Genomic DNA, 56,485 nt, shown 5'->3' on the forward strand with positions numbered 1-56,485 from the left:
GGGTGCCCACCGCCCCGACCGGCCGGCCGTCGCACCTGCGGCGACGACCGGCCCCGTCCCGCGCCGCGTCGCCGCCCTCCTCGCCGTCCCGGCGCCCCGCCGCCGGGCCACCCCGTGGGTCGCCGTACTCCTGGCCGTGTGCGCCACCACCTCCGTCTGCGCGTCGGCGACGGGCGCCATCAGCTTCCATCACAAGATCGAAGTCGCCCAGGGCGAAGTCACTCACTGATCATCATCACCCGGTCCGGGCACACGGAACCACCCGACCGCCGCTATCGTCTATCGGCGTGTAGTCACTCGACGGGTGTCTGCACCCCCGACGCATGCCGTCGGACCGCGACCACGCGGGACCACACCCTCCGCATGATGGGAACTCGCAGACGATGACGACCGCTTCCGGCGCGCCCGGCCTCGACGGGGCCGCGATAGACGGCGGCCTCTACACCGACGTCACCGACTTCGCGCACCGGACTCACTGGCTCAATGACGCGGTGTCGCTCTACACGACGTACGGCGTCGCCCTCTTCGGCCTGCTCCTGCTGGCCGGCTGGTGGCTGGCCCGCCGTCGTGACGCACGCACCATGGCCGCCGCCCTGGCCACTCCGCTCGCCGTCGTCATCGCCTACCTCGTCGATGACGGCGTCAAATCCCTCTTCCAGGAGGCGCGCCCCTGCCGGGCCCTGCCGCACGACTTCCTCATCGAGGCGTGCCCGCCGGCGAACGACTACGCCTTCCCGAGCAACCACACCACCGTCGTCTTCGCCGTGGCGGCCGGGCTCCTGCTGGTCGACCGGCGCCTCGCCGCTCTCGCCTGGCCGGCGGCGGCCCTGATGGCCGCATCACGGGTCTACGTCGGCGCCCACTACCCCCACGACGTCCTCGCGGGAGCTCTCGTCGGCATCGTCCTCGGCGCGGCCATCGTGGCGATCGCACGTCGCCCAGCCGCCCGGATCGTCTCCAGGCTGCGCGGCGGTCCGGCGCGTTCACTCCTCGGAGCCGCCTGACCCCGCAACACTGCCAGGACCGTCGCATTTCGGGGAGCGTCACCGCAGTTCGCAGCTTCGTACCGCGGGGTGGGCCGACGGCGCCCGTGCCTCCGGGCGCGGGGTGAGTGGCCTGGCGCCAGCCGAGGCGCCGGTAGAAACTCACGGCGGCCGTTGCTCGCGCGGAGGTGAGGAGCCAGCACCGGCCGTCCGCGGCCGGGGCGGCTGCTGCGGCGAGCAGGGCCGCGCCGATCCCGCGGCCGCGCGCTTCGGAGTGCACGGCAAGTTCGTCGACTTCCCGGCCGCCGCAGAGCCACTTCCTGGCACGCCTGGAGCCGAGCATGGCGGCAACCTGGGGGTAGCAGCGTCCCACAGGGAAGGGGTCGGAGGTGATCCAGGAGGTCGCGAACCCCAGCACGCGGGTGCCGTCAACGGCGAGGACGGCGTCGAACCCGGGACGTTCGGTGCAAGAAGCTTCCCGACGGGCGGCTGGTGGGCCCGTTCGGCCAGTCCGTGGTGGGCTCGCTGGGCCGGATGGGGGTGCTCCACTTCTCTTCGACGCGGGCGACCTTCCATACGAGCAGGGCGAGGCCCAGGCCGCAACGAACAGAGCGACGAGAGCGAAGCCGATCGCGTTGAGGTCGAGACCGCCGGTCCAGTCCCGGAAAGCACCGTGGAGGCCGGCCTTGTCGGCGATCAGGGCGAGGAGCTCGACGGTGCCGATGAGGAAGGCGACAGCCGCCGACAGGCCGGTAGTGGTGAGGTTGTAGTAGACCTTGTGGACGGGCTTGGAGAACGCTCAGCCGTAGGCGAATTCATGAAGGTGCCACCGAGGGTGTCCAGCAGCGACATGCCCGCCGCGAAGAGGACGGGCAGGCACAGGATGGCGTACCAGGGCAGGCCGGAAGCAGCGCCGGAGCCGGCGAGGACGAGGAGGGCGACTTCGGTGGCCGTGTCGAAGCCAGGATGAACAACGGACCGATGGGGTACATCTGCCACGGACTGGTGAGGGACTTCATCACCCGCCCCGAGGAGGCGGTTCATAAACCCACGGTTGTTCAGCTGCTCCTCCAACGCCGCCTCGTCGAATTGGCCGGCAGGCATCCGCCGGAAGACCTTCCAGATCCCGGCGAGGACGACCAGGTTGATGGTGGCGATGACGTAGAGGAAGGAGCCGGAGACGGCGGTCCCGGTCCAGCCGGTGACGTTGTGCAGCGGCGAGGCGTCGTTCTCCACCGGTCCGGCCAGGCTCTTGACCCGCTGGAGTGACCGAGGGAGAACCAGAAGCCCACCGACAGCGACCGTCGGCCGGAATGCATCAGCTTGTGGGTAGGTTGTCGATCGCCGCGATGCGGTCGGCGTCGAAGGCGTGCAGCATGCCGAGCGTGTATGCGGTCACCCCGATGCCGGTCCCGAAGGGCTTCGCTCCCAGGCTGTAGTGCTCCGGTACCACCAGGGCGATCAGCGTGCACCACGCCGATCACGTGCAGGGCAAGGATCGCTGCAGCCACGCCGACCAGGTGGCGCCACTCACGGCCGGATATCGCCACGACTGCCTGGCACCACCGGGGTGCCCGTATGTCCGGGATGGTGGAAGAGCTGCTGGTCATCGCAGGGGCCCCTCTAGGGTGTGGCCGTGGTGATGGTGGCACACGACGTGAATCCGATACTGCACCACGTCGACCGGGTCGTGTACCTCGCCGAGGGCGGCTCGGCCACCGGTGCACCAGAGGACGTGATCACCTCCGAGACCCTGACGGGACTGTACGGCTCGCCGGTCGAGGTGTTGCGGGCATCCGACGGGCGGCTCGTCGTGGTCGGCCGGCCCGATTCCGTGGGCGGTCATGATGTCGGCTGACCCGCTCTGGTCGTGGAACATCGTGGCCGACGTCCGGCAGATGTGGTCCTACCCGTTCATGGTCAACGCCTTCCGTGCGGGCGCGATCGTGGCCGTGGTCTGCGCTGTCGTCGGGTGGTTCGTGGTGCTGCGGCGGCAGACGTTCGCCGCGCACACCGTCTCCGCCGTCGCCTTCCCCGGCGCCGCGGGGCCGTGCTCCTCGGGGCTGGCGCGGTCTACGGCTACTTCGCCCTCTGCCTCGCCGCAGCCCTGGTCATCGCGGCGCTGCACGGCACCGGCGACCGTGAGGATTCCGCGCTGACCGGAACCGTCCAAGCCTTCCTCCTCGCCTGCGGGTACCTCGTCACCGTCCTCTACAAGGGACTGCTGGAGGGGCCGCAGACGATCCTCTTCGGCACGTTCCTCGGCATCACCGCCGCCCAGGTGACCGTCCTGCTCTGCGTGGGCGCCGCCGTGCTCGCGGTGCTGGCGTTCATCGGCCGGCCGCTGCTGTTCGCCTCCGTCGACCCACGGGTCGCCGCCGGGCGCGGCGTTCCGGTGCGGGCGCTGTCCATCGCGTTCCTCGTGCTGGTCGGGGCGGCGACCGCCGAGGCGAGCCAGATCACGGGCACGCTGCTGGTCTTCGCCCTGATAGTGATCCCCGCCGCCACCGCGCAGGCCCTCACCGCCCGCCCGGCGGCGAGTCTGACGCTGGCCGTGGCGCTCGCCCTCGCGGCCACCTGGGCCGGGCTGATCGCCGCCTACTACTCGCCCTACCCGCTGGGATTCTTCGTGACCTCCTTCGCCTTCGCCGGATACGTCCTCGCACGGGGAACCGCCCTGGGAACGCGTGCGCTGCGCGCGGCCTTGGCGGGCCGGCCGGTCAGTGAGGTCGCCTCATGACCGCGCTGTCCCAGCCGTTCTTCCAGCACGCCCTCCTCGCCGGGACGCTGGTCGCGGCCGCCTGCGGCATGGTCGGCTACTTCCTCGTGCTGCGCGCCCAGGTCTTCACCGCCGACGCGCTGAGCCACGTCGCGTTCACCGGCGCCATGGCCGCCCTCGCGTTCGGCGTCGACCTGCGTCTGGGACTGTTCGTCGCGACGATCGTCATCGCGTTGTTCTTCGGTGTGCTCGGCCGGCGAGCCCGTCCGGACGACGTCGTCATAGGGAGCGTCTTCTCCTGGGTCCTCGGCCTGGGCGCGTTCTTCGTCACCCTCTACACCACCTCCCGCAGCACCGCCGACGGCCCAGCGGGCGTCAGCGTCCTGTTCGGCTCGATCTTCGGAATCTCCGCATCTCACGCCGCCACTGCCGCGCTGCTCGCCGCGGGTGTCTTCCTGGTGACGCTGATCTCCGCCCGCCCGCTGCTGTTCGCCACGGTGGACGAAGCCGTGGCCGCGGCGCGTGGCGTTCCGGTCCGGCTGCTCGGTTACGGCTTCCTCGCCGTGGCCGGGGCCAGTGCCGCCGAGGCCACGCAAGCGGTCGGCTCCCTGCTGCTGCTCGGCCTGCTCGCCGCCCCTGCCGGAGCCGCGATCCGGCTGACCGCCCGCCCGTATCGTGCCCTTGCCCTCTCCGTGGGTCTTGCGGTGACGGAGATGTGGGCGGGATTGTTCGCCTCGTACGCGGTGCCGCGGATGCCGCCGAGCTTCGCCATCATGGCCACGGCCACTGCCGTTTACGCCGCCACCTTCCTCATACGGCGCCCCGCCCCGCGTACTGACTGAAGGCTGAGCGGAGGAGCGCCGCGATGGCAGACGACCGGCAGCAGGCAATGACAACGACGCACGACACCGTGCACGACATGGCGCTGATCGGCCGCGCCACACAGCAGCGTGCGGTGGTCCTGGGAGCCCTTGTCGTGGCGGAAGGTTTCATCAGCGCCCAGGCCCTGCACAAGCGGCTCGTGGCCGACGGCTCGTCCGTCGGCCTCTCCACCGTCTATCGCACCCTCACCGCCCTGGCCGAGGCCGGCCGTGCGGACATCTTCCGCGACACCAACGGCGAGCGGCTCTTCCGCCACCGCCCCGGCCCCGACCACCGCCACTACCTGATCTGCACCGAGTGCGGCCTCAGCCTGCCCGTCGAATCCGGCCCGGTCGAGAAATGGGCGGGCCGGATCGCCCGGGCCTCCGGGTTCGCCGACGTCCGGCACGCCGTCGAACTCTCCGGCCGCTGTCCTGACTGCCTCCGGAAGGAGGAGCGGGCACAGACACGCTGAAGATCAGTGGTCGTCCCAGTGCCCCTCGTGCTGGGCATGACGGTGCCCGTCATGGACGTAGTCCACGTGGTCGCCGTGGGGCACGGCGACGTGCCCGCATTCCGCACCGTGCTGGTGCGTGTGCTCCTGGTGAACGGTGTGGCCGGTGGGCTCGCACTCGTCGGTGTGGTCCTCGTGTACGCGGTGCAGGTGCCCGTCGTGCACGTAGTCGACGTGGTCCTCGTGGGGCACGGCGACGTGCCCACACTCCACACCGTGCTGGTGAGTGTGGTCCGCGTGAGAAGTGTGCGCGCTGGTCGGCATGGCGAAGCCTTCCTTCTCCCCCGCGTGATCGGATCTGTCCGACAGGAGAGCCTTGCCCTTCCAGTGTCGGCCGCGCTGGGGATTCACGAAAGTCGCCGGAAGCCGTCTGGAAACACGCCGTGCAACAGAAGGTGACCCGGGCATCAAGCGGCCACCGCCACCCCGCAGCCGCCGGAGCGCATCCGGTGGGAGGGGCAGGTTCTCCATTCTCGTGACCGCTACCCGCGTCCTACCCCTTGCGGTCAAGAACCGGCCGGGTGTTCGCTCGATGGGACAGCCTCACGAGCGAAGAAGGAGCGCTGACCATGATCGTTCACACGCCGTCCCCGACGTGCGGGTCCGGCTGCACCTTCGGTCCGGGCTGCAGCTGCGGATGTCAGTCCGGCGGCTCGTGCCAGTGCGGCGGTTAGCCAACCACCGCCCCAGTGTGTCGAGGGGTCACAACGAGACGGACATCGGTGTCGTTTCGCTGAGTGCCGTCCCGCCGGGGCCACCCTGGCGGGACAGCTGACAGCCGGGCCCGGGGCTCTGGCCTCATGCGCGGGCTGTCTCCAGCCCGTGGTCTTGCTCGCAGGTGTCCTCATCCAGGCTGTGGGCGTTCCAGGCGGGGAAGGGGTCGGGCCATGACGTCTGCGACTCGTCGCGCCGTACGAGGCAGGCGGACAGCGCCTGCCTCAGTGCCTCGGGACGCAACTCCGTACCGATGAAGACGATTTCCTGCCCTTGCCCGTCCTGCTCGCGGGCGCCGGCGGGCTCGAACCGGGCCACGGCTCCGGCCTGCGACCACAACCCGGTCACCCGGTCACGGCCGGCCAGCCGGAAGAACCCCTTGGAACGCAACACCTTGCCGTAGGACCCGGAGTCGAGTTCCTCCGTGACGAACGTCCACAGCCGTTCGGGATGGAAGGCCCTCCCGGCGCGGAAGACCGTCGAGGAGATGCCGTACTCCTCGGCCTCGGGGGTGTGGTCGCCGTTGAGTTCCCTGACCCACCCGGGCGCCTGCTGGGCGCGCTCCAGGTCGAAGAGACCGGTGCCGAGGATCGCCGACGGGTCCACCCGGCCGTGCTCGGCCGGCACGACGCGGGCGGCCGGGTTGAGGCGCGCGAGCGCCGCCCGGAGCCGGGCGGCGTCCGCCGTGTCCACCAGGTCGAGCTTGTTGACCACGATGACGTCGGCGAACTCGATCTGGTCCATGAGGAGATCGCTCACCGTCCGCTCGTCGTCCTCGTACTGGTCGAGGCCGCGTTCCGCCAGGCCCGTCGCCGCTCTCTAGCTCGGGGAGGAAGTTCGCGGCGTCCACGACGGTGACCATGGTGTCGAGCCGGGCGAGGTCGCCGAGGGTCGCGCCGTCGTCCCGGGGGAAGGCGAAGGTGGCGGCGACGGGTATCGGTTCGGAGATCCCGCTCGACTCGATGAGCAGGTGGTCGAAGCGTCCTTCGCGGGCCAGCCGGTCCACTTCCTCGAGGAGATCGTCCCGCAGGGTGCAGCGGAGACCTGTCCTGCCCCTGGGCGTCTCTCGACGTCGTGGGGTCAGTGGCCTGTGTCCGTGAAGACGCCTCACCGAACGAGGTGCCTCAAACGTTTCAAACGTCCAGCAGCATAGCGCTACACTTGCACACTTACGCAACTGATTGACTCAGCCTTGGCGCTCCCAGGATGCGCGGCCGGTGCGAGCCACTGGCCGCACGCCGGCCGTGCCTGTCAGCGGCCTTCCCGCGTTCCTGCCGGCACGGGCCCGGCCTCCCGAGCGGACCGGTCGACTACCCCGCCCTCGGAGGACAGCCGACCCCCCACCGCTCCGGCCGTGACCTTCTGCAGAAGGCTGTAGGCCAGGACCGGCAGCAGCACCTCCGGACGATGGGAGAACCAGACGGCGGCCAAAACCGCCGCCGCGCTGCTGTTGTTCATGCCGGCGGCGAAGGTGAGCGAGACGCTGTCCGGACTCTCGCACCGCGTCCACACGGACATCCACCGGCCGAGGAGGAACGAGAGGCAGCACACCACGCCGGACATGCCCAGGGCCAGCACGAAGAGGTCCGGGTCGGGGTGGGCCACTGCCCGCCCGAGGGCACCCGCCGCGTTGATGTAGCACAGCAGCAGGATGTTCACCAGGTTCACCGCCTTGACCGATGGCATGAGCGGAGCGATCCGGCGTTCCCCGAGCAGCGTGCGCAGGGCGATCCCCACGAGAGCGGGCAGCACCACGGAAGCCAGGGCGAACGTGCCGACCCCGGCACCGGCGATCTTGTCCAGCCGGGCCGTGTCGTCGAGGCCGCCAATGCCGCCGGGACCGACCAGGAAGCCGGTCAGCCGCAGGCCGAGCGGGACGGTGAACGGGCTGAGCAGCGTCGACCCCATCACCATCGCGACCGCCAGCGGAACGTTGCCGCCCGCCTGCTGCCCCCAGGTCGCCGCCCCGCCCGCAACCGGCATCGCCAGGACCAGCATGAGCCCGACCAGCAGCGCCTCGACCTCCTGCGGGTCGGGCCACGACCGCAGGCACAGGGCGACGGCCGGAAGCACAACGGCGGGCAGCAGCGCGTTCGCCACCACGCCCACGGCCAGCCGCAGCGGCCGCCGCAGTGCCGTACCCAGGTCCCGGACCCGCGCACCGAGTCCGGCATTCACCAGCATCACGGCCAGCAGCAACGCCGGAAGGGGGAGCACCGCCCCGCCGACGGGCAGCCGCAGCGTCAGCCCCCGCAGCCATTCCCCGGGCCCGGGAAACACCCCGGCCAGGACGTAGCACGCCATCATCAGCCCGAGCAGCCATCGCTGCGCCGCCGCCAGCACCTGAGTCGCCACGCGGCGCAGCGTAGCGGTGGTTCTCCGCCGTACGGGCAGGCCGATCCGGCCGGCGGCGGCTGACGAGGGGCGGGTTCTCCGTGCCCGCGGTCGGATGAGACGGAGATACCCACCGGCCTTCCGCCATGACCTCCGCGGCAGGGCATCAGGCAGCTGCCGCGCACGGCCGCCGACGGCCGGCCCGCTGGTCGTCGGCGGTTCACCCGGAAGAAGTCCCAGCCGGACGACTGCAGGTGCTTGGTCGCCCTGTTCGGCGCGGTCGCCACCAGGCCGTTGTCACCGCGGGACCGAGCACGAGCGGACAGGGAACTCGGCTTTCGACGGCTACGCGCCTGCCGAAGGTGCCGGTCGACGGGTGATGGTGCGCCGAGGGCCGGTAGTCGATCGGTGAGAGTCGAGATCAAGCCACCAGCGAACAGATTCCCCTCGAACAACAGAGCCGAATTGCCAGCGCGGCAACGCGGTGATACCGCCCCCACCTGCAAGGTAACGGGTCAGCCAAGAAGCCGCCCCGACAGTTGTTAGGCAAACCTTAGTTGGCTTAATGTCGGCCCTCGCCTTCCCTTTCCCCCTCTTCCGCTGCGGAGTCCCATGTCCAGTTCGCATGTCGCCCTGCTCGGCGCCATAGCCGGTTTCACCATCTACCTCGGCCTGCCCATAGGGCGCCTGCGACGCCCCACACCCCGGCTCAAGGCCGGCCTCAACGCCACTGCCATCGGCATTCTGATCTTCCTGGTCTGGGATGTCCTGACCCATGCCTGGGAGCCGGTCGACGGCGCGCTCGCCGGGCATCACTGGGGAGCCGTCGCCTCCAACGGCCTCGTTCTCGTCCTCGGCCTCACCATCGGTCTGGCCGGCCTGGTCAGCTACGACGCCTGGACCGCGCGCCGCCGCGCCGCGGCCACGCCTCGCCCGGACGGCCCCGGGGCCGCGGTCGTCGAGGAGCCCGCCCGGGCAGCACGTTCGCAGGCCGGCGAACTCGCGCTGATGATCGCCACGGGCATCGGCCTGCACAACTTCGCCGAGGGCCTGGCCATCGGCAATTCCGCCGCGAAGGGAGAGATCTCCCTCGCCGTGCTGCTCATCATCGGCTTCGGCCTGCACAACGCCACGGAAGGCTTCGGCATCATCGCTCCGCTGGCCGCCGAGGGAGAACGCCCGTCCTGGATCACCTTGCTCTGGCTCGGCCTGATCGGCGGCGGTCCCACCTTCGCCGGCACGCTGCTGGGCCAGCATCTGGTCAACGAGACCCTCTCCGTGGCCTTCCTGGGCCTGGCCGCCGGTTCGATCCTCTACGTGGTCATCGAGCTGCTGGCTGTCGCGCGCAAGGCCGCCATGAAGGAGCTGACGACCTGGTGCGTCCTGCTGGGCCTGGTGCTCGGCTTCGCCACCGACGCCGTCGTCACCGCGGCGGGCGTCTGACGCCCGCCCGCCGGATGCCGCATGAGGTCCCGGAAGTCCCGGTCCACTCCCGGGGCCTCAAGAACTGAGCACGTCGACGCGGGTCACACGGGGCCGTACGAGGTGTACAGGTCGAACAGCAGCCTTCGCACGGCTAGCGTGAAAGGCGTGGCACGCGTTGTGATCGTCGAGGACGACGACACCATCGGAGACAGGCTCGCCTCGATGCTGCGCGCCCAGGGGTACGAGAGCGAGTGGTGTCCCGACGGTGCGGCGGCGCTCGCCCGTGCCGCCCGGGAGCCCGCCGAGCTGGTGCTGCTGGATCTGGGGCTGCCGGACGCCGACGGGTTCGAGCTGTGCCGGCGCCTGCGAGAGCTGCTTCCCGGTGCGGTGCTTGTGGTGCTGACGGCCCGGACCGGGGAGATGGACGTCGTGGAGGCCCTGGAGGCGGGGGCGGACGACTATCTGACCAAACCCTTCCGGCTCGCAGAGCTTCAGGCACGGATCGCGGCCCATCTGCGGCGTGCCGCACCCGGCGGGGCGGATGGCGCCGTACGGATCCGCCACGGCGACCTGCTGATCGACCGCGCCGCCCGGCGCTGTCTCACCGCGGCGGGCGAGGTGGAGCTGCGGCCGAAGGAGTTCGACCTCCTCGCCCGGCTGGCCGCCGCTGTCGGCCAGGCCGTGAGCCGGGAGGACTTGATGAGTGATGTGTGGGACGAGCACTGGTTCGGCCCCACCAAGACCCTGGACGTCCACGTGGCCGCGCTGCGCCGCAAGCTCGGCGACCGGGCGCGGATCACGACGCTGCGGCACTTCGGTTACCGGCTCGAACCGCCGCCGGAGCACTGACCGTGCGGCGCCGCGTTCTCCGGGCGATCACCGTCGCCGTGGTGTGCGCGGTGACGCTGTTCTCCGTTCCCCTCGCGGTGGCGGTGTTCAGGCTGTACCGGCAGGACGAGTTCCGCGCATTGCAGGAACTCGCCGAGCGGACGGCGGTCGGGGTGCCGGCCAACGTGCACGACACCCGGGATCCCATGGAGGTGCCGAGCACCGATCCCGGCACCCGGGTCGCCGTGTACGACGAGGAGGCCCACCTCGTCACCGGTTCCGGACCGGCCCGCGGCGACGGTCCCGTGCGCGACGCCCTGGCCGGCGGGACTCCGGCACGGCAGCTGGGCGACTGGCTGGTGACGGCGGTCCCGGTGGGGTCCGGGGAGCAGGTCCGGGCGGTGGTGCGGGCCGGTTCGCCGGCCGACGGGCCGTTGCGGCGGGCGGCGCTCACCTGGGCGGGAATGGCCGGGCTGGCGGTGTTCGCGGTCGGTGCCGGGGTGGCGCTGTCCGTACGGTCCAGCCGTCACCTCGCACAGCCGCTGGAAGCGCTCGCCGCGACAGCCCGACGGCTGGAGGGCGGTGACCTGACGGCACGAGCCGCCCCCTGCGGGCTGCCGGAGGCCGACGAGGTCGCCATCGCCCTCAACCGTGCCGCCGAACACGTCGAGCGGCTCCTGGCCCGGGAACGGTCCTTCAGCGCCGACGCCTCCCATCAGCTGCGCACCGCACTGACCAGAGCGCGCCTGGAGCTGGAGAGCGCGCTGGCCACCGGCGCCCCCGGGCCGCGCGACGCGATGCGCTCCGTCCTGGACTCACTCGCCGCCATGGAGACCACGCTGGGCGATCTGCTCTCCCTCGCCCGTGACCTGCCCGAGCGGGCACCCCTGGATCTGGGCTCGCTGCTCACCGAGGCCGAACGGCGCTGGCACGGCGAACTGGCGGCCGCTGGCCGGCCACTGCGGGTCCTCGTCGGGGAAGGGTTGCCCGAGGCGGTCGGCTCGCCGCGCGCGGCCCGGCAGGTGCTGGACGTGCTGCTGTCCAACGCCGCGGTCCACGGCCGGGGCGTGGTGACCGTCCGGGCCAGGGATGCCGCCGGGGTGGTGGCGGTGGACGTGGAGGACGAGGGCCCGGGCCTGCCCGGCGACGAGGACGTCTTCGCCCGGCGGAGGCACGACGGCGGCGGGCACGGGATCGGGCTCGCGCTCGCCCGTTCCCTGGTGGAGGCCGAGGGTGGGCGGCTGAGGGTGTCGAGGAGGTCGCCGCACCCTCGTTTCACCTGGCTGATCGCCGGCGGGCGGGAAGGAGGGGAGCCGTGACCGGCCGCTTTCGGATCGCGGCTCCCCTCGGGTCACAGCTCCCTTCGGATCACGACTCCCTCCAGGTCGAGCTCCCTTCGGGCACAGCCCGGGTCACAGCTCCCGGAGCTCCGTGAGCGGTGGCCGCCGTGCGTGCCGTACCGCCGTCCAGGCGGCCGCCGCCAGGGCCGTCGAGACGGCGGCGGCCAGGGCGCCGAGGTAGCCCCACGGCACGGCGAGGGCCGCCGGGGGCGGGTCGAAGACGCCGGAGAGCACCTTGACCAGCATCTCGGACAGTGCCCAGCCCAGGACGGTGCCGCCGGCCGCGCCCGCCACGGCGACCAAGGCGGCCTCGCTCCACACGAATCCGGACAACTGCCGCCCCCGGGCGCCCAGCACGGAGGCCAGTGCCAGGGTGCGCCGCCGCTCGGCCAGGCCGAGGGCGAGGACGAGACCGCCCGCCGCCGCCCCGATGGCCAGGGCGAAGCCGAGTTCGACGCGGGTGAGGCCGCTCAGGTCCACGGCGGTCAGACTGGAGCCGGTCACCGTCCGGGCCGACGGCAGGTCGGCGACGTGCGTGGCGGGGCCGAGCGCCGCCCGGACGCGCCGGGCCACGGCCTGCTGGCCGGTGCCCCCGGTGTCGACGAGCAGCGTACCGGCCGCGCTGTCCCCGGTCTGCCGGGCGACATAGGAGGCGTTGGCCACGAGGAAGCTGTCCTTGGGGGCGGTCGGGAACTCCTTGACGACACCCGCGAAGTGGAAGACGACGGAACGCAGCCGGTGGGTGCGGCTGTCCTGGAGGCGCAGGCTCACCTGGTCGCCGGGGTTGAGCTGGAAGTCCTTCGCCGTCTCGGCGCTGACGAGCAGGCCGTCGGGCCGGCGGGCCAGGTGGTCCATCAATTGCCGCGCCGTGCCGCCGGCGAAGTAGGCGTCCTGGAGCCGGCCAGCCGTCACGACGGTGGACGGCCGTATCCCGTACAGGTCCTGCAGGTCCGGGCCGACGTAGGCGAAGCGGTGCTGCAACGGCTCGACCCGTCGCACGCCCGGGAGCGCCGCCACCCGTGCCGCGTCCGCCGGGCCCGACGTGGTGCCCGGGGACTCGGTGACGGTGACGTCGGCGCCGTTGGAAAGAACCGCGTCCACCTCGGCCTGCTGGCGGTACGTGGAGTTGAACACGGCGGTCGAGGCGGCGAACGCGGTCGCCAGCGCCAGCAGCACCACACCCCGCAGCACCGCGCCGCGCTGCCGCGACAGGCTCGCCGCCACCGTCCCGGACAGGGGCCCTGCCACCGGCCGCAGCAGCCGGGCCAGCACCGGCCGGCCCCGCCGCAGCACCAAGTCCACCACCAGCCAGGCCAGCAGCGCTCCGCCCGTCCACAGCAGCGCGGGCCCGGCGAACGCCCAGTAGTCCACCGACAGGGTGGGGGTGCCCTCGGGGGCGAGGACCAGGGCGTAATTCGTACGGCTGGTGATCCGGAACACCGCGAGCGACCCCAGCAGCAACCCGGCGGCCAGCGCCCACCACGCGGCGCGCGGCACGGGCCGGCGCTCCACGACCGTGCGCCCGGCGACGACGGTGGAAGCCTTGAGGTCCCGGCGGGCGGGCAACAGGACGGTGGCGCCCGAGACGACCGCCCCCACGACGAGCGCGGCCACTGCCCGTCCAGCGGTGAACGCGCCGGTCGTGCCGAAGGCCACCCGGTCCAGCAGCGCCGCGACGCCCAGCCCCGCCGCCCCGCCGGCGGCCGCCACGACCAGGGCCTCCACGGCCGCCAGCTCAAGGATCCGCGCCGCCGAGGCGCCGCGCGCCCGCAGCAGGGACTGCTCCCGGCGCCGCCGGGCCGCTCCGGCGCCGGCCACCGCCGCCGTGAGCGCGCCGGCCAGCACCGCACCGGGGACGCCCAGGAAAAGGAAGAGCATCTGGGCGTACAAGGCGTCGGAGCGGGCCGCGTCCAGCACGGCGCCCAGGTTGTCGCCGACGACCGCGGTGCCCGCGAGCCGTGCCTCCGCGTTGTGGGCGCCGCCGGTCGCCGCCACGTAGGCGGACGCCGGGTCGTGCGGCAGCGCGTGACTGCGCCGTACGTGGATCTGGTCGTGGACGAGATCGGGGCGGCTCCTGGCAGGCGGGCCGAAGACGGAGTGCCAGCGAGCCTCGGGCAACAGCACGACGTTGTCCGGTGGTGCCGACGGCTGCGACTGCGGCGGCGCGCCCGCCTTCTGGAAGAGCGAGTCGGCATGCGGCAGATCCACCACGCCGTCCACTCGGACCTTCACCGGTGCCAGGCCCGCGCGCCCGATCGCGACCGTGTCGCCCGGGCCGGCGTGGAGGTTGGCGGCGGTCTGCTGGGCCAGCAGGACTCCGTCGCCGCGCCCGGCCAGCACCCGGAGCTCGCCGGGGAAGACCGAGCCGTATCCGGCCGGAAGGCCCAGGACCACACCGGGGCCGGTGGCCTGGGAGGTGCCCCCGGCGGTGGCGGTCAGTCCGCTGGTGCCGGCGTACCCGACGGGCAGTGCCGCCCGGGTGCCGGGGGTGTTCCGCACAGTGGCCAGCACGGCCCGGGGGTCGGCACCGCTCACCGTCTGCACCTGCCAGTCCACCGTGACGCCGCGGACGGACTGCTCGGTCATCGTCGCCCGCGTCGCCGCCAGGAAGCCGCCGAGCGCGGCCAGGAGCGCCACGGCCATGGCCACACCGGCCGCGACGCCGAGGAGCCGTCCGCCACGCCGGCGCAGCAGACCGGCCAGCCAGATCCCGATCACCGCCGGTCACCTTCCCTCTCCTGCCGGGTCCCCGGCCAGGTCCCAGGCCGGATATCTGTCCGACCCTCCGGTTGGACCAGACGTCCATCGGCCATGTACCAGCGGATGTCCAGGGCGCGGGCCACCAGCGGGTCGTGGGTCGTCACCAGGACCGCCGCCTCCAGCTCAGCGGCGGCGGTCAGCAGCACCGCCAGCACCTGACGGCCCGTGGCGCGGTCCAGCTGGCCGGTCGGCTCGTCGGCCAGCACGAGGGCGGGCCCGCGCGCCAGCGCCCGGGCCACCGCGACGCGCTGGGCCTGCCCGGCCGACAACTCGTCCGGCAGCCGTCCGGCCAGCGATTCCAGGCCCAGGCGCGCCAGGGCCGCCCCCGCACGGGACGCGACCTCGTCCTCCGGCACGCCGTCGATCCGCAGCGGGAGCGCGACGTTCTCAGCAGCGGTGAGCGGGGGCAGCAGACTCGGGCCCTGGAAGACGACGCCGATGTGCCGGGCGAGTCCCTCCGCGCCCTCCTCGCCGAGCCCCGGGTGACTCACCCGGCCCGTCGTGGGCCGGTCCAGGCCCGCCATCAGGTGCAGCAGGGTGGACTTGCCCGAGCCCGACGGCCCCACCACGCAGATGCGGGCGCCGGGCGGCACCGCGCAGGTCAGACCGTGCACGGCCACGACGGCGCCCGGCCCGCGGCCGTAGGTGCGCGCCGCGCCCTCGCAGCGGACGAGCGGCACGCTGCCGGCGGGGGCCACGGCGCCCATCACGTCCACCGCCCGTCCCGCAGCCGCAGCACCCGGTCGGCCACCGCCGCCACGGCCCTGCTGTGGGTGACCACCACGACGGCCGTACCCTCCGCGGCACGCTCGCGCAGCAGGGCCAGCAGCCGCCGCTCGGTCTCCCCGTCCACCTCACCGGTCGGCTCGTCGGCGAGCAGCACACCGGGCGTGTTGGCGAGGGCGACGGCGAGTCCCGCGCGGGCTGCCTCCCCGCCGGACAGCTGGCGCGGCAGGGCACCCGCGCGGTGCGCGACTCCCGTCCGTTCCAGCAGCACCTGCGGCGGCACCCGGGGCCGGGCGGGCACCAGGCTCTGGACGAGCGCGATGTTGTCGCGCACGGTGAGGTGTTCGAGCAAATTGCCCGACTGAAACATAATTCCGATGCACTGTGCCCGGATGCGGCCCCGCTCGCGTTCGGGCCGGTGGCTGAGCCGCTCGCCGGCGACGGTCACGGCGCCGCCGTCGGGCTCGTCGAGGCCGGCCAGGCAGTTGAGCAACGTGGTCTTCCCCGACCCGGAGGGCCCCGTCACTGCCACTGTCTCACCCGGACCCACGTCCAGCCCCACCCCCTGCAGCGCGAGGGTCTCCTCCTCCCCGGCCCGGAAGAACCGGTACAGGGAACGGGCGCTGAGCACAGGGGCCACGGACGCGGTCATCGCGACCACCGGAAGGAATCGGTGATGGTCCGCCAGGGATCGGCGTTGTCGGCCCCCACGCCGCCGGACAGGGTCAGCACGGCCTCGCCCTTGCCGGGCGAGAAGAAGACGAACCGCTGGACGTCCAGCGGGACGCTCTTGCCGGTCACCTGGTCGGGCGCCGAGTCCGCGCGGTACTCGGCGAGTACCGCCTTGCCGCCCTTACGCTGCACCTCGGTCACGGAGACGAGGGAGAAGTGCCTGCTCCCGGCCTGGATCGCGGGGAGGTCCCTGGTGCGTACGGAGTTCGTGGTCGGAGCCGTCTCGGCGGGGACGTGCTCGACGCGCACGCTGTTGAACTTGTCGGTGAACACCGTCGCCGCCCCCTGGGACATCCGCGACCAGCCCTCCGGCACCTTCACCGTGAAGGCACCGTCCGGGGACGACCAGGGCACGAACGCCTGGGTGTCGGGTATGTCACCGGGTGGATTCACGTCTGCCGGCTTCTGCGTCTGCGAGGGCGAAGCGGGCGGGTGCGAAGGGGACGACGAGGAGGAACAGGCCGCCCCGGCTCCGGCGACCAGGGCCAGAACGGCTGCGGCGGCAGCGAGGGAACGACGCATGGCAGACACCTCCATGGCCGGCGCGGGGCGGCCGGAAGGCCGCTCCGGTTCCGTATCTCTGCCTCCACGCTATGAACCCTCGGGCCAGCGCCCGCACCGCCTGAGGTAAGCGCGCGGTGAAAAACCTGCCCCGGCGGGCCAGCGGAAGAATCAGCAGCCGGCCTCACCCTGGACGGTCCGGACGTCGTGGTGGAGGCCAGCCGGAGCTGTCTCCGAGGTGACGACGGAGGCGGCCGCGCAACCGGTGACGAGCGCCAGGACGTACCCCGCAACACACGACGCTGCCCTCCGCAGGGCCCACGAGCAGGGCACTGACGCGCTGGGGCGTCCCGGCCCGGCCGTGGCGGCGGGGCTGATGGTGGAGTGCCGGGCGTGGTCATGGGTCCAGGGCAGCGCGGGCGATCGCATGCATGTCTCATGGGGGTGCGGATAAGCGGATCTGAGTGCTTCCGACCGACGCACTGGTGTCCTGGTTTACCGCTGCGAGCCTCACGGATAGCCATGCGTCACAAGGGGTAGTTGATCACCCGCGGCATGCACAGCACAGGAAGCCGTCAGGCCCGTCCGATATTCGAGCCGCCCTGCCCCGCCCCGGCAAGAGCACAGGGTGCGCTTCTGGCTAGCTTGGCCGGCGACAGACACGAGACCAACCGCCGTCACTGTCTGTAAAAGACACCCCCGCTCTTTGGCTCCGTTTCCTGGACGCGACCCGGGCCTGCTCGGGTCCACTCACCCATCGATCTTGTTCGAAAATCGGTCGGTTGATGAACAAGGTAATAGCGAGGGGTATGCGGGCACGCCTGGGCCGGTGCTCTCGCCGCAGCGCCAACCGGAACGGACCGTGAAAGAGGCATACGCGGAAGCGACCGGTTTCCTGTCACGCTCACCGCCGGAGAGGTTCACACTACCGTGCGCCACAACTGTTTGCCTATCAGCAGTCGGTGGAACTGCTCCGGAGAGGAATGGCGAACCGCCGTCAACAAACCATCATTGGAAGCCAGGACTGAACCTGGGCTGCTGAAATGATGTATTCGCGGGATCAAGCAGGTGCTCGTGGGGTCACTCCATGATGTGAAAGCAGCAGTGCGGTAAACGTGCCGAGCCACTTCGGCAAGCCGCGCAGTGCAACGGTCCGCCTGTGACTGATCTTGTGCCTGCCCATGTGCCCACCCGCGTCGGGAAGCTGCCGGACTATCCGTTCACCAGCCGCTGGTTCTCCGATTCGGCCGGAACCCGGCATTACCTGGACGAGGGCCCCCGTGACGCACCGCCGGTGCTGATGTTGCACGGGAATCCGACGTGGAGCTATTTCTGGCGTCATCTGGTAATCGGTCTGCGGGAGCGCTACCGCTGTGTGGTACCCGACATGGCCGGCATGGGCTTGTCCAGCCGTACCGCCGAGCCCTTCACCGTCGGAGGATTCCAGGCACGCGCCGACCGCATCGAAGCACTGGTCACGCATCTCACGGTGAAGCATCAGGCACCGGAGCGGGGATGGACGGTGGTGGTGCACGATTGGAGCGGGCCTGTAGGGCTGCGGTGGGCCAGCTGGCACGCGGAGCGGATCGCCCGCATCATCGTTTGCAATACCGTGGCGTTCCCTTGGCCCGAGGGGCATCGCCTGTACTGGGGGTTGAAATTCATTCATGCTTCGGCCTTGGCCGCCTGGATCAGCTATCGGCACAACCTCTTCGCGCTCGGCATCACCCACCAGGGAGTGACCAGTCGCATGCCACGCCAGGTGCGTGCGGCGTACTTGGCGCCGTACCGACGCAGGTCGGACCGGCGGGCCATCGAGAAGTTCGTGCGTGCCATTCCTCGCAAGGCGGGGGACATGGGCTGGGAGACGCTGCATGAGCTGGGGCGGGACCTGACGGCGCTGAGGAACAAGCCGACCCTGCTGTGCTGGGGAATGCAGGATCCGGTGTTCAACGACCAGGTCCTGGACGGATGGATGCGGCGCTTGCCGCATGCCCAGGTGCGGTTGTTTCCGCACGCCGGTCATCTGCTGCTGGACGACGTGCCGCACCAGGTCACCAACGACGTGCTCGCCTTCCTTGCGGTAACAGCCGCATCAGCCGCCGGGGCCGGGGCCAGCTGATGGCGGGCGCCGATTTGCTGCACGCTGTCGAGGGCCTGGCCGGAGACCGGCCCGAGGCTGTTGCCCAGTACCACCCGGTCGGCCGGGGCCGGTATGAGGCGGTCACCTACCACCGGTTGCGGGAAGGCTTCGACTACTACGCGGCCGCGCTGGCGCGTGCTGGCGTTGTGCCGGGCATGCGTGCCTGCCTGATGGTGCCGCCCGGGCCGGATCTGACGGCGGTGATGGGGGCGCTCACCCGACTCGGAGCGGTACCGGTTCTGATCGATCCGGGCCTGGCGCCGGCGGCGGTGCGCTCGGCACTGGCCGAGACCCGTCCGCAGGCGTTCATCGGTGTTGCGAAGGCGCACGTCGCCCGCCTGCTGCTGGGCTGGGGGCGCGGTACCGTCCGGCTGCCCCTCCTGGTGGGTGCCGGCCCCGCCTTCCTGGGGGCCCCGCTGCGACGGCTGCGCGGCACCACCGGCATCAGTGGCCCGTCCGGCAACGCTGAGGGCCGCGAGGCACCCGGCCTGGTGGCCTTCACATCCGGATCCACGGGCCCGCCCAAGCCGGCCTCCTACAATCCCGGCAATCTGATGGCCCAGTTCCGCATGGCCGGGCACATGGCCGGGCTGCCACCGGGCACGGTGGCCCTGTCCACCCTGCCGCCCTTCTCCCTGGCCGGCTCCGCCATGGGCTTGTCCATGGTGGTGCCGGACATGAACTTCCTGCGCCCGGCATCCGCCGACCCCGCCGTCCTAGCCGGAGAGATTTGTCGTTTCGACGTTGCCGCCGTGTTCGCCTCGCCAGTGGTACTGGAGAGGCTGTCCGCCTACTGCGCGCAGCACAGTCGCCTCCTGAAGCCGGTGCGCACCGTGCTCAGCGGAGGCGCCTCCCTGGCGCCTCGTACAGCTGAGAAACTCTTGGCGTGCCTGCCTGCGCAGGCACGCCTGTTGTCCTGCTACGGGGCCACGGAGTCCATGCCGATCAGCGTCCTCGGCCACCACGACCTGCTCGGTGACGCCCGCTGCGGCAGCCGCCGCGGGTGGGGCAGTTGCGTAGGAGTGCCCTTGCCGGACAACAACGTGCGCATCATCCGGATTGCCAACGGCCCCATCGCCGAATGGGACTACTCACTGCTGGTGGCGCCGGGCGAGATCGGGGAGATCACCGTGGCCGGTCCCGGTACGAGTTCGGCCTACGACGGTCAGCCACAGAACACGGCCCTCGCCAAGATCCGCGACGGCAAGCAGATCGTGCACCGCATGGGCGACGCCGGCCGGTTCGACGAGCAGGGCCGGCTGTGGTTCTGCGGCCGCGTGTCCCAGCGGGTGCGGACCGCACACGGTGAGGTGTTCACCGAGCAGGCCGAAGCGGTAGCGAACACCGTACCCGGTGTCCGGCGCTGTGGCCTGGTCGGGACGGGACCCGCAGGCACGCAGCTACCGGTGTTGTGCGTGGAAACCGAGCGACGGCTGCGCGGTGCACAGCGGCGGAAAGCCGTCACCGACACGCTCGCCCTCATGCAGGGCATTCCTCATCTCGCCGGGATCAAGCAGGTCCTGTTCCACCCCGGCCTGCCGGTCGACATCCGCCACAACTCAAAGATCAACCATCCGGCCCTCGCCGTATGGGCCGCCAGGAAAATCAGAGGATAGGCGCCCGTGAAGACGCTCGTCACCGGCGGCAGCGGTTTCCTGGGCAGGGCCGTGTGCACTCGCCTAGCTGAGGCCGGATACCAGGTCCGCTCCCTCAGCCGTACTCTGCACCCGCAGCTCAGCAAGGCGGGCATCGAGCAGTATCAGGCGGACATCCGTCACGCGTCACACGTGGCTGCGGCGGCCGAGGGCTGTCAGGCGGTGGTTCACTGCGCAGCCAAGGTCAGCCTGTGGGGAAGTCCTTCTGACTACCAGACCGTCAATGTCACCGGCACCCACCATGTCATCGCCGCCTGCCGACGGCACGGCATCGACCGCCTGGTGTTCACCTCCAGCCCGAGCGTCGTCATCGGCAGCACCCACCTGGAAGGCGTGGACGAAAGCCATCCCTATGCGGCGCGATACGGCAACCACTACGGCCGGACCAAAGCCGAAGCCGAACGGGCCGTGAACGCCGCCGACTCCGCCGGCCTGGCCACTGTCTGTCTACGCCCGCACGCCATCATCGGGCCCGGAGACCCGCACCTCGTGCCGCGGCTGTTGCACCGGGCCCGTAGCGGCCGGCTGCGCTGGCCCGGCGGCGGACAACACCTCACTGATTTCACCTACATCGACGACGCCGCCGAGCACATCTTCTGGCTCTGGAGAAGCTGCGCCCCGGGTGCCCGATCGCAGGGCGAACATACTTCATTAGCCAGGGCGCGAGCCCCTTGCCATCCGCGACGCCGGGAACCTGCTGCTGCAAGCCGCCGGCCTGCTGCCCGAGCACCGGGCCGTACCGGTCGGCGTGGCCCGCGCGGCTGCCGCGGCACTGGAACGGCTGTACCGGTGTTTGCGCATCACGGCTGAGCCACCGCTGACCCGCGAGATGGTGTTCCACGCGATCAGCTTGAGCAGGAATTTGCAGCAGTACGACTTCCCTGTCGCTCATACAAGGTGTGTGGCATACCTGAAGGGTCACCATTTACTACTGATGACACAGTTCCTTACCGTCACCTCAGCGCAGCCCTCAGGCCTCCCGCACCCTCAATTCCGCCGGAGATGCATGCGAATCACCCGTTGGAGTGGAGAGCTCATTGTCAGGTCGTCTTTTCGACCCGGACCCGAATACCGGACAGATACGGTGGCGCAGTGCTCGAAGCCCCTCGTGCCCGCATCGCAGCCGTGGCTGCTCATCTGCCGCCCCGCTACCGGACCATGGAAGAAATTCGCGTCAAGATTGCCGAGACAGGTGGTTACGCTCCGCCGCCCGGCCTGCTGGAGGACCTCACCGGGGTACGCGGTGTCCATGTGCGCGAGGACGGCGAGAACGCCTCGGACCTGGCCGCGACCGCTGCCCGCACCGCCCTGGACGAGGCAGGCCTGACAATCGACGACGTCGACCTGCTGCTGTTCGCCGCGACCGCGCAGGACCTGTTCGAACCGGCCACCTCACACCTCGTGGCCGCAAAACTGGGCGCCTCCTGCCCGGTATTCGATGTCAAGAACGCCTGCAGCAGTGTTCTCAACGCTATGGAAGTGGCCTCATCCTTCATCGCGGTCGGCCGTTACCGTACGATCCTCATCACATGCGGAGAAGCCGGCTCCATGCTCGCGCGCTGGCACACTCCGGGCCGCAAGGATCTGCTGCGGGCCCTGCCCGGCTATACCGTCTCCGACGCCGGCGCCGCGATGGTGCTCACCGCCGGCCCTGCAGGTGAAGACGATTCCGGCATTCTGACGATGCGCTTCATCTCTAAATCCACCCTGTGGGAAACCTGCACTGTTTCCGCCGGTGGAACCATGCACGGGCGCTCGATACATGACGACCACGCCACCCTGCGCCTTAACGGGAGCCTGCGCCAACGCGAGCTCGACACCTTTCCGGAAATCCTCAATGCCGTTGAAGATGAACTTCACACGGTGCGCGCAAGCGCCTTCATCGCCCTCCACCAAGTCTCTGTCCCGCATTACCACGAGACGCTTGGCGCGTTTTCCTTTTCCCAGGACCGATGCATGCCCGCGGTCGCCGAGTATGGAAACTGCGCGGCGGCCTCGCTCCCCCTGCAACTGGTCAAGGCACGCGAGGTCGGCCGCATCGAACGCGGGGACAACGTGGCGATGCTCAGCTTCGCCAGCGGCTTCAGCTTCGGCCTGGCTCTCGTGCGATGGTGACCCGCCAGGCCGGCCGCATGTTGCGGCGAGGGCCATCCGGGGCCACACGCCGTCGGCCGGCCTCGGCTGCCCGGCCATTTACCGCCCGCGCCGGGCTCACGGAACCGGCCCGGACCACCCCGACTGCCCTGGACGACAGCAAGGAGACACTGTGCCGGAAACCTACGATCTTCTCCGCTCCATCCTGACCAGCAACTTCCGCATCCCTGAAAACGAGATCCAGCCCCAGGTCACACTGGAGCAGCTGGGCGTGGACTCTTTGGCCCTGGCCGAGTTGTCACTCATCATCCACGAACGATTCGGGATGAAGGTCGACAGAGAGAGCGCCACGCGCAACGCCACCATCGCCGAGATCGTCGACCACCTCGACGCCCTGAGCACGGACATGCCGGTCCCCTCATGACACCGTCCGTTGCCATCACGGGACTCGGGCTGATCACCCCGGCCGGAGAAGGCCCGGGCGCTACCTGGGAGGCTGTCTGCCGCGGGGTGAGCACCGCAGCGCCCGACCCGGCCCTCGCCGGCCTCCCCGTCGACTTCTCCTGCCGCGTTCCCCTCTCACGGAATGACCTGGACCAGCGCATCGGACGCACGTCCTGGCGCATGTCCCGGTACACGAAGCTGGCGGTACTCGCCGCTCGCGAAGCGGTGCATGACGCCGGCCTCGATCCGCAGACATGGAACGGCGATCGGGTGGCCGTCGTCATCGGCTGCGCACTGGGAGCGGACGACGTACACGAAGAGCAGGACAGGCGGTTGCAGGACCTGGGGCCCGACATGGTCTCTCCTCTCACCATCCCCATGTTCCTTCCGAACATGGGGGCAGGGGAGGTATCCATCGCCCTCCAAGCCCACGGCCCCAGCCTGGCCCCGAACACCGCCTGCGCCTCGGGCGCCACGGCCATCGCGGTGGCCCGGGACCTTTTGCTCTCCGGGCAGTGTGACGTCGCCGTGGCCGGTGGCGCGGAAGCATCCCTCACTCGATTGACGACCACCGGCTTCTGGCGCATGGGCGCACTTTCCCAGCGCACCGACTCGGTCACCGAGGCATCCCGGCCGTTCGCCCCTGACCGTGACGGCTTCGTCGGGGGCGAGGGAGCCGGCGTGCTCGTCCTGGAGCGCACACAAGGCGCCACCGCTCGCGGCGCCCGCGTGCGCGCCCTGCTCGCGGGCTGCGGCAGCACCACCGACGCCCACCACCCCACCGCACCGGCCCCGGAGGGCCGTCGTGCCGAGGCGGCCCTGCGCACTGCCCTGGCCGAAGCGAGCCTGGCCGTCCACGAGGTCGATCACGTCAACGCACACGGCACCTCCACCCCGCTCAACGACGCCAGGGAAGCAGCCCTGATCGCCCACGTACTGCCGCACCGTCCCAGCGTGACCGCGCCCAAAGGCGTGCTCGGCCACAGCGGCGGCGCGGCAGGAGCCATCGAGGCAGCACTCACCACGCTCACCATCCAGCACGGCACCGTGCCACCGATTGCCAACCTGCAAGCACCAGCACCCGAGTTCGATATCGACTGTGTCACCAAGCAGCCACGCCAACAGGACGTTCGTGTCGCCGTCAGCCACTCCTTCGGCTTCGGCGGACACAACGTCGTCCTCGCTCTGACAAGAGCCTTCTGACCGACTTCGGCTCTACCCGCCCGCCCCGTCGGTTGACCCGCCGGGTCAACTCGCGGCCCCGGTCTCGGCAACCGCCGCCTGCCGACGAACACGGTGATCGTGTGGAGCGCCCTGCTCACCCACCGGCACCTCGACCTCCACCAGTACGCCTTCGTCGGTCAGACGTAATCGCTTCGCCATGCCGGTCCACACAAATCCCACGGCAGGCACCAAGACGACACCCCGAAGAGGAACGGAGTAGCGTGATGTCCACATCCACCTCACAGGTGCTGGCGCATGCCATCATCCGACTCGACCCGGTCGGCCTTCGTGCCAAACGGTTCGCCGTACTGACCACCACGACCCTGCCACTGATCGGTATGGCGGTGACGGTGTACCTCCTGGCGACCGGTAATTTCACGGCGACCGACCTGTGGCTCTTCGCCGGCATGTACTTCGTCCATGGGGTCGGTGTCACCGTGGGCTACCATCGCTACGCCGCCCACAGGGCCTTCCGCTCCGGCCCCGTATTCGAAGCCATCATCATGATCGCCGGTGCAATGGGCGCCCAAGGACCGCTGGTGTGGTGGGTTGCCACGCACCGTCGCCACCACCGGTTCAGCGACCGCGAGGGTGACCCGCACTCGCCGAATCTGCGCGGGCGCGGTCTCAAACAGCGGCTGCGCGGCCTGTGGTACGCGCATATGCCCTGGATGTTGAGTGACGAGGATTCCAGGTGGTCGGTGTTCGCCCCGGACCTCCTGCGTAATCAGCGCCTGATGTACTACCACCGCACCTACCCGTACTGGGTGATCAGCGGCCTCGCCATTCCCGGTCTGATCGGCTTTGCCGTCGAGGGTACGGAGAAAGCCATCCTGACCGGTGCTCTCTTCGGTGGCCTGGCACGGATCTTCCTGGCCAACCAGGCCACATGGATGGTCTCGTCGGTCAGCCACGCGGTGGGCAGCCGACCGTTCCACAACGGCGACCGCAGCGCCAACAACTGGCCCGTCGCCTTCCTCACCTTCGGCGAGGGCCTGCAGAACAACCACCACGCCTTCCCCGGCTCCTACCGGCACGGCGTGACCTGGCTGGAGCCCGATCTCAGCGGATGGCTCCTCGCCGTGCTCGGAAAACTCGGCATCGTCACAGACCTGCGCGAGCCGACCAGGGAAGAGATCGAGAAGAAGCGCAGGCAGGCAGCGGACGCTGCCACCAGCGAGTCGGCGGTATGGACGAGTTAACCCGTGTTCCGGAGAACGATTCTCGTCCCCAGCAGCCCCTCGTCCGGCACCGCTCATAAGTCGGGTGTGAGCTGTGCAGTACATGCCGAGCAGAAGGAAGCGGTCCCGTGAACAAACCCATTGCCAAACCCACCACGCAGTCATGGATGTGCCTGTTGTGCGGCTGGGTCTACTACGAGGCGCTGGGGCTGCCGGAGGAGGGTATCCCTCCCGGCACCCCCTGGGAGACCATCCCCGATGACTGGACCTGCCCCCAGTGCGGCACCTCCAAGGCGGACTTCGTAATGGAACAGCTCTGACAACTCTCACACGTTTCAGCCAGCGACCCCCTCCGGCGGGGGTGGAGGGAGTGCGCTCGCGGGTGAAACGGCTGACAGCCCGGGGCTGGGCGGGAGAGCTCCGGCCGAACGTGTTCGGCGCGGTCAGGCCGGCGGGGCCGGCTGACGTGGGATGAAAGCGTGCCGGCGGCGCCCAGCTAGGCATCCGCTCATGAGCATGGTCATCGACCACAGCACCATCGCCTCGTGCATGGCGGGCAGGGTCTCGTAGTCGCGCGCCAGGCGGCGTGAGCGCATCAGCCAGCTCAGCGTCCTCTCCACCACCCACCTGCGTGGCAGGACCACGAACCCGCTGGCGTCGTCGGAGCGTTTGACGATCTCGACGGCGAGGCCGAGTTTCCCGGCGGCCCAGTCGACGAGCCGGCCCGCGTAGCCTCCGTCCGCCCACACCAGCCGGATCGAGAAGTACAGCTTGCGCAACCGCTCCAGCAGCGGGACGGCGGCGTCGCGGTCCTGCACGCTTGCCGCGGTCACGAGCACCACCAGGACCAGGCCGAGGCAGTCGACCGCCAGGTGTCGCTTGCGCCCGCCAACCTTCTTCCCTCCGTCCCACCCCGATGTCGAACGCGGGACGTTCGCCGCTGCCCGCACCGACTGCGAGTCCACGATCGCGGCCGTCGGGTCCGGTGACCGGCCCTCCTTCACGCGCACGCGGTCGCGCAGCCGGTCGTGGAGCTCGGCCAGCAGCCCGGTGGCCTGCCAGCGGCGGGCGAACGCGTGCACCCGCCGGTACGGCGGGAAGTCCTTCGGCAGGTTCGCCCACTTCACCCCGTTGTCGACCACGTAGCGGACCGCGTCCAGCATCACGCGGTGGCAATAGTCCTCCGGACGGCCGCCCCGGCCCTCCAGCCACGTCGGCACCGGCATCGATGCCCGCACCATCTGCCACTCGGCCTCGGTCATGTCCGACGCATAGCACGGGTTCCGGTCCGGCCGGTCCGCGGCATTCCCGAACCAGTGCGCAAGGCAGTCACACGACCGGGACGCCACGGTGGACTCGGCGGGCATGAGCGCGAAAGGCTGTGGCAACAGAGCCTTCTGGTGCTGCTCGGTTGGGATCACAACCCCGAGCTACCAAGAGGCCCATCCTTCATGCGCCGACCACGCGAACAGGAACCCCGTTCGATTAGTCAAGCCCGCCGGACGGAAAGCGGAAGCCTTCTCAGTGTGCCATTGTCTCCAGACGACCGAGGTGATGCGGCGACCTTCAGACGCACCGTGGCGAGCGATCATCCAGACTCGCACAGGAGTCCGATCCGCACCCGAATGCCGGAGTTCAACGCTGCGTAGTCAGCACCAAGTCAGCACGGGAGGGGTGATCAGGGGTGCTGACGTGGGATTTCAGTCAGCACCAAGTCAGCACGGGAGTCGGCACCCGAGCGCCAGATCAGCCCAATCGCGACATTACTCCACACCGGATTCCTAAACCGAGTTGAGCGGTACACAGGGCCCGCCGCACCCCCTCATGGGTGCTGCCCTCACACCCCGTCCCCGAAGTGTGGCCTCCCACCATATAGGCTGCTGACCTGCATCTTCCTACGGTGTGGCGACGCAATGACGCGCCCCTCGCCCACCCGGAAGTGATGACCATGGCCACCCCTCCCCCACCCACCCCAACTCCCAACTCGCTCCCCAGAATCGTCGTCGCCAGCCTCATCGGGACCACTATCGAGTGGTACGACTTCTTCCTCTACGGTTCCGCCGCCGCGCTGGTCTTCAACAAGCTGTTCTTTCCCGGTTCTGATCCTCTCGTCGGGACTCTGTTGTCCTTCCTCACCTATGCAGTCGGCTTCGTGGCTCGGCCCGTCGGGGCGCTCGTGTTCGGGCATTTCGGGGATCGGGTGGGGCGGAAGCGGTTGCTTGTGGTGAGTCTGGTGATGATGGGTGGGGCTACTTGTGCCATCGGGGTGTTGCCCACTCATGCCGTTGCCGGGTCGCTCGCGCCCGTGTTGCTGACCTTGCTCCGGCTCGTTCAGGGGTTCGCTCTTGGCGGGGAGTGGGGTGGGGCCGTGTTGCTGGTGTCCGAGCACGGGGATGCGCGGCGGCGGGGGTTCTGGGCGTCTTGGCCGCAGACCGGGGCTCCCGCGGGGCAGCTGCTTGCTACCGGGGTGCTGTCCGGGTTGACGGCACTGACGTCAGAGGCTGCTTTTCTGTCGTGGGGATGGCGCGTGCCTTTTCTGTTGTCGGGGGTGCTGGTGATCGTGGGGTTGTGGATCAGGCTGTCCGTAGACGAGTCGCCCGTTTTCAAAGCCGCCCTCGCGCGGGCCTCCTCGGGCGAGTCCCGGAAGTCTCCGCTCATTGCCGTGCTGCGGGATCACTGGCGCGACGTCCTGGTCGCCATGGGGGCCCGTATGGCGGAGAACATCAGTTACTACGTCATCACCGCGTTCATTCTCGTCTACGCAACCGAGCAGACCCAGTTGCCCAAGCAGACCGCGCTCAACGCCGTCCTCATCGGATCCGCGGTGCACTTCGCCGCCATCCCCGCCTGGGGCGCCCTCTCGGACCGGATCGGGCGGCGGCCCGTCTATCTGATCGGGGCCGCGGGCATCGGCATATGGGCCTTTCCGTTCTTCGCGCTCGCGGACTCCGGCAGCTTCGGAGGGCTCGTCACAGCGATCACAGTGGGGCTGGTTCTCCACGGCGGGATGTACGCGCCCCAAGCCGCCTTCTTCTCCGAGATGTTCGCGACCCGGATGCGGTACTCGGGGGCCTCGATCGGGGCGCAGTTCGCGTCCGTGGCCGCCGGGGCGCCGGCCCCGCTGATCGCCACCGCGCTGCTCGCGGAGTACGGCAGCGGCACTCCGGTCGCCCTCTACGTGATCGCCGCCGTCCTCGTCACTCTGGTCGCGGTCGGTCTCGCCCAGGAGACGCGCCACCGTGAGCTCGACGAACCGCCGGCGGAGCCGCGAGGCGATGGAGCCAGAGGGCCAGCTGGATCTCCAGGGCGCGGGCGGGCGTCTGCCAGTCCGGGCCGAGCAGGCGGCCGACGCGGTCCAGGCGCTGGGCGACGGTGTTGACGTGCACGTGCAGGGCGTCCTTGGTGCGGACGGGGCTCATGCCGCCCGCGAAGTACGCGTCCAGGGTGGCCACGAGCGCGGTGCCGCGCCGCGTGTCGTACTCGACCACGGGACCGATGGTGCGGGCCACGAAGCGGCCGATACGGTCCTCTCCCCCGCCGCCCGTCTCCGCGAGCAGCAGCCCTACGAAGCCGAAGTCGTCGGCCGCCGCGCCCTCTCCGTCCCGGCCGAGCACGCGCAGCACGTCGAGGCAGCGCCTGGCTTCGGCGTACGCGGCGGCCACGGCCCCGGGGCCGGCCGCCGGAGCGGGTACGGGTGCGGAGGCGCCCACCGTGACGCCGGCGGGGACCGCGGCGCCGAGCTGACGGGCAGCACGGCGGGCCTCCTCGGAGGCGCTGCGCCGCCCGTCGTGCGGCAGCAGGAGCACCGTGCCGCCGTCCCTGGCCGCGGCCAGGCCGTGCCGGGTCGCCGCCAGGTGGGACGCCGCCGACCACAGCCGTTGCCGGTGGTCCGCGGACGCGGCTCCGTCCGCCGGACCCGGCGCCGGATCCACTGCGCCTTCCACCGCTCTCGCCGCCAGCACCACGTGCGGAGTGTCCAGGTCCGCCCGCAGGCGTGCGGCCCGTTCCCTCAGGAGGCGCGGGTCGCGGCCGGGCGCGTCGAGGAGGTCGTCGAGGAGCTCGCCCCGTACCCGCTGTTCGGCCTCGCCGGCCTGGCGGCCCGCGAGTTGCAGCAGTGAGGTGACCATGGCCGCGCGTTCGAGGGTGCGCTGGTCGACGGGGTCGAGGGCGGGGTGCCCGGACAAGGCGAGGGCTCCGAGGAGTTCGCCACCCGCCGACACGGCGACGTACCAGCCGTCCCCATGCCGTACGGCGCGAGAGCTGTTCACGGCGGCCGCGGGGCACCGGCCGGCCTCCAGGAAGGTGACCTGCCCGCCGAGGCTCTCCGCGACCGCCGCGGCGACGTCGTGCACGTCACCGCCGCGCAGCACGAGTGCGGTGAGCCGGTCGTGGACGTCGGAGGCGCGCTCGATGACGGCGCTGCGGTCGCGGATGATCTCGTTGGCGGCCTCCAGCCCGGCGAGGGCGGAGCGGGTCTCGGCCAGCAGGTTCGCCGTGTCGATGGCGACGGCGGCGTGCGCGGCGAACGAGGCGAGGAGCGCCGTCTGCCCGCGTTCGAAGGCGCGGGCGCGGCGGTCCGCCGCGAAGAGCACCCCGATGACGCGGCTGCCGAGCCGGAGCGGCACGCCGAGGATCGCGACCAGCCCCTCGTCGCGCACTCCCGAGTCGATTGTCCGGGTGTGCTGAAAACGGGGGTCGTCGAAGTAGTCGTCGGTGACGTAGGGGCGGGCGGTCTGCGCGACGAGCCCGCCCAGACCCTCCCCCATGCCGAGCCGCAGCTGCTGGAAGCGGGCGGAGACCGAGCCGTCGGTGACGCGCATGTAGGTGTCGCCGGCGGCCGGGTCGTGGAGCGTGAGGTACGCGACGTCCGTGCCCAGCAGGGAGCGGGCCCGCTGCACGATGGCCTGGAGCACCGCGTCGAGGTCGCGGAGGCCTGCCAGGTCGTGGGAGGTCGCGAAGAGGGCCGACAGCTCGGCCTCGCGCCGCCGCCGGTCCTCCAGTTCGGCCCGTACGCGCAGGGCCAGGTGCTTGGCGCGGTCGAGGGCGGCAAGCCGGTCCGGCGGCGCCCCGTCCGCGCGGGCGCGCAGCACCGGACGCTCGTACTCGGCGGCGGGAGCGCCGCGGGCGAGCAGCGCGAGGTACGGGGTCTCGTACGAGGTCTCGGTGTGATCGTCGGGCATGCGCACAGACTTACCTCCGGCGGCGGACGGCGCACCAGTCACCGGGCGAAGCGGCTGCGGATCGGCTGCGAAGCGGCTCGGGATCCGCTGCGGATCGGCTGCGGTTCACCGGGCAGCCGTCAGGTACTGAGTGACCGTCAGTCAGTGCGCCGTCCATCCGCCGTCCATGGTCAGCGTGCTGCCGGTGATGAAGGAGGCGTGCGGTCCGCACAGGTAGACGACTGCCTCGGCGACCTCGCCGGGTTCGATGAGGCGCTTGACGGCCGAGTCCGCCAGGAGGATCTCCGTGAGGACGCTCTCGGCGGGGATGCCGTGGAGGGCGGCCTGGTCGGCGAGCTGCTTCTCGACGAGCGGAGTCCGTACGTAGCCGGGACTCACGCAGTTGGACGTGACTCCGTGCGGCGCCCCTTCGAGGGCGGTGACCTTGGACAGCCCTTCGAGGCCGTGCTTCGCGGCGACGTAGGCGGACTTGTAGGCGGAGGCCCGCAGCCCGTGCACGGAGGAGATGTTGACGACGCGGCCCCATCCGCGTGCGTACATGTGCGGAAGGGCCCCTCTCAGCAGCCGGAACGGCGCTTCGAGGAGGAGGGCGAGGACGGCGCGGAACTCCTCCGGCGGGAAGTCCTGGATGGGTCGTACGAGCTGGGTGCCGGCGTTGTTGACGAGGATGTCGGTGCCGGCGGCCGCGTGCTCGGCGGCGTCGAGGTCGGTCAGGTCGAGCAGTACGGCCTCGACGGCGCCGGGCAGGTGCTCCGCCCGTGCGCGGAGGGCGTCCAGGCCGGGGGCGTCGCGGTCCACGGCGTGGACCCGGGCTCCGGCGGCGGCCAGCCGCAGGGCGCAGGCGGCTCCGATGCCGCCTGCGGCGCCGGTGACGAGCGCGGTGCGCCCGCGCAGATCGACGGAAGAGTCCGCCGGGGCCGGTGGATTCAATGGATTCACTGAATTCGCTTGATTCGCTGGATTCACTGGTGAGTTCGGAAGGTGTGGTGCGGTCATGACCGCACCCTAGGCCGGGCCCTCGGCCGGACCGATGTGGTCTGCAGCCACATTGCGGCCCGCTTCCGTGGCGTGCGGCGACACCTTCCGGCAGCGGAGGCTTGGACGCCGGGCCTACGGCCTGCGTCCCATCACGTGGCGGAACCGGTCCTGGTCGGACACGCCCGCCGCCGGCGACGCCTCCGTAGGCGGCCCGTAGTAGCGGTTGCTGTCCACGATCGGGCTCTCGCTCACGCCGTGAGGGTGGCCACGGCTCGGGAGTGCTTGAGCCGGTTGATCGCCCGTTCGGCGGTGTTGCGCTTCTTGTACCGCTCTTCGTCGAAGCCAGGCGGCCGTCCGCCGCGTGACCCTTTGCGCAGGCGGGCGGCCTGGCTGTCGGTCTTCTCCAGAATCGTGTGCCGGATGCCCCGGCGCCGCAGATACTCGCGGCACGGACCGTTGCTGTAAGCCTTGTCCGCCGCGAGGCCGGCAGGCCTCCTGCGTGGCCTGCTCGGCCCGGTCCGCGGGACGCGAATCTTCTCCAGCACAGGCCTGAACTGTGTGCAGTCCGCCCGCTGTCCCGGTGTGACGATCAGGGACAGTGGGCGGCAGCGGCCGTCCGCGCTCAGATGGATCTTGGTGGTGAACCCGCCGCGCGAGCGGCCCGAACTCTCACCTCTCGCACCACCTCCACCACGCGGGCGCCGGCGGCGGATCGGTGCGCGCACCGGCGGCGTGCTGATGCGCCCGCACGATGGTGGAGTCGACCGAGATGTCCCAGTCGATCTCCCCGGCTGCGTCGGCCTCGGCCTGGACCTGCTGGAGCAGGCGTTCCCAGGTTCCGTCGACCGACCACAGGCGGTGGCATTCATAGACGGTCTTCCACGGGCCGAACCGTTCAGGCAGGTCACGCCACTGAACGCCGGTCCGAACCCGGTGCAGAATCCCGTCAATCACCTGCCGGTGATCCCGCCACCTGCCGCAACGCCTGTTGCTGACCGGCAGGAACGGCTGCAGCCGTTCCCACTCGGCATCGCTCAAATCGCCCCGCCCCATGTCCACATCAACGACCCGGATGCGGAGTAGCCACATGATCGGCCGGACAAGTCCTAGGTGGCGGAATGTACGTGGCGGCATGCGGCGCAGGCCGCCACATACGGCTTCCGGGGCCCCACCGGGTTCAGGAGATTGGGCCGCCATGCCTGGGTTCAGCGGTGGAGGACGGTCTCCGCATGCATGTGTGTCAGTTTTTCAGGGTTGCGTATGGCGTAGAGGCCGGTGATGAGTCCGTCGTCGAGGCGCACCGCTACGACAGTGTCGATCTCACCGTCGAGATGGAGTGTCAGCGCCGGGTGGCCATTGACCAGTGCCGGCTGTAGTGACCAGCCCTCGGTGCTGAACCGGCCGAGCCCGGCGGTCAGTAGGCGGCCCACCTTGACGGCTCCCGTCACGGGTTGCCGGACGGCCTGTTTGATGCCGCCGCCGTCGCCGAGGAAGACGACGTCGGGGGCGAGGATGTCGAGCAGACCTTGCAGGTAGCCTGTTTCGGCGGCCCGCTGGAACGCGGTGAGCGCGTTGCGGGTCTCGGCCGGGGACACCGCTCCGCGCGGCCGGCGTGCGGCGACGTGTGTGCGTGCCCGGTGAGCGGTCTGGCGGACCGCGGCCGGGCTTTTGCCGACGGCTTCGGCGATCTCGTCGTACTCGAAGCCGAACACTTCACGCAGGACGAACACGGCCCGCTCAGCTGGCGTGAGGGTCTCCAGGACCAGCATCATCGCCATCGAGACGCTGTCGGCCGGCTCGACGTCTTCCGCCACATCCGGGGCGTTCAGCAGCGGTGCGGGCAGCCAGGGACCGACGTAGGACTCCTTGCGGCGGCCGAGCCCCGGCGCAGTGCCGAAGGCCGGGGCGGGAAGCAGCAGCCTTCCCGCCCCCGACTTACGCGAGGTGGGCGCGCACGGCCCAGTGCGGCCTCCGCGAGGATCGCCGGCTGAGGCCCCACCGGGAATGCAGAGCGAGTTAAACAGGCGTGTCGAGGGTGGGGATCCGCACGCTCCGGCGCCTTCGCTTCGTGTGAGCCGTGGCCTTCCTCGCGCCTCCTGCCGGGAGGTTGCCAGGTGCATCGTGGGCGAGTGAAGTAGGGGGTCCGCGTACGTGGTTCAGGTTCGCTTGCGCCGGAGTTCACCATCTGGTGCTGGTGCGCCTGCCTGGTGTCCAGTGTTTCCCTGCCGGCGTGGTGTTCATGTCCTCGCGGCAGGTCGTCGTGTGTCCCGCGCTGGGGCAGTGGTTTCTCGGTCCGCGGGTACGAAGGTACGTTCGTCCACACGGAGGCATGAGTGACAACTCGTGTTGTGCATGATGTGCCACTGCCGTCCCTGGTCAGTGACTGCTGTCGCAGGCTGACCCGGTATCTGTCCCTGCGTGTCGATGCCCATGGGGCCTTAGTGGACCAGTGCGGCAGCAGGGTTGTGGAGTCGTCGCTCTTCCTTGCTTTGCTGTGCAGGATGGAGGCGTCTTCGTGGCGTGCCGCGGCGGGTGCCCGGGTGGCAGGCTGCCTCGGGCGGTCGTCGGGCGACCAGGGATGGCAGGCGTTGCTCGCGCGGGCGGTGCTGGGCGAGTCCAAGGCAGGTGACCGGCTCCTTGCGGTCTCGTACCTGAGGGGGTTCGACCACTTCACCGGAGCGCGCAAGAAGGCGTTGCTCGCCACACTGTTCGCCGTGTGCAGGGTACTGCCCTACGACCGGCGCCTGGCCGGCCTCGAGCTGCCGGGCCCCGAAGCCAACGCGACCTGGACCCGGCTTGTGGTGCTGGCCGTGCGTGTGCTGCACGGCCGGGAGACCGGGCTGCCTCCGTCGTCGGTGGCCGGGGACACCGCGGAGCTGCTGCGGCTGCTGCACCAGGGCAGTGCGCGGGAGGTGTGGGAGGGGAATCTCCTGGCACATCTGCTCGCCCTCCACGCGGTGCACGCTGTGGATCCCGGCGCGTCCGAGGTGTCCTGCGGCATGCACGTGCTGACGGCCCGGCAGAATCCGGACGGCGGGGTCCCGTTCGTGGAGAGCCACGACCTGTTCCTCACTGCCAAGGCCGGCCTGGCGCTCGTGCGGGCCGGCGGTCGGCGCCGTCTGATGCTGCGCATCGGCGACTACGTCGCCTCCGGGCAGAATCCGGAAGGGGGCTGGGCCTTCGCCTCGCGTGTGCGGCAGTGCGATGTCGACAGCACCGCTGTGTGCGTGCAGTTCCTTCGCGACCTCGACCACGCCCGCTACCGTGACCAGATCGGCAGGGCGGAACAGTTCTTGCGTTCCATGGCCGTGCCCGGCGGGGGCCTGCCGACCTACCGGCAGGGGGAGCCGCCCGAAGCGGAGATGACTGCGGCGGGGCTGATCGTCCTTGCCCCCGGCAGCCGGCAGTCGGATCCCCTGTTACGTGAGGCGGTGGTCTTCCTGCTCGATCAGCAGTCCGGTGACGGCACCTGGCCCCAGAGCTGGACGCTGAGCGAGTCGAGTGTCATCGGGCGTGCGGTCCACGCCCTGACGTGTCTTCCTCCCGCGGTCGCGCAGGGCCTGGAGAAACGTATCGGTCGGGCCCTGGAGCGTGCCGCCGCCCGGCTGCGGGGCACCCAGAACAAGGACGGGGGCTGGGCCCAGCGCGCAGGCGGCGTGAGCGATCCCATCAGCACTGCTCACGCGGTCAGCGCCACACACGGTATGAAGCACAGGGACCTGGCGTACGCCGGCACCCGCTGGCTGATTGCGACCGAGCGGCCCGGCGGCGGCTTCCACGGGCCGGCCGACCAGGTGGGTCCGCGCCCGATCCCCTACGACTTCCCCTCACTTCCCAGCATCCACGCCCTGACGGCCCTCACTGACTGGCCGCGCTGGCGCGACCAGTCACCTTCGTCGATGCCCCGGGTCCCACTGGAGCCCGCCCCGGCAGCTTTGTCCCGGCGACGAGAGGCAGGCTGACGCTCATGCGCGCCGAACCGGGCACACCGCACCACCAGGTGAACCGGACACAGGACCCCCGTCCCGAACTCACCGTCCCTGCCCCTCGGATGCCCATCCCGCCGACCGCCCCGAACCCCTTCGCCGCCCAAGCCCACGCCGCTGTGTGCTCCTGGCTCTCCCGATTCGGGATCTGTCAGTCACCCGCTTCCCAGCGCAATCTGCGTCGGGCCCGGATCACCGACACCACCGCACTGGCCTACCCCGACGCGGGGCCGGCGGACCTCGTGCGCCTCACACAGTGGCTGTACTGGACGTTCATCATGGACGACGACTTCGACGACGGCCCCGACGGCCGTGACCCCGCCCGCTGCGAAGAAGCCCTCACCTCCCTGGTGCGCGTACTGGACGGCGGGGCAGGCCGGACCCCTGCCACACACGCCTTCGCGGACATCTGGCAGCGGATGCTGGCCAGCAGGTCAGCGGCATGGCGCAAGGAGTTCCGCAAGGACACCGAGGAATGGCTCTGGACCTACTACGAGGACACCGTCGATCGCGCAGCAGACCGCTACCCCTGCATCGACGCCTACCGCTACCGGCGCGCACGGGGGGTGGGCGCCCACATGTTCCTCACGCTCGCCGAACTCGGCGCAGGCCTCGACCTCCCCGAAGCGCTGCGGCACCTGCCCGCGCTGCAGGATCTCAAGCGGGCCGCCGCGGAGTACACCGGCCTCAACAATGATCTGTGGTCCGTGGCCAAGGACCGCTCCGTGGGAGTCTTCCACAACGCAGTGGTACTCCTGGAACGGAATGAGGGCCACACCGCCCGCGTTGCTGCCGACCGCGTCGCCGGCATGCTGGCCGACTGTGCAGAAGCCATGCTCACCGCAGCCCGGGAGCTCCCCGCACAACTCGACGCGACCGGCATGACCGGCCCGGCACGCACGGATGCCCTCACCTGCGCCACGGCCTACGAGAAGTTCGTCCGGGGCTGCTTCGACTACTACCACCAGGCCGACCGCTACACCCGGCCCGAACCCTGCTCCTCCAGCACCCCCGCACCCGTCCACCGGCTTTTCGAACCCGTACAGCCCCCCACCACCACGCACCATCCCTGAGCCGAGGAATCAGCAGACGGAACCCAACCGGCCCCGGGCCTCCCTCCTCGGGCGCCCGGGGCCGGCCCGCCGCCTAGGACTTGTCCGGCCACCCCTCTGCGTGTTCCCTTCCCATCGCCGTCGCGGCCCCTACGATCTGAATCGTCGCCTTCGGAACTCCTCGCCGCGTCCTCGGCGCGCCCGGCGACTGCGTACGTTCACTCAGAGGCAGCCACGGGGCAACCACGAGACAGCCACGAAGCAGCCATGAAAAATGCGGAGCAGAAACTACGGTGCTCACCGACAACCGAAAACTGATCGAGGGAGCGTACCGCGCGTTCGCGATCGGTGACATCCCCGCGGTGCTCCAGGCCTTCGCCGAGGAGATCACCTGGCACGTTCCGGGTCGCAGCCCGCTCTCCGGCGACTACCGGGGGCACCGGGAAATCGTCGAATTCTTCGGCCGGGTCATGGAGCTGTCCGAAGGCTCGTTCCGCATCCGGATCGACGACGTGCTCACGGACACCTCGCGGGTCGTTGTCCTGTGCACGGTCAGCGCGGAGCGCAGCGGCCGGGCACCCTGGTCGTCACCGGAAGTGCACGTCTGGGACATCGCCGCCGGTAGGGCCGTCGCGTTCCGCGAGTTCCAGGGGGATCAGCAGGCCGAGGACGCGTTCTGGTCCTGACCGGCCGGTGCGCGACGCCGTGCCCGTCGACGGCACGACACGGCACGACACGACAGGGCAGGGCAGGGAGTCAAGGCCGGGCGAGCAGCCCGTAGACGTGCAGTGCGCCGGAGAACGTCGCCGCGTACACCTTCCCTCCCGTGACGGTCGGCGGTACGAACTTGGCGAACAGGCCCACGTCATCACGCGGGGCGTTCGTCTTGCTGTTCCACAGCTCGCGCGTGAGGTCGTCCGCCTGGTAGCAGCGCAGGATTCCTTCCACCACCGCCTGGTTGGCGTCGTCCCGGTAGGGGTGGGAGGCCCACAGCAGGCCGGTGGCGGGGTCCGTGTGGTGGGCGGAGAGGGAGAGCATGCCGCCGGGCATGCCCGGGGAGCCTCCGGGGACGCCGGCCGGGTCGGTGGTGGTGCTCGTGGACACGGGCGTGGTGGCGAAGCGCCGGCCGTCGAAGCGGTAGGCGCTCAGGAAGGCGTTCTCGGGCCAGACGTAGGCCCACGGGCCGTCCGGGAACGGGAAGTCTCCGTACACCGGTCCGCCGTGGATGTGGTGGCGGTTGCCGTCGGGGGGCACGACGGAGAAGCTCTGCGGGATCTGGGAGTCGGATCCGGCGTGGAAGTGGCCCATGTCCGTGGTGTCGAGCAGGTAGAACTTGCCCTCCTTGCCGCCCCCCAGCAGCAGCGACGTGCCGGGCAGGAGCAGGGGGCCGGCCGAGCCGAGGTCGATGTCCCGGGCGTCGAGGGCGGCGTTGTTGTACGGCGAGAACCAGTCGGCGAGGGCGAGGTCGGGGGTGAGTTTGACGATGCTGTCGCCGAGTTCGCTGCCGTCGGCGGCGAATCCGCCGTTGCCGGTCATGAAGTACAGGCAGCCCCTGTCGTCGACCGCGAGGCCCTGTCCTGCCTGCCAGATCCCGCCCATGCGCGTCCCCGGCGTCGCCACGTAGGCGCCCCTGAGGGCGAGGGTCTCGGCGTCGTGGGCGAGGACCCAGCCGTGGTACGGGCGGCGGTCCCCGTAGGCGGCGAAGGCGATGTACACCCGGCCGTTGGCCAGCGTCAGCGCGGCGCGCTGGATGTGCCGCTTGCTGACGAACGCGAGCCTGCCGCCGCTGCTGCCCTCGCCGGTGCCGGGGACCTCGGCGGCGATGCGGACCGGGCCGCCGAGGGCCTCCTGCCCGGTGGCGAGGTCGAGGGCGTGCAGGGTGTGGTGGTGGCCGTCGGCGTCCTTCGTGAAGGCCACGGCGTACAGGACCTGGCGCGCGGTGTCGATGACGGGGGTGCTGACGATGCCGACCTCGACGGCGATGTCGCGGTAGCCGGACGGTCCGATCTGCGGGTCGGGCAGCGGGGCGGACGGCCCGAGGGACGCCCGCCACAGCGGGGCGGTGGCGGCGGGGTCGTGCGCGTCGAAGGCGTAGACGCTGTTGTGCATCGTCGCCGCGTAGACGATGTCGCGCGGGCCGGTGCCGGGCACGTCCACGCCGGGGACGACGAGGGGCTGGGCGTAGATCTGGCCGTCAACGGCACGGGTGAAGAGCTTCCCGAAGGTCGTGGGGCCGACGGTGAGGGGGGTGAGCGCGTGTTCGTGGAGGTTGGCGCCGGTGCGCCGGTTGTCATTGTGCTGCGTGGTCACCGGCGCGGGGCCGGCTCCGTCGGCGATCGCCGGCATCCGCGGGTGCCCCTCTCCTCCTCATTCGCGCCACTCCGTACCTCTCCGGGCCAGAGTCGACGAGGGGCCGCCGGGCCTCAATCACCGGAACGGGTGACACAGGGGCGCGGCGTCCCTGTGGGGACGGGCCCGAGCAGCGCGCACGCCGAGCGGAAGGGGAGCGATTGCGCCTCCGATCCCGTTCTGACCAGTGACGGCCGGCTCGTGGCCGGGTGCATGCGCCGAAATGGAACTGACCGCTGCTCGGGGAGCTCCGGGCCGACGAGCCGAGCCGACGGGCTGCGGGTCACCGCCCGGCGTGCCGTTCGAGGTATATGGACGTGAACACGGCGACCTTGGCGCGCAGGGCCCAGGGGTCGAACGGCTTGCTGATGTAGTCGACCGCGCCGGCCGCGTATCCGCGGGCCGTGTGTTCCGGGTCCTCGCCCATCGCCGTCAGGAAGATGATGGGCACGTCACGGGTGCGGGGGCGCCGCTTGATGTGTGCGCAGGTCTCGTAGCCGTCCATCTCCGGCATCTGCACGTCCATGATGATGACCGCGAAGTCGTCGTGGTCGAGGAGCGCCTTGAGCGCCTCCCGTCCGGAGGAGACGGTGACCAGGTCCTGGTCGAGGGTCTCCAGTACCGCTCGCATCGCGAGCAGGTTGTCCGGCTGGTCGTCGACGATGAGGATCCTGGGCATGGCCCCGGAGCCGGGAACGGAGGCGGAAGCCGGGGCGGGGGCGGCGGGCAAAGCCGTGGGCAGGGCCGTGGGCAAGGCCGCGGCTACGTGCTGCTGCTCCACCGCCTCCAGCTGCCGTTCGAGCAGCTCGCACCGGGCCTCCGCGGCAGCGCGCTGTTCCCGCGCCTCGCGGAGTTCCCTCCCCAGTCGCGACACTTCGGCCTCCAGGGCGTTGCGTTCCTGCAGGAGGTCAGAGACGTCGGGGTGGGCCGCCGCGAGGCTGTCCGCGCGTTCCCGCTCGGCGCTCCGGTCGGCCTCCAACTGGTTCAGGCGCACTTCCAGGTCGGCGATGCGGTGCGTACGGTCCAGCAGCGCGTCGCCCAGCACGTCGCCGCGCACGGTCGAGCGCCGGGAGACCCGGTCGGCATCGGCCAGTTGCTGCTCCAGGATCTCCACCGCGTGTTTGGGGGAGGAGCCGGCGTCGACGGCCGATCCGTACAGGCCGCGTACGAACTCGATGGCCTCGGGGGTGACTGCGGTTCCCCGGTGTTCGGCGAGGTCCGCGAACAGGTCCATGACCACTTGCCACGGGGGTAACCGCGTCCCGTTCAGGTAGCGCGAGAACGTTCCCGGATCGCGCCGGCGGCGGGCCGCGTACCGCCGCACGGACACCTCCATCCCCTCGAACAGCTCCCGCAACGCCTGGGCCAGGGCCCGGGACGTGTCGGTCAGGTCGTCGCCCAGCGGCCGAAGCTCTCCCACCGCCTCCTCCTCTCTCTCCCGCGCCGGCCCCGCGGCCGGTCAACGCTCCCGCCGTCGCACCGACCGGTCAGGATCCACCAGTCAGGATCAGTCAGGGTCAGTCAGGATTCACAGGATGAGGGGCCACGTGCCCGTTGCGCTTCGCGATCCGGGAAGTGACGCAACGATGCCACCCGTTGCCACCGTCCGCGCCACCCCCGGGACGCCTCGTCCCCACTGATGAGAGACCTCCGGCCGACGGACGTTGACGCGGCCCGGCATGGCGCGGTGCCCGGCGTTGCACCGCAACGCCCGCTCCTCGAAGCCTATTTACAATACAGGCGTGCGCTGTATCGTAAATCCATGAGCCATGGATGCGACGACGGCCGACGCACCACCAGCGGCACCGCTACCCCGCAACCCGCCCCAGACGCGCGCTCTCCCGGCCGCCCCCGCAGCCGGGAGGCGGACGAGGCGATCCTCTCGGCGGCGCTGGACCTGCTGATCGAGCGGGGTGCCGCCGCGGCCGGCATCGAGCAGGTCGCACGCCGCGCCGGGGTCACCCGCGCCACCGTCTACCGCCGCTTCCCGACCCTCACCGACCTGCTGGTACGGGCGGTCGAACGGGAGTACCGCGACCTCGGCCCCGGCTCGCTGGACTGGCCGGACGTCGACGCCATGATCACGGACTGGGCCCGTCACCTCAGCAGCCCCCGCTCCCGCCGGCTGGCCCGCCGCCTCTACGCCTCGGTGGACGACCTCCCCGAACTGCTGCGCGCCTACCACTCCGCACACGGCCGCCACCGCGGGCGGGCCGTGCGCGCCGTACTCGAACGGGCCCGCGCGGCGGGGCAGCTGCCGCCGGGCAGCGACCCGGAGGTCCTGCAGCAGATGCTCAGCGGCGCGGCGCTGCAGCACCTCGCCGCTCACCCCGACACCGCCGGCGAGGACGAGGTCAGGGCCTACTTCGCCGCCGTCCTCGGCCAGGCCGGCTACCGGCCGTCAGCCGCACCCGCCGCACCACCCGCCGCACCACCTGTCGCACCACCCGCCGTACCCGCCCCCGTGCCTGTCCCCCGAAGGAGTACCGGTCGATGAGCGAGAGCAAGGCGTGGCCGGCCCGGGACATCCGCCGGGCCCGCAGGCAGGGCACGGCCGCGATCATGCAGCGGCAGCGCGACCGGCTGGCCGGCATGGTCGCCCACGTCCGCGCCGTCTCCCCGTACTACCGCGAGCTCTACCGCGGTCTCCCCGAACGGGTGGAGGATCCGGCCCTGCTGCCGGTCACCGACAAGAAGACGCTGATGGAGCACTTCGACGACTGGGTGACCGACCGCGACATCACCCGGGAGAAGGTACGGGCGTTCACCGACGATCCCGACCTGATCGGTCAGCGGTTCCTCGGGAAGTACCTGGTCGCCACGACCTCGGGCACGAGCGGCCGGCGCGGGCTGTTCGTGCTCGACGACCGTTGCATGGACGTCGGCTCCGCCCTGATCTCCCGCGCGTTCGCCTCCTGGCTGGGCCCTGCCGGCATGCTCCGGGCCACCGTGCGCGGCGCGCGCTTCGCCCAGTTGGTGGCCACCGGCGGGCACTACGCGAGCTACGCCGGGTACTCGCGCGTGGTCCGCGAGGGCGGGCGGCGCGGGAAGCTGCTCCGCGCGTTCTCCGTGCACATGCCGATGCCGCAACTGGTCGCCGAGCTCAACGCGTACCGGCCCGCCATCGTCATCGGCTACACCAGCACCATCATGCTGCTCGCCGCCGAGCAGGAGGCCGGCCGCCTGCGCATCGACCCGCTGCTGATCGAGCCCGCCGGCGAGACGATGACCCCGCACGACACCGACCGCGTCGCCCGCGCCTTCCGCACCACGGTCCGCGCGGCGTACGCCGCGACCGAGTGCACCTACCTCAGCACCGGCTGCGCGGAGGGCTGGTACCACGTCAACAGCGACTGGGCGGTGCTGGAGCCCGTCGACGCCGGCCACCGGCCCACCCCTCCCGGCGAGTTCTCCCACACCGTCCTGATCAGCAACCTCGCCAACCGGGTGCAGCCGTTCCTGCGCTACGACCTCGGCGACAGCGTCCTGCTCCGGCCCGACCCGTGCCCCTGCGGCAGCCCGCTCCCGGCGATCCGCGTGCGGGGCCGCGCCGGTGACGTCCTCACCTTCCCCACGGGCAACGGCGGCCACGCCAGCCTCTCCCCTCTGGCCTTCGGCACGCTCGTCGACCGCACCCCCGGCGTCGAACTGTTCCAGATCGAGCAGACGGCCCCGTCGACCCTGCGCGTACGCCTGCTCGCGGCCGCCGGCGCCGATCCGGACCGGGCGTGGCAGGCCGTCCTCCAGGAGCTGACCCGCCTGCTCGCCGGCAGCGGCCTCGGCCACGTCACCGTCCAACGGGCCGAGGAGCCGCCTCAGCAGACGCCCGGCGGCAAGTACAGGACGGTCATCCCGCTCGCTTCATCAGTCCCCGGTCCCGCCTGACGGCCCGGCTCCGTGCGACGACCCCGGCGGTCAGCCGACCCGGGTGAGGTGTTCCGCGACCTTCTCGGTCAGGAGCGCGGGGTTCTCGGCAGGGAGGCCGTGCCCGCCGGGCACGCGCAGCAGCCGGGCGTGAGGTATCCCGTCGGCCAGTTCGAGCTGGTGGTGCGGGAAGACGATGCGGTCGTCGGCGCTGGAGAGGATCAGGGTCGGGGCCGTGACGCCCGGGAGCAGGCCGGTGAGGTCGAGGGTCGTGTTGGCTTCGGACAGCCGGGCGAACCCGTCCTGGGCCCGGTCCCCGTCCAGCAAGCCGGTGAAGGCGCCGGCCGCCTGATCGAAGGCTGTCCTGTCCCAGGTGCGGAGGGTGTCCTTGCCCATGGCCGTGAGCAGGAGCATCCGCGCCATCGCGGCCGGGTCGGTGCGGACCAGCTCCTTCCACAGCTCGAACTGGAACGCCATCTGCGCGTCGGCACGGACCCATCCGGCGTGGACCGTCAAGGAGCCGACCAGGCCCGGGTGCAGGCCCGCGACGGCCGTGGCCACGACGGCACCGAGGGAATGCCCGACGAGGTGGAAGCGTTCGAGACCGGCGTCCCGGGCCGCCGCCACGACGTGGGCGACCATGTCGCCGAGCGTGATGGGCCCGCCGGGGTCACGGGTTCCGCCCGAGCCGGGCAGGTCCGGGGCCACGATGGTGTACCGGTCGCTGAGGGCCTCGATGAGCGGTCCCCAGTTGGCCTGGCCGGTGGCACCGGTGCCGTGCACCAGGACCAGGCCCGGGCCGCTTCCGGTGACCAGGTAGTGGGCCTTGCTGATGCCACCGGAGACGGAGACGTCGACTACGGGCATGGTGTTCCTCTTTGAGATTTCAGGGCGTGCAGATTTCAGAGCTTGCAGATTTCTTGCAGATTTCAGGGCTTGCGGAAAGTGCCGGTCGCGGGCGGGAAGCCGGCCACGATCCGTACGAGTGGTCCGATCCGTACGAGTGGTTCCGGCGGCTGATCAGGCGGCCGGGGCGGGAGCCGTCAGGTTCAGGGCCGCACGGAGCGCCTCGGTGAAGCGCTCGGCCCGGTCCTGCTGGGGCATGTGACCGGCGCCTTCGATGACGGTCAGACGGGCGCCGGGGATCAGGCCGGCGCACTCGCGCGGGACCGACAGCGGGACCTCGGTGTCCAGCTCGCCGTGCAGGAAGTGAGTGGGGACCCGTACGCCGCCCAGCCGGGGCCGGGGGTCGTAGTCCGCCTGGTCGAGGACGAGCTGGTCGATGAGGAACGTGGCGTCCAGGACTTGCCGCACCGACCAGTCGATCATGGCGGCGCTCACCCCCGGGCGGAACCAGTGCGGCACGAAGTCCGCCAGGGTGCCCGCCCTGTCGGCGCGCAGATCCGCCAGCAGCTTGTCCATTCCTTCCCGCATATCGCAGAAGTGGTGGATGCCGGCGTCCACCGGGATGATCGCGCCGATGCGGTCCGGAGCGGCGAGCGCGGCCTCGACGGTGAACGCACCCGCGATCGACGATCCGATCAGCACCGGCCGGTCGAGCTCCAGGGCGTCGGCGAACTCCAGGATGTCGCTGGTGATGCCGTCGATGCTGTAGCCGGTGGCGGGCCGGTCCGACCGGCCGCAGCCCCGCCAGTCGAGGGTGATCACGCGGTGGTCGGCCATCAGGTCGGCGGCCTGGGCGTCCCACACGCGGCCGCTGGTGCCCCAGCCGTGCAGGAACACCAGGGGCCGGCCGGAGCCGAGGTCCTGGTAGTGGAGCGTGGTGCCGTTGACGGTCACGTAGGCCATCGTCCTGTCCCTTCCTCATGCGCGCCGGCCGGCGGGCCTGCAGGGCCGGCCGGCGGAACGGCCCGCGCGCCGCGCTGTTGTGTCGTGGCCCATTCCACGGGACAGGGCGGTGACGGCCAAGGAGCGATCCGCTCCTAGACTGATCAAGAAACGTGATGAATCGACGTCATGAATTGGCGTCATGAATCGCGTCATGGATCGCGTCATGAACCGAGGGGGAAACGGCGTGGAGTTGCGTCAGGTGCGCTACTTCGTGGCGGTGGCCGAGGAGCTGCACTTCGGACGCGCCGCCGAGCGGCTGCACATCGTGCAGCCGACCGTCAGCCAGCAGATCCGGCGGCTCGAGCGCGAGCTCGGCCTCAAGCTGTTCGACCGCACGACCCGTACGGTGACGCTGACCGCCGCGGGTCGGGCCTTCCTGGCGCACGCCCGCGCCGTCCTGGAAGCCGAGCGTTCCGCGCTTGAGGCCATGGCCGCGCTGCACGCGGAGCAGGAGTCGACCCTGCGGGTCGGCACCACCACCGGGCTCGGCCTCCGTCTGGACGCGGTGCTGACCGCGCTGACCGAGCGGGCCCCGCAGCTGCTGGTCGAGCTGGTCAGCGCGCCGCGGGCGACCCGGCTCCAGCAGGTGCGCGACGGGGAACTGGACGCCGCCTTCGTCCGGGGCGCGGACGCGCACAGCCCCGGCCTGGAGTTCCTCCCCCTGTGGCGCGACTCCCTCGTCGCCGCCCTGCCCACAGGCCACCCTCTGGCCGCGCCACCACATGTGCCCCTCACCGACCTGGCCGGCCTTCCCCTGCGGATCGCGCCCCGCGAAACCAACCCGCACCTGGTCGACACGGTCGTCGGCGCCTGCCGCGCCGCGGGCTTCGAGCCGGTCATGGGTGCGGCGTTCACCACCGACCAGGACACTCTGGCCGCGATCGCCACCGGCAGGCCGAGCTGGACGGTCTACTACGCGTCGCAGGCCCGCATCCAGCCGGCGCCCCGCGTCTCCTTCCGCCCGTTCGCCGCCCCTGCCCCCGCCGTCCGTACGTACCTGGTGGTCCGCCCCCACTCCCCTTCCCGCCGGCTGGCCGCTCTCCTGGACGCCTGCAACAGCCTGGCGCGAGAGGAAGGCCCGGGAGAGGAAGGCCCGGGAGAGGGAAGTCAGGGCGAGGAAGGCTGAGGACCGGGAACAGGCGCGCCCCCTGGTCCCGACGGCGAGCCGCCGGGAACAGGGGGCGCGCTGCTCTCCGTCAGACCCGATCGGCCGCGATGAGCAGGTACTGGAAGCTGCCGTCCTTGTACGCGGTCAGGAAGGCCTTCTCGATGCCCGTGGCCAGGGGCGACTGGGCGCGCAGCTCCCAGTACGGGATGGTGGCCTCGGTCAGGTCCACGACGGCGGCCGGGACGAGGCGGTTCTTCGCCATCTCCTTGAAGTAGCTGCTGCGCGGGTGGATGTCGCAGATGTAGTGGGCGTTGATCTCGCTGACGGCCCGGGAGGGCAGGCCGTAGCTGTCGTTGTAGCAGCCGGTGATGGTCACGTACCTGCCGCCGTGCCGCAGCATCCGGGCGTACTCCGGGAACAGCTGGGAGAGGTCGACGTACATGGTGCTCTCGTTGTTCCAGATGGCCCGGAAGCGGTCCGTCTCGAAGCCGGTGTCCAGCATGTTCTTGAGGTGGAAGCGCACCTTGTCGGACACGCCGCGCTTCTCGGCCTGCTCGTTGGCGAACGCCACCTGGGTCTCGGAGATGGAGATGCCGTCGACGTGGCAGCCGAAGCGCTGGTTGGCGACGAGGCTGCTGCCGCCGCGGCCCGAGCCGGAGTCCAGCAGGTAGTCGTCGGGGGTGATGGGTCCGAGGTGGCTCAGGAGCAGATCCGCCTGGGCGCACTCCAGCCGGTGCAGCTCGGCGGTGATCCGCTCGTCGCGGGTCTCCTCCGGCCCGTCCAGGACCGACCAGTCGGCGTCGCCGATGCCGTAGTGGTGGTGGTAGATGCCGTCCACTTCGCCGAGGCGGAGGTTGACCGGGTTCTTCTCGCGGTTCCAGTAATCGGCGACGGACCGCTGGTACGCGCTGGCGAGGACCGGGGCGGGGGTCTCCTGAATGGTCACCGTGTCTTCTCTTTTCGATAGCGGGTGAACTGATAGGAACTCAACTGAAAGGGAGTCGCGGGAAGTCGCCCGGCCACCGAGCCACCCGGTCACCGAGCCGTCCGGTCACCGAGTCGCTGGGTCACCGAGTCGCTGGGTCACCGGTGCACTGGAGGTCACCGGGTCACTTGACCGGTGCCTCGCGGTAGCGGGGGCTGGTGGCGTGCCACTCCTTGCTGCCGCCCATCCACGCCCACAGCCCGGTCAGGTAGCGCCGCAGGGCCGGGGAGCCGGCCGCGCTCAGGAGGGCGCACTCGGCCTCCACCGTGTGCATCAGCTCGTCGTGGATGCACGCCGCGCGGTTGACGGCCTCCTGCAGCGAGCAGTTGTCCTCGGCGGCGATGAGGTTGGGCAGGTTGGTGTCGGTGGGGTCTTCCTTGGTCATCGAGTACAGGTCGTTGAGCAGCACGTTGGCCGTTCCGGCGTACAGGTACGTCCGGCGCACGCGCGCGTCGGCGAACTCCGCGGCCGGGAGTTCGTAGCCGCCGACCGGGTCGATGAGGACCATGCAGGGGTAGAAGGCGTTCTCGTAGCGGTGCAGCAGGTACTCCCACACGGCGGGGGTCCGCCCGGAGCCGCGCCACTCCGCCTCCTGGTTGTAGCCCACGAACATCACGGCGAGTTCGTGGCGCAGCCGGGCGACCTGGGTGGGACTCGCGATCTCCGCCAGGTGGTCGAGGCAGGAGCGGAAGGCGCGCAGCACCGGCTCCTTGCGGACGAGGTCCTCGAACTCGGCGAGGTAGCGGGCCGGGAGCCGGACGGGGTCGACGACGGCGTGGGCCATGGCCAGGCGCGAGCCGATCAGCTCCGGGCTGGTGTCCTCGCCCTCGTCCACCCAGTGGTCGTCGACGGCCCATTCGGAGAGCCCGCACTTGGCGGCGATGAGGATGCGCTCGGGGTCGTCGGTGTCGGGGTGGGCGAGCATGAACAGCCGGCCGAAGTTGTGCGACCGGAGCCGTTCGAGGCGGCCCTGGAAGATGCCGACCTCCTCGGCCCACTCGACGAGCCGGTTGTTGACCTCTTCGCCGAGGGCCGGGTCGTCGCGCTCGGCGTCCGGGCAGTAGAGCGGCGGCACGACGACGGAGGACCCTTCGGACCCCTCGCCGCTTTCCGGTCCTTCGCCCGGGCCCGCGGCGGCGTCCTGCCCGGCCGGAGGCGCGGATGCCGGTGCGGCGGCGGGCGCCTCCGACGGCAGGCCGGCTTCGGCGAGGGCCGTACGGAACAGACGGGCCGCCGAAGTCCCCAGCCCCGTCGGCCCCGCGAGGAGGCCCTGCACCGCCTCCGCCACGGCCGGCCCCGGCCCGCCGGCTGCGGAGTGGTGCGGGCGGAGGGCACTGGGCGCTCCCGCCTGGAGCGGAGAGGCGCCGTCAAGCTGGGGCATCCGGGGGTCCCTTCGCTACGCATGCGGGCATCGCGAACGGCGGTCCGCGATGCCGGAGTTCTCCGGTCAGCAGACTGACGGGCCGGGAGGGGCCTTGCACAGCGGTAGCGGCACACATTCATCCGTATGTAGCTGTGTATGTTTATCCGGCCGCGTTGTGGTCCAGATACGGCAGAAGGGCTTCCTGTGAAACGGTGGCCCGGGAGGCGCCGGCCAAGACGAGGTAAAGGGACGTCAGGGCGCCTTTCAGCCCAGCTAGTTGATGCGGGAAGGGCGCACTGCCGGCATGGAAGACCCGGCGGGCGACCTGGAGGCACGGCCCCGGTCCGCCGGCCCGCCCCCGGCAGGCGCTTCGCCGCCTCTCCGCGGGGCGGCGCCCGTATCGACTTGCCGACCGGTGGGCTAGTAGATTCTCAGGCCGAGGGGGTGCGCCTTGGACGGCATTGCTGACGGACGTGACACCACACCGGCCGACAGACCGAGCCTGCAGTCGATCAGCGAGGTGATCGAACGGGGCCGGGTGCTGGAGGGGCTGCCGCTGCTGCCGCGAACCGACGACGTATAGCAACCGGCAGACACCTGCCGGGTGTTCTTCTGGAACGAGCGGGTGAAAGAGAGTCAGTGGGAGCACATCACGTCCGCGCCGGTGGTTCCGGATCCGCAGCCGCCGGCCACGAGTCCAGGCGAGCGCTGCGACGGCTGCGCCGTGGCGCCGCCACCCTGCTGACCCGGCTCGAACTGCCGGACCGGTGCGACATCGTGACGCTGTGCGAACACCTGAGCCGTGAGCGGGGCAGGCCGCTCCACCTCGCTCCGGTGATCATGGGCGCGTCGTACCCGTGCGGGATGTGGGTGGCACTGGACACGGCCGACATCGTCATCTTCGAGGCCAACACCAGCAGGCTCCACCAGGACCACATCATCGCGCACGAACTCGCGCACATGATCTGCAGCCACCGGGGGGACACCGACCCGGCCGGCTCCTCGGGCCTGTCCTCGATGTTCCCGCACCTCGACGCGGAGCGGGTCCGCGAGGCGCTCGGCCGTACCAGCTATTCGACGGAGGAGGAGCAGGAAGCCGAAATCATGGCGTCGTTGATCCTGGAGCACGTCACGCGCCCACCGCTGGAGAGCAGATGGGCCGTCCCCTCGGTGGACGCGGAGACCGTGGCCCGCATAGAGAGGTCACTGTGACCTCACCCCTCCTCGCCGAGGGGGCACCGTGCTGGGTCTGAAGAGCGTCATCTTCCCCGTCTGCGCCGCCCTCTGCGCCATCGCCTTCCTGTACAAGCTCCTCGACGTCCGGAAGGGGAGCCGGGACCCGGCGCTGATCGCCCTCCTGGCCGCCTTCCTCTGCAAGGGCGTCTCCTTCGTCCTGTCGACCCCCGCGGTGTCGGCCGGCGTCGACAGGTTCTCCGGCGTCAGCAACCTGGGGGCCCTCGGCATCCACCTCATGGGCGGGGCCTCCTCAAGCGCCGCCTTCCTCATCGCGATCGTCCACTGGGTCCATCCGCGGGACGTGGCGCGCGCCAGGACCCGCATGCTCCTGACCGCGACCGCCCTCTGCGCGACGGCCATGCTCGTCCTGTGGTGGGCCGGTGACGACGGGTCCGGCCAGCGGTCGCAGCACTACTTGCTGCAGAACGCGCACCGGCCCGTCACCGCCGCCTACCTGCTGCTGTACGTCACCGCGTTCGGTGCGGGACTGGTCGAGATCATCCGGCTCAGCCTCCGGTACGGCAAGGTCTCCGGCCGCGCGTGGCTCCGCCGCGGTCTGCACTGCACGGCGGCCGGCGCCGCCGCCTACCTCGTCTACTGCCTGAACCGGGCCTGGGCCGTCGTGGCGGTGCAACTGGACCTGGCCCCGCTGGACTGGGAAGCCGTCACCCCCCTGTCCAACGGCATCGGCATCACCTTCCTCGCCGCCGGGCTCACCATGCCGTCCTGGGGCCCGCGGCTCTCCGCCGCCCGGCAGCGCACGGACCACTTCCTCGCCCACCAGAAGCTCCACCGGCTGTGGAGCGACCTCTGCGCCGCCAGCCCGAACATCGCCCTGAGCCCTCCGGAGCGTTCGCGGCTCGTCCGCTTCGCGCCGTACGACATCAACTACCGGCTCTACCGGCGCGTCATCGAGATCCAGGACGGGATCCTCGCCCTGCGCCCGTACATGCCCGAGGAGCCGGACGGCGCGACCGCGGATGCCGAGGCGGCTCTCGTGGCGGCGGCGATCGATGCGAAGATGCGGGAGGTCGAACTGCCCGAGGAGCCGCCGACCGTGACGTCCTTCGTCCCTTCGGACGTGGACTACGCGGGCGAGGTCTCCCGGCTGGTCGGGGTGGCCCGCGCCTACTCCGCCCTGGTCAAACAGGGGCAGGGCGGCGAGCAGTGAGCCAAGTCAGCCATGGGACGCGTGAGGAGAAGCAGGTCATGAAGAACCGCAGACTCGGTGGCAGCGGTGCGACCGTCTCGGCCGTCGGTCTCGGATGCATGGGCATGTCCATCGCCTACGGCCCCGCCGATCCGGCGGAGGCGCGGCGCACCCTCGACCGCGCCGCCGAGCTGGGCATCACGTTCCTCGACACGGCGGACGCGTACGGGCGGGGCGCCAACGAGGAGCTCCTGGGGAGCTGGCTGGACGGGCGGGCGCGCGAGAGCTTCTTCCTCGCCACCAAGTTCGGGCTGCGGCACGACCCCGTCAGCGGACGGGTCGACCGGGTGGACAACTCGCCGGAGCACGTGAAGAGGGCCTGTGACGCCTCGCTGCGCAGGCTGGGCGTCGACCACATCGATCTGTACTACGTCCACCGCCGCTCCCCCGAGGTTCCGGTCGAGGAGACCGTGGGGGCCATGGCGGAACTCGTCGCCGCCGGCAAGGTGCGTTTCCTCGGGCTGTCGGAAGTGAGCTCCCGGACGCTGCGGGACGCGCACGCGGTGCATCCCATCAGTGCCGTGCAGATGGAGTACTCGCTGGCCACCCGCGACGTGGTGGAGGGCGACATGCTCGCGACGTGCCGGGAGCTCGGCACGGCCGTGGTGGCGTACTCGCCGCTGGGCCGCGGCATGCTCGCCGGCGCCGTCTCCTCGCGCGAGGAGCTCTCCGAAGGGGACAACCGGCTGCGCTGGCCCCGGTTCTCCGCGGAGAACATCGACCGCAACCTCGCGCTCGTGCGCGCCCTCGAAGCCGTCGCCGGGGAGATCGGCTGCACTCCCGCGCAGGCCGCGCTCGGCTGGCTGCTCGCCCAGGGCGACGACATCATCCCGATCCCCGGCACCAAGCGCCTCGCCCGCCTCGAAGAGAACGCCGCGGCCGTGGAGCTGGTGATGACGCCGGAGCAGCTGGCGCGGATCGGCGACGCCGTACCCGCAGATGCGGTGGCCGGGGCGCGCTATCCGGAGCAGGCCCTGAACCGGCTGGGTCACTGACCGCGGGCCGGCCCGGGCACCGGGTCAGTACGCGCCGATCGACCAGAAGACGCCCACCTCGTCGTCGCTCACCGCGATGAGGCCCAGGTCGTCGAACAGGTCGAGGCCGCCGAGGTACGCGGAGGTGAGGAAGCTGTGGGACCGCGTGCCCTGAAGGCACGCCCCGACGAAGTCCGGGGCCGGGTCGGAGGCGGCGGCCGTCGCGTTCGTCCAGTACCGGGCGCCGGGGCCGTACCTGCCGAGCAGGGTGCGGGCGTCCGCCAGCGCGGCCTCCCGGCCCTCGCGGGAGCGGGAGCGGACGGGGGCGGGTTCCGCCTGCCACTCCTCCGTCATGACGGCGAGCGCGCCGACCGCCGCCTCCGCCTCCAGGCGGTAGAGGCGGCCGGGCATCTCGGCGGCGGCCGGCGGGTCGAAGGGGTACGCGGGCAGCGCGGGACCCCCGATGTCGCTGATCTCCGCGTCCAGCCTGATCCAGCCGCGCGGGTCGGGCACCGCCCGGTACATCACGGCGTGGACGTCGTGCGCCCAGTCCTCGTGCCGGCGGGGGCCGGTGGCCACGAAGACGTAGGGGTCGTCGAGGAGCCGCAGTGCCGCCGCGTTCCAGTCCGCCTCCGTCACCATCAGTAGTACCGCGGTCCGGAGTCGGTGGCCCGCACGGGCTGGGGGAAGCCCGACGGCTTCTCACCCTTCCTGACCACGTCGCACCGGTACTTCGACTGGCTGTTCAGGGGCGCCAGCACGGCCTTGGGGATGTCGTTGCAGAGGGCGTAGTCGATGCTGCCCCTGAAGTTGCCGTAGAGCAGGCGGGCGACGCCGTCGCGCGTGAGGATCCCCTGCCGCGGGGCCGCCGTGAACGTCACCATGCTCCTGGACCAGGCGGGCTTGTCGCCGATGCGCACGTCCCATTCCACCTGGAGGCCTTCGAAGGTGGTCTTGCAAGTGGTGGTCGTCCCGCTCTTCGAGGCCAGGTCCTCGGGGCACTCGGCGGTGATGCTGCCCTCCGCGCGGGCCATGTCACGGGTCTTGCGGCGCAGCTCGTACTCCAGGTTCTCGCTGAACGACGCGTCGGCGGCCGGGGAGGGCTCCGTCTTCTCGTCGGGCAGGGCGGGCGGCTCGTCCAGCCGCTGCGGCAGGACGGTGCCCGCCGGCTTCGGCTCGGCACCCGCGCGGTCCGCGCCGGACTTCCCACCCCCGCACCCGGCGGCCGCCAGACACACCGCACCGGCTATGAGCACTGAGACGATCTTCGATTTCACGGCGGTCACTCTACAGAGACCGCCGGACACGGCGGGAGGGCGGCGGCCGTCCGGCCCCGGCGCCCGGCCGCGGCCGGGCACGAGCAGTGGCTACCGGATGAGCAGGTGGCTGCAGGTGGCTACCAGTAGTGCCGGCGGCCTCCGACCTCATGGCCCACCGCGCCCAGCACCCACAGGATCGCACCGATGACGAGCAGGATGATCCCGATGGTCCACAGGATGGAGATGCCGGTCAGGAACCCGATGACGAGGAGAATCACTCCCAGGACGATCATGTTGGCCTCCGCTCGGCGGAAAACCCCCTCCTCCTCACTGTCCACCCCCGCCGGGCATCGCGCCAAAGCAACGGGCCCGGGCCCGGCCCCGGCTCCAGCCGCGGGCCCGGCTCCGGACAGCCCTCAGGCGGCGAAGCCGATGTTCGTGACGTACTCGTACTGGCCCCACTGCGAGCCCAGGTCGACGATCGTGTCCGTCCAGGCGTCGTCGAGCTCGCGGGCGTCTCCGGCGGCCCACGCGGCGACGATGCGGTCCCAGCGCCGCACGTTCATCGTCCGGTACTCGACCACGCGCTGCAGCGGCCGCGGCACCTGGGACTGGTTGAGCGGGTGGATCTCCACGCGCGTCCCGCCGGAGGAGTTCAGGCGGCGCAGGAGGTGGCGGGCGACGTTCTGGCGGCGTACCGAGCGGTAGGCCCGTTCGACACGCTCCAGGTTGGCCTTCGACGGGCTGCGCCTGCCGTCCAGCCACGCTTTCAGGGTGCGGTCGGTGACGGTCAGGCCGGCATCGTACGCGGCCTTGCGCGCGTGGGCCGTCCTGGTCAGGTAGTGCAGGCGGGCCATGAGGCCGCGGCGGGCGGTCACGGGGGTGGTGATACCACCGGCGAGCTCGTCGAGCTTGCGGGCGACGGCTTCGCTGCCCTTGACGCCCCGGGCGCCGTACTTGCCGAAGTCGATGGTCCTCTGCGGCATCTACTCCTCCTCCCCCGTTCCGGCGTCCGCGGCATAGGCGTCCTTGACCTTGACTTCGGTAACGCCCCGGCCCTCGGCGAAGACACGGCGCCAGTCGCCGATGACGTGGAGCTCGTCGGTGCCCATGGCACGGACGACCGTCAGCCCCTCGTCGTGGGCCTTGAGGGCCTTCATCCAGAGGTTGGCGAACGCCTGGGAGCGGATGATGTGCATCCAGTCCGGCCGGTAGAGCTCCCGGTTGTAGTTCGACTCCCCCATGGTGGAGACGAACTTCGAGTACATCGCCTTCACGTACTCCAGGGTGACCTCGTCCCCGGCGGCGATCGCCGCGTCGCGGGCGTCCTTGAGGGCGACGCGGAACTTCTCCAGGAGGTTCTCCGTGGCGCCCGAGGTGTACGACTCGTGCACCACGGGCCGCTCGCACAGCCCGTGCTTCGGGCCGGACAGGCGCAGGAGCAGGCGGAGGGTGGGTTCGGTGACCCACAGCGGGCCGGGCTCGTCGCGCCGGCCGATCGGGTTCGGCAGCACGTCCTCGTGCTCCCACGCGGGCGGAGTGATGAGGTGGACGCCCGCGCGGCGCCGGTCGTGGGCGAGACCGGCGGAGTGCTCCAGCTGCCCGAGGGGCAGGTGCGTCTTGAGCGCGGAGAGGTAGGCGCCGTTGATGTCGAGCGCGGTCACCTCGTGGGTGCCCGGCGGGAGTTGACGGCGCGTCCACTTGGGGCGGGCCTCCCAGATCTGGTCGGCGCCGCGGGAGGTCTGCTTGCGCAGGATGTCGGGAATCCACGGGTGGGCGACGATGTCGTAGCGGGCGCCCTTGCGCGTCTCGTCCAGCAGCCGCATCGCGTCCGGGATGGCCCGCTTCAGCAGGGCGGCCGTGGCCGCGTCCACGTCGCCCTCGTTCTCGGCGAGCGCGGCCCGGACCGCCTCGCCGATCAGGTCGACGGGACCGGACGGCGTCTGGAACGCGCGCCGGGCCGGGGCTGCGGCCGCCTTGGACGTGGGAGCGGCCACGGGACGGGGCACGGTTCGGGTCACAGCCCGGGGTACGGCTTGGGGCACAGCCTGGGATACGGCTTGGGTCACGGCTCGGCAGTCCGCCGGGTCCAGATGCTGGGCGAAGCCCGCCACCCGGCTCCCCGCCGGACGCCCGCACAGCACGCACGGCTCCGGCACGGCGAGCGACTCTACGTCGTCGCCCTCGCCTGAACCGTCCTGCCCGGGCTCGGGCGCAACGCCCGTGTCAGCCTTCTCCGGCTCCGGCTCCGGATCCAGCTCCGGCTCGGCCTCGGCCTGGAACTTGGCGGCCAGTCCGTCCAGCAGATACGCGTACCTGGTACGGATCTCACCGGACGGGTCCCGGGTACCCTCCCAGCCGGCCACCGTCGACGGGCTCACCCCGAGCGCCCGGGCAACCTGGGCCTTGGACAGCCGCGCCTGCTCACGCAGTTCCCGGCGCACCTCGGGGGTGGGCAGTGCGGCCTCCGGGCCGACGGCGGCGAGCAGCGAGTCGATCGCGTCGAAGTCACCCACCGGACCGCACCCCCCGCGCGGCCGCGGCCACCCGGCGCCGGGCAGCCGGCAACGCCGCGCACGCGCGGGCCGGACCGGCCAGCAGGTCCAGGGCGCCGATGCCGTAATGCACGGCGAGGGCGTCCACGTCGCCCAGCGTCCACGACGCCGTGCCGGACTGCCTGCGCGACACCTGCGCCTGCGTCAGCCCCAGCACACCGGCGACCACGCGCTGCGACTCCCCTGTCGTCCGCATCAACGCGGCCACCGCCAGGCGCAACGACTCCTCCAGTCCCGAGCTCATGCCGCACACCCTACCAACGATCATGCGCAAACCGCATACACGTGGCCGGAGCCGACCCGCATACACGTGGCTGAAGCCGGCCCGCCCACAGGGGCCGGGCCGGCTTCAGCCGAGCGTTCCGCCGTTCAGCGGGAGGCGCCGGGCGGCTCCGCAGTCGGCAGATAGCGGGGTGCCCGCCAGGCCTTCAGCCGGGTCTCCACCATTGCTCCCAGTGACAGCAGGTCGTCGTCCTGCCGGTCACCGGCCATGAGGAGCAGGCCGACCGGGAGTTCGCCCACGAAGCCGGCGGGCACCGACAGCGACGGGTAGCCGGCCACGGCCGCGGGCGTCGACGACGGGATCACGTCGTTGTCGCCGCGCGCGCAGTCGGTCGTCCAGGCGGGCGGGTTGGCCGGTGCGGCGATGGCGTCCAGCCGGTGGGCGGCCATGGTCTCGTCCACGGAGCGGCGGGAGAGGTCCTTCAGCTCGGCGCGCACGGCCCGGTACCCCGGGTCGGTGACCGGGGGCGCGGCGAGGGCCTGCTCGAAGAGTTCCTGGCCGGCGAAGCAGGTCCGTTCCGCGGCATGCGCGCGGTTGAAGGCGATCAGCCCTGCGAGGTCGCGCGGCCCCTCCCGCGTGGCGAGGTAGGCGTCGATGTCCCGGTGGAACTCGCTCAGCAGCGCCGGGTACTCGAGCTGGGCGAGCCGTTCCTGGTACGGGGGCGTCACCTCGACGACGACGGCTCCCGCGGCGCGCAGCTTCTCCGCCGTACGGGTCATCAGGGCGTCGACCTCGGGCCCGAGCGAGGGCAGCCGCCACAGTCCGATGCGCTTGCCGCGCAGTCCGCCCGGCTGCTGCGTCAGGCCTTCCGGGAGGGCGGCGGGGCGCGGGGCGCCGTCCCCGCGGAGGACCGCGAGGGTGAGGGCGGCGTCGGTGACGTTGCGCGCCATGGGCCCCGCGGTGTCCTGCTCGGCGGAGATCGGCACCACGCCGGCCTGACTGACCAGCCCGAGGCTGGGCTTGTGGCCGACCACGCCGTTCATCCCGGCCGGGCACACGACGGAGCCGTCCGTCTCGGTGCCGATCGCCACCTGCGCGAGCGACGCGGCGAGCGCGGCGGCCGAACCGGAGGAC

At 71.0% G+C, this 56,485-nt stretch carries 54 protein-coding genes and 4 pseudogenes (1 of these 58 cut by a window edge); 29 read left to right on the forward strand and 29 right to left on the reverse strand.

Annotated elements, in window-relative coordinates; genetic code table 11:
* Both B7P34_RS08305 and B7P34_RS08310 read left to right on the forward strand, forming a co-directional pair.
* The coding region (locus B7P34_RS08305; protein ID WP_223267628.1) for a hypothetical protein at positions 1–229 on the forward strand (229 nt) is incomplete at its 5' end.
* A 154-nt stretch (positions 230–383) separates the two neighbouring features.
* The gene (locus B7P34_RS08310; protein ID WP_106675169.1) at positions 384–1,004 is read left to right on the forward strand and encodes a phosphatase PAP2 family protein; all 621 of its coding nucleotides are present in this window, start codon (positions 384–386) and stop codon (positions 1,002–1,004) included.
* A gap of 118 nt (positions 1,005–1,122) precedes the next feature.
* On the opposite strand, the pseudogene B7P34_RS39675 reads toward B7P34_RS08310, so the two are convergent.
* From B7P34_RS39675 to B7P34_RS39300, 3 genes and pseudogenes are all read right to left on the reverse strand, one after another.
* A pseudogene (locus tag B7P34_RS39675) lies at positions 1,123–1,731 on the reverse strand (GNAT family N-acetyltransferase); the annotation flags it as partial.
* On the reverse strand, positions 1,680–2,219 hold the full coding sequence (locus B7P34_RS39295) for a hypothetical protein (protein ID WP_286157457.1): 540 nt from the start codon (positions 2,217–2,219) through the stop codon (positions 1,680–1,682). The gene B7P34_RS39295 and the pseudogene B7P34_RS39675, both read right to left, overlap by 52 nt.
* Positions 2,220–2,301: 82 nt before the next feature.
* Positions 2,302–2,436: a hypothetical protein gene (locus B7P34_RS39300; protein ID WP_286157458.1), complete on the reverse strand. Its 135-nt coding sequence runs from the start codon at positions 2,434–2,436 to the stop codon at positions 2,302–2,304.
* Between the two features lie 183 nt (positions 2,437–2,619).
* Here B7P34_RS39300 and B7P34_RS08325 point away from each other — a divergent pair, with 183 nt between their 5' ends.
* The 5 genes from B7P34_RS08325 to B7P34_RS08340 are packed head-to-tail and all read left to right on the forward strand — an operon-like array spanning position 2,620 to position 5,038.
* Positions 2,620–2,841, forward strand: coding sequence for a hypothetical protein (locus B7P34_RS08325; protein ID WP_223267629.1), 222 nt, complete (start codon positions 2,620–2,622; stop codon positions 2,839–2,841).
* Between the two features lie 58 nt (positions 2,842–2,899).
* Positions 2,900–3,142 carry a metal ABC transporter permease gene (locus B7P34_RS39680; RefSeq protein WP_353620237.1) on the forward strand — a complete coding sequence of 81 codons (243 nt, stop codon included), beginning with the start codon at positions 2,900–2,902 and terminating at the stop codon, positions 3,140–3,142.
* Positions 3,034–3,723 (forward strand): metal ABC transporter permease, encoded by a 690-nt coding sequence (locus tag B7P34_RS08330; protein ID WP_286157459.1) that lies wholly within the window; start codon positions 3,034–3,036, stop codon positions 3,721–3,723. Before B7P34_RS39680 ends, B7P34_RS08330 begins: the two co-directional genes overlap by 109 nt.
* Positions 3,720–4,544: a metal ABC transporter permease gene (locus tag B7P34_RS08335; RefSeq protein ID WP_106675170.1), complete on the forward strand. Its 825-nt coding sequence runs from the start codon at positions 3,720–3,722 to the stop codon at positions 4,542–4,544. Before B7P34_RS08330 ends, B7P34_RS08335 begins: the two co-directional genes overlap by 4 nt.
* Before the next feature lie 23 nt (positions 4,545–4,567).
* Complete coding sequence (locus tag B7P34_RS08340; RefSeq protein ID WP_223267630.1) at positions 4,568–5,038, forward strand: Fur family transcriptional regulator; 471 nt, start codon at positions 4,568–4,570, stop codon at positions 5,036–5,038.
* Positions 5,039–5,041: 3 nt separating this feature from the next.
* Here the strand turns inward: B7P34_RS08340 and B7P34_RS08345 are convergent, their stop codons facing one another.
* The 4 genes and pseudogenes from B7P34_RS08345 to B7P34_RS08355 all read right to left on the reverse strand — a co-directional run bounded on the left by B7P34_RS08345 (position 5,042) and on the right by B7P34_RS08355 (position 8,146).
* Entirely contained in the window at positions 5,042–5,341 is a 300-nt protein-coding gene (locus B7P34_RS08345; RefSeq protein WP_106675172.1) for a hypothetical protein, read from the reverse strand.
* Between the two features lie 534 nt (positions 5,342–5,875).
* The gene (locus B7P34_RS38340; RefSeq protein WP_286157460.1) at positions 5,876–6,550 is read right to left on the reverse strand and encodes a GTP-binding protein; all 675 of its coding nucleotides are present in this window, start codon (positions 6,548–6,550) and stop codon (positions 5,876–5,878) included.
* A gap of 121 nt (positions 6,551–6,671) precedes the next feature.
* A pseudogene (locus tag B7P34_RS39685) lies at positions 6,672–6,902 on the reverse strand (GTP-binding protein); the annotation flags it as partial.
* Between the two features lie 140 nt (positions 6,903–7,042).
* The gene (locus tag B7P34_RS08355; protein ID WP_146166766.1) at positions 7,043–8,146 is read right to left on the reverse strand and encodes a bile acid:sodium symporter family protein; all 1,104 of its coding nucleotides are present in this window, start codon (positions 8,144–8,146) and stop codon (positions 7,043–7,045) included.
* A gap of 591 nt (positions 8,147–8,737) precedes the next feature.
* On the opposite strand from B7P34_RS08355, the gene B7P34_RS08360 reads away from it, so the two are divergent.
* The 3 genes from B7P34_RS08360 (at position 8,738) to B7P34_RS08370 (ending at position 11,697) form a co-directional block, all read left to right on the forward strand.
* Positions 8,738–9,568 carry a ZIP family metal transporter gene (locus B7P34_RS08360; RefSeq protein ID WP_106675174.1) on the forward strand — a complete coding sequence of 277 codons (831 nt, stop codon included), beginning with the start codon at positions 8,738–8,740 and terminating at the stop codon, positions 9,566–9,568.
* Between the two features lie 147 nt (positions 9,569–9,715).
* The gene (locus B7P34_RS08365) at positions 9,716–10,399 is read left to right on the forward strand and encodes a response regulator transcription factor (RefSeq protein ID WP_106675175.1); all 684 of its coding nucleotides are present in this window, start codon (positions 9,716–9,718) and stop codon (positions 10,397–10,399) included.
* 2 nt (positions 10,400–10,401) lie between these two features.
* Positions 10,402–11,697, forward strand: coding sequence for a sensor histidine kinase (locus B7P34_RS08370; RefSeq protein WP_106675176.1), 1,296 nt, complete (start codon positions 10,402–10,404; stop codon positions 11,695–11,697).
* Positions 11,698–11,790: 93 nt separating this feature from the next.
* Here the strand turns inward: B7P34_RS08370 and B7P34_RS08375 are convergent, their stop codons facing one another.
* Genes B7P34_RS08375 through B7P34_RS08390 form a run of 4 tightly spaced genes read right to left on the reverse strand, consistent with a single transcriptional unit; the run spans position 11,791 to position 16,329 of the window.
* Positions 11,791–14,436 (reverse strand): FtsX-like permease family protein, encoded by a 2,646-nt coding sequence (locus B7P34_RS08375; RefSeq protein ID WP_189382577.1) that lies wholly within the window; start codon positions 14,434–14,436, stop codon positions 11,791–11,793.
* The gene (locus B7P34_RS08380) at positions 14,433–15,185 is read right to left on the reverse strand and encodes an ABC transporter ATP-binding protein (protein ID WP_223267651.1); all 753 of its coding nucleotides are present in this window, start codon (positions 15,183–15,185) and stop codon (positions 14,433–14,435) included. The genes B7P34_RS08375 and B7P34_RS08380 overlap by 4 nt, the downstream gene beginning before the upstream one ends.
* Entirely contained in the window at positions 15,185–15,856 is a 672-nt protein-coding gene (locus B7P34_RS08385) for an ABC transporter ATP-binding protein (protein WP_106675245.1), read from the reverse strand. Before B7P34_RS08385 ends, B7P34_RS08380 begins: the two co-directional genes overlap by 1 nt.
* Positions 15,853–16,329 (reverse strand): hypothetical protein, encoded by a 477-nt coding sequence (locus B7P34_RS08390; RefSeq protein WP_223267631.1) that lies wholly within the window; start codon positions 16,327–16,329, stop codon positions 15,853–15,855. Before B7P34_RS08390 ends, B7P34_RS08385 begins: the two co-directional genes overlap by 4 nt.
* A gap of 1,267 nt (positions 16,330–17,596) precedes the next feature.
* Between B7P34_RS08390 and B7P34_RS08400 the strand changes: the two genes are divergently transcribed.
* The 8 genes from B7P34_RS08400 to B7P34_RS08435 all read left to right on the forward strand — a co-directional run bounded on the left by B7P34_RS08400 (position 17,597) and on the right by B7P34_RS08435 (position 25,498).
* Positions 17,597–18,559 carry an alpha/beta fold hydrolase gene (locus B7P34_RS08400; protein ID WP_146166767.1) on the forward strand — a complete coding sequence of 321 codons (963 nt, stop codon included), beginning with the start codon at positions 17,597–17,599 and terminating at the stop codon, positions 18,557–18,559.
* On the forward strand, positions 18,559–20,196 hold the full coding sequence (locus tag B7P34_RS08405; protein ID WP_189382579.1) for a fatty acid CoA ligase family protein: 1,638 nt from the start codon (positions 18,559–18,561) through the stop codon (positions 20,194–20,196). The genes B7P34_RS08400 and B7P34_RS08405 overlap by 1 nt, the downstream gene beginning before the upstream one ends.
* A gap of 6 nt (positions 20,197–20,202) precedes the next feature.
* A complete protein-coding gene (locus B7P34_RS08410; RefSeq protein WP_106675181.1) occupies positions 20,203–21,045 on the forward strand; it encodes an NAD-dependent epimerase/dehydratase family protein in 843 nt (280 codons plus the stop codon).
* 282 nt (positions 21,046–21,327) lie between these two features.
* Positions 21,328–22,350 (forward strand): 3-oxoacyl-ACP synthase III family protein, encoded by a 1,023-nt coding sequence (locus B7P34_RS08415; protein WP_106675182.1) that lies wholly within the window; start codon positions 21,328–21,330, stop codon positions 22,348–22,350.
* Between the two features lie 151 nt (positions 22,351–22,501).
* Complete coding sequence (locus B7P34_RS08420; protein ID WP_106675183.1) at positions 22,502–22,753, forward strand: acyl carrier protein; 252 nt, start codon at positions 22,502–22,504, stop codon at positions 22,751–22,753.
* Positions 22,750–23,976, forward strand: a complete 1,227-nt coding sequence (locus B7P34_RS08425) for a beta-ketoacyl-[acyl-carrier-protein] synthase family protein (protein WP_106675184.1) — start codon at positions 22,750–22,752, stop codon at positions 23,974–23,976. Before B7P34_RS08420 ends, B7P34_RS08425 begins: the two co-directional genes overlap by 4 nt.
* 245 nt (positions 23,977–24,221) lie before the next feature.
* Complete coding sequence (locus B7P34_RS08430) at positions 24,222–25,199, forward strand: acyl-CoA desaturase (protein ID WP_106675185.1); 978 nt, start codon at positions 24,222–24,224, stop codon at positions 25,197–25,199.
* A 107-nt stretch (positions 25,200–25,306) separates the two neighbouring features.
* Positions 25,307–25,498 (forward strand): rubredoxin, encoded by a 192-nt coding sequence (locus B7P34_RS08435; RefSeq protein ID WP_435693954.1) that lies wholly within the window; start codon positions 25,307–25,309, stop codon positions 25,496–25,498.
* A 123-nt stretch (positions 25,499–25,621) separates the two neighbouring features.
* On the opposite strand, the gene B7P34_RS08440 is transcribed toward B7P34_RS08435, so the two are convergent.
* The gene (locus tag B7P34_RS08440; protein ID WP_106675186.1) at positions 25,622–26,440 is read right to left on the reverse strand and encodes an IS5 family transposase; all 819 of its coding nucleotides are present in this window, start codon (positions 26,438–26,440) and stop codon (positions 25,622–25,624) included.
* Positions 26,441–27,126: 686 nt separating this feature from the next.
* Between B7P34_RS08440 and B7P34_RS08445 the strand changes: the two genes are divergently transcribed.
* The gene (locus B7P34_RS08445; protein ID WP_435693955.1) at positions 27,127–28,557 is read left to right on the forward strand and encodes an MFS transporter; all 1,431 of its coding nucleotides are present in this window, start codon (positions 27,127–27,129) and stop codon (positions 28,555–28,557) included.
* Here B7P34_RS08445 and B7P34_RS08450 read toward each other — a convergent pair.
* From B7P34_RS08450 to B7P34_RS08470, 4 genes and pseudogenes are all read right to left on the reverse strand, one after another.
* Positions 28,448–30,358: pseudogene (locus B7P34_RS08450) on the reverse strand (helix-turn-helix domain-containing protein); the annotation flags it as partial. The gene B7P34_RS08445 and the pseudogene B7P34_RS08450 overlap by 110 nt on opposite strands.
* A 141-nt stretch (positions 30,359–30,499) precedes the next feature.
* Positions 30,500–31,288, reverse strand: coding sequence for a 3-hydroxybutyrate dehydrogenase (locus tag B7P34_RS08455; protein WP_223267633.1), 789 nt, complete (start codon positions 31,286–31,288; stop codon positions 30,500–30,502).
* A 308-nt stretch (positions 31,289–31,596) separates the two neighbouring features.
* Positions 31,597–32,389, reverse strand: a pseudogene (locus tag B7P34_RS38350) (IS5 family transposase); the annotation flags it as partial.
* 152 nt (positions 32,390–32,541) lie between these two features.
* A complete protein-coding gene (locus tag B7P34_RS08470; protein ID WP_223267634.1) occupies positions 32,542–33,150 on the reverse strand; it encodes a sigma factor-like helix-turn-helix DNA-binding protein in 609 nt (202 codons plus the stop codon).
* Positions 33,151–33,777: 627 nt separating this feature from the next.
* On the opposite strand from B7P34_RS08470, the gene B7P34_RS08475 reads away from it, so the two are divergent.
* From B7P34_RS08475 to B7P34_RS08485, 3 genes are all read left to right on the forward strand, one after another.
* A complete protein-coding gene (locus B7P34_RS08475; protein ID WP_146166768.1) occupies positions 33,778–35,298 on the forward strand; it encodes a prenyltransferase/squalene oxidase repeat-containing protein in 1,521 nt (506 codons plus the stop codon).
* A gap of 89 nt (positions 35,299–35,387) precedes the next feature.
* A complete protein-coding gene (locus B7P34_RS08480) occupies positions 35,388–36,395 on the forward strand; it encodes a terpene synthase family protein (RefSeq protein WP_106675192.1) in 1,008 nt (335 codons plus the stop codon).
* Between the two features lie 272 nt (positions 36,396–36,667).
* Entirely contained in the window at positions 36,668–37,060 is a 393-nt protein-coding gene (locus B7P34_RS08485; RefSeq protein ID WP_189382585.1) for a nuclear transport factor 2 family protein, read from the forward strand.
* Between the two features lie 70 nt (positions 37,061–37,130).
* Here B7P34_RS08485 and B7P34_RS08490 read toward each other — a convergent pair whose 3' ends face one another.
* Positions 37,131–38,720 carry a pyrrolo-quinoline quinone gene (locus B7P34_RS08490; RefSeq protein ID WP_106675194.1) on the reverse strand — a complete coding sequence of 530 codons (1,590 nt, stop codon included), beginning with the start codon at positions 38,718–38,720 and terminating at the stop codon, positions 37,131–37,133.
* A 286-nt stretch (positions 38,721–39,006) separates the two neighbouring features.
* Complete coding sequence (locus B7P34_RS39690; protein WP_189382587.1) at positions 39,007–40,143, reverse strand: response regulator; 1,137 nt, start codon at positions 40,141–40,143, stop codon at positions 39,007–39,009.
* A 342-nt stretch (positions 40,144–40,485) separates the two neighbouring features.
* Here B7P34_RS39690 and B7P34_RS08500 point away from each other — a divergent pair, with 342 nt between their 5' ends.
* Both B7P34_RS08500 and B7P34_RS08505 read left to right on the forward strand, forming a co-directional pair.
* On the forward strand, positions 40,486–41,220 hold the full coding sequence (locus B7P34_RS08500; protein ID WP_106675195.1) for a TetR/AcrR family transcriptional regulator: 735 nt from the start codon (positions 40,486–40,488) through the stop codon (positions 41,218–41,220).
* The gene (locus B7P34_RS08505) at positions 41,217–42,608 is read left to right on the forward strand and encodes a CoF synthetase (RefSeq protein WP_106675196.1); all 1,392 of its coding nucleotides are present in this window, start codon (positions 41,217–41,219) and stop codon (positions 42,606–42,608) included. Before B7P34_RS08500 ends, B7P34_RS08505 begins: the two co-directional genes overlap by 4 nt.
* A gap of 30 nt (positions 42,609–42,638) precedes the next feature.
* Here B7P34_RS08505 and B7P34_RS08510 read toward each other — a convergent pair whose 3' ends face one another.
* Both B7P34_RS08510 and B7P34_RS08515 read right to left on the reverse strand, forming a co-directional pair.
* Positions 42,639–43,454 (reverse strand): alpha/beta fold hydrolase, encoded by an 816-nt coding sequence (locus B7P34_RS08510; RefSeq protein WP_106675197.1) that lies wholly within the window; start codon positions 43,452–43,454, stop codon positions 42,639–42,641.
* 153 nt (positions 43,455–43,607) lie between these two features.
* Positions 43,608–44,396: an alpha/beta fold hydrolase gene (locus tag B7P34_RS08515; protein WP_106675198.1), complete on the reverse strand. Its 789-nt coding sequence runs from the start codon at positions 44,394–44,396 to the stop codon at positions 43,608–43,610.
* 205 nt (positions 44,397–44,601) lie between these two features.
* Here B7P34_RS08515 and B7P34_RS08520 point away from each other — a divergent pair, with 205 nt between their 5' ends.
* A complete protein-coding gene (locus tag B7P34_RS08520) occupies positions 44,602–45,564 on the forward strand; it encodes a LysR family transcriptional regulator (RefSeq protein ID WP_223267635.1) in 963 nt (320 codons plus the stop codon).
* Positions 45,565–45,634: 70 nt separating this feature from the next.
* Here B7P34_RS08520 and B7P34_RS08525 read toward each other — a convergent pair whose 3' ends face one another.
* Together B7P34_RS08525 and B7P34_RS08530 are read right to left on the reverse strand one after the other, a co-directional pair.
* On the reverse strand, positions 45,635–46,486 hold the full coding sequence (locus B7P34_RS08525; RefSeq protein ID WP_223267653.1) for a geranyl diphosphate 2-C-methyltransferase: 852 nt from the start codon (positions 46,484–46,486) through the stop codon (positions 45,635–45,637).
* A gap of 169 nt (positions 46,487–46,655) precedes the next feature.
* Positions 46,656–47,912, reverse strand: a complete 1,257-nt coding sequence (locus B7P34_RS08530) for a family 2 encapsulin nanocompartment cargo protein terpene cyclase (RefSeq protein ID WP_223267636.1) — start codon at positions 47,910–47,912, stop codon at positions 46,656–46,658.
* Between the two features lie 433 nt (positions 47,913–48,345).
* Between B7P34_RS08530 and B7P34_RS39310 the strand changes: the two genes are divergently transcribed.
* Genes B7P34_RS39310 through B7P34_RS08545 form a run of 4 tightly spaced genes read left to right on the forward strand, consistent with a single transcriptional unit; the run spans position 48,346 to position 51,335 of the window.
* Positions 48,346–48,477 carry a hypothetical protein gene (locus tag B7P34_RS39310; protein ID WP_286157461.1) on the forward strand — a complete coding sequence of 44 codons (132 nt, stop codon included), beginning with the start codon at positions 48,346–48,348 and terminating at the stop codon, positions 48,475–48,477.
* A gap of 56 nt (positions 48,478–48,533) precedes the next feature.
* On the forward strand, positions 48,534–49,106 hold the full coding sequence (locus B7P34_RS08535) for an ImmA/IrrE family metallo-endopeptidase (RefSeq protein ID WP_223267637.1): 573 nt from the start codon (positions 48,534–48,536) through the stop codon (positions 49,104–49,106).
* A 28-nt stretch (positions 49,107–49,134) separates the two neighbouring features.
* Positions 49,135–50,301 carry an MAB_1171c family putative transporter gene (locus tag B7P34_RS08540; RefSeq protein WP_106675201.1) on the forward strand — a complete coding sequence of 389 codons (1,167 nt, stop codon included), beginning with the start codon at positions 49,135–49,137 and terminating at the stop codon, positions 50,299–50,301.
* Between the two features lie 38 nt (positions 50,302–50,339).
* The gene (locus B7P34_RS08545) at positions 50,340–51,335 is read left to right on the forward strand and encodes an aldo/keto reductase (protein ID WP_106675202.1); all 996 of its coding nucleotides are present in this window, start codon (positions 50,340–50,342) and stop codon (positions 51,333–51,335) included.
* A gap of 24 nt (positions 51,336–51,359) precedes the next feature.
* Here the strand turns inward: B7P34_RS08545 and B7P34_RS08550 are convergent, their stop codons facing one another.
* From B7P34_RS08550 to B7P34_RS08575, 7 genes are all read right to left on the reverse strand, one after another.
* Positions 51,360–51,956, reverse strand: a complete 597-nt coding sequence (locus B7P34_RS08550; protein ID WP_223267638.1) for a hypothetical protein — start codon at positions 51,954–51,956, stop codon at positions 51,360–51,362.
* Positions 51,956–52,591 (reverse strand): hypothetical protein, encoded by a 636-nt coding sequence (locus B7P34_RS08555; RefSeq protein ID WP_106675251.1) that lies wholly within the window; start codon positions 52,589–52,591, stop codon positions 51,956–51,958. The genes B7P34_RS08550 and B7P34_RS08555 overlap by 1 nt, the downstream gene beginning before the upstream one ends.
* A 119-nt stretch (positions 52,592–52,710) precedes the next feature.
* Complete coding sequence (locus B7P34_RS37370; protein WP_189382589.1) at positions 52,711–52,866, reverse strand: DUF6131 family protein; 156 nt, start codon at positions 52,864–52,866, stop codon at positions 52,711–52,713.
* A gap of 123 nt (positions 52,867–52,989) precedes the next feature.
* A complete protein-coding gene (locus B7P34_RS08560) occupies positions 52,990–53,559 on the reverse strand; it encodes a transcriptional regulator (protein ID WP_106675203.1) in 570 nt (189 codons plus the stop codon).
* On the reverse strand, positions 53,560–55,089 hold the full coding sequence (locus B7P34_RS08565; RefSeq protein WP_106675204.1) for a helix-turn-helix domain-containing protein: 1,530 nt from the start codon (positions 55,087–55,089) through the stop codon (positions 53,560–53,562).
* On the reverse strand, positions 55,082–55,372 hold the full coding sequence (locus B7P34_RS08570) for a helix-turn-helix domain-containing protein (protein ID WP_106675252.1): 291 nt from the start codon (positions 55,370–55,372) through the stop codon (positions 55,082–55,084). The genes B7P34_RS08565 and B7P34_RS08570 overlap by 8 nt, the downstream gene beginning before the upstream one ends.
* 125 nt (positions 55,373–55,497) lie before the next feature.
* Positions 55,498–56,485, reverse strand: the 3' portion of a protein-coding gene (locus B7P34_RS08575; protein ID WP_189382591.1) for an amidase. Its footprint extends 644 nt past the window's final position; only the last 988 of its 1,632 coding nucleotides appear in the window; its start codon lies beyond the right edge, outside the window; its stop codon occupies positions 55,498–55,500.

The sequence above is a fragment of the Streptosporangium nondiastaticum genome (assembly GCF_003011965.1).
Classification (GTDB): Bacteria; Actinomycetota; Actinomycetes; order Streptomycetales; family Streptomycetaceae; genus Streptomyces; species Streptomyces nondiastaticus.

What these genes read in the sequence shown, in the direction of transcription:
- B7P34_RS08310 (WP_106675169.1), top strand. Translation starts at nt 384, where the DNA reads ATGACGACCGCTTCCGGCGCGCCCGGCCTCGACGGGGCCGCGATAGAC.
- B7P34_RS39680 (WP_353620237.1), top strand. Translation starts at nt 2,900, where the DNA reads ATGGTCAACGCCTTCCGTGCGGGCGCGATCGTGGCCGTGGTCTGCGCT.
- B7P34_RS08335 (WP_106675170.1), top strand. Translation starts at nt 3,720, where the DNA reads ATGACCGCGCTGTCCCAGCCGTTCTTCCAGCACGCCCTCCTCGCCGGG.
- B7P34_RS08340 (WP_223267630.1), top strand. Translation starts at nt 4,568, where the DNA reads ATGGCAGACGACCGGCAGCAGGCAATGACAACGACGCACGACACCGTG.
- B7P34_RS08345 (WP_106675172.1), bottom strand. Translation starts at nt 5,341, where the DNA reads ATGCCGACCAGCGCGCACACTTCTCACGCGGACCACACTCACCAGCAC.
- B7P34_RS08360 (WP_106675174.1), top strand. Translation starts at nt 8,738, where the DNA reads ATGTCCAGTTCGCATGTCGCCCTGCTCGGCGCCATAGCCGGTTTCACC.
- B7P34_RS08380 (WP_223267651.1), bottom strand. Translation starts at nt 15,185, where the DNA reads ATGGGCGCCGTGGCCCCCGCCGGCAGCGTGCCGCTCGTCCGCTGCGAG.
- B7P34_RS08385 (WP_106675245.1), bottom strand. Translation starts at nt 15,856, where the DNA reads ATGACCGCGTCCGTGGCCCCTGTGCTCAGCGCCCGTTCCCTGTACCGG.
- B7P34_RS08405 (WP_189382579.1), top strand. Translation starts at nt 18,559, where the DNA reads ATGGCGGGCGCCGATTTGCTGCACGCTGTCGAGGGCCTGGCCGGAGAC.
- B7P34_RS08425 (WP_106675184.1), top strand. Translation starts at nt 22,750, where the DNA reads ATGACACCGTCCGTTGCCATCACGGGACTCGGGCTGATCACCCCGGCC.
- B7P34_RS08430 (WP_106675185.1), top strand. Translation starts at nt 24,222, where the DNA reads ATGTCCACATCCACCTCACAGGTGCTGGCGCATGCCATCATCCGACTC.
- B7P34_RS08440 (WP_106675186.1), bottom strand. Translation starts at nt 26,440, where the DNA reads ATGACCGAGGCCGAGTGGCAGATGGTGCGGGCATCGATGCCGGTGCCG.
- B7P34_RS08445 (WP_435693955.1), top strand. Translation starts at nt 27,127, where the DNA reads ATGGCCACCCCTCCCCCACCCACCCCAACTCCCAACTCGCTCCCCAGA.
- B7P34_RS08480 (WP_106675192.1), top strand. Translation starts at nt 35,388, where the DNA reads ATGCCCATCCCGCCGACCGCCCCGAACCCCTTCGCCGCCCAAGCCCAC.
- B7P34_RS08490 (WP_106675194.1), bottom strand. Translation starts at nt 38,720, where the DNA reads ATGCCGGCGATCGCCGACGGAGCCGGCCCCGCGCCGGTGACCACGCAG.
- B7P34_RS08500 (WP_106675195.1), top strand. Translation starts at nt 40,486, where the DNA reads ATGAGCCATGGATGCGACGACGGCCGACGCACCACCAGCGGCACCGCT.
- B7P34_RS08505 (WP_106675196.1), top strand. Translation starts at nt 41,217, where the DNA reads ATGAGCGAGAGCAAGGCGTGGCCGGCCCGGGACATCCGCCGGGCCCGC.
- B7P34_RS08510 (WP_106675197.1), bottom strand. Translation starts at nt 43,454, where the DNA reads ATGCCCGTAGTCGACGTCTCCGTCTCCGGTGGCATCAGCAAGGCCCAC.
- B7P34_RS08515 (WP_106675198.1), bottom strand. Translation starts at nt 44,396, where the DNA reads ATGGCCTACGTGACCGTCAACGGCACCACGCTCCACTACCAGGACCTC.
- B7P34_RS08520 (WP_223267635.1), top strand. Translation starts at nt 44,602, where the DNA reads ATGAACCGAGGGGGAAACGGCGTGGAGTTGCGTCAGGTGCGCTACTTC.
- B7P34_RS08530 (WP_223267636.1), bottom strand. Translation starts at nt 47,912, where the DNA reads ATGCCCCAGCTTGACGGCGCCTCTCCGCTCCAGGCGGGAGCGCCCAGT.
- B7P34_RS08545 (WP_106675202.1), top strand. Translation starts at nt 50,340, where the DNA reads ATGAAGAACCGCAGACTCGGTGGCAGCGGTGCGACCGTCTCGGCCGTC.
- B7P34_RS08550 (WP_223267638.1), bottom strand. Translation starts at nt 51,956, where the DNA reads ATGGTGACGGAGGCGGACTGGAACGCGGCGGCACTGCGGCTCCTCGAC.
- B7P34_RS37370 (WP_189382589.1), bottom strand. Translation starts at nt 52,866, where the DNA reads ATGATCGTCCTGGGAGTGATTCTCCTCGTCATCGGGTTCCTGACCGGC.
- B7P34_RS08560 (WP_106675203.1), bottom strand. Translation starts at nt 53,559, where the DNA reads ATGCCGCAGAGGACCATCGACTTCGGCAAGTACGGCGCCCGGGGCGTC.
- B7P34_RS08570 (WP_106675252.1), bottom strand. Translation starts at nt 55,372, where the DNA reads ATGAGCTCGGGACTGGAGGAGTCGTTGCGCCTGGCGGTGGCCGCGTTG.